General features: G+C 59.1%; 49 protein-coding genes and 2 tRNA genes (1 of these 51 running past the window's edge). 33 read left to right on the top strand and 18 right to left on the bottom strand.

From position 1 onward, the window contains the following. The 3 genes in view from carB to AC1RAC_RS14640 are tightly spaced (at most 28 nt apart) and all read left to right on the top strand, a layout consistent with a single transcriptional unit that may run on beyond the window. Positions 1-2,725, top strand: the 3' portion of a protein-coding gene (carB, locus tag AC1RAC_RS14650; protein WP_054898018.1) for a carbamoyl-phosphate synthase large subunit. It extends 497 nt beyond the left edge of the window; 2,725 of the gene's 3,222 nt are visible here — the last part of the coding sequence; the start codon falls outside the window, past its left edge; the stop codon is at positions 2,723-2,725. A 2-nt stretch (positions 2,726-2,727) separates the two neighbouring features. Further along, positions 2,728-3,204 carry a transcription elongation factor GreA gene (greA, locus tag AC1RAC_RS14645; protein ID WP_032873232.1) on the top strand — a complete coding sequence of 159 codons (477 nt, stop codon included), beginning with the start codon at positions 2,728-2,730 and terminating at the stop codon, positions 3,202-3,204. A gap of 28 nt (positions 3,205-3,232) precedes the next feature. Continuing rightward, a complete protein-coding gene (locus tag AC1RAC_RS14640) occupies positions 3,233-3,637 on the top strand; it encodes a hypothetical protein (RefSeq protein ID WP_054898019.1) in 405 nt (134 codons plus the stop codon). Positions 3,638-3,646: 9 nt separating this feature from the next. Here AC1RAC_RS14640 and AC1RAC_RS14635 read toward each other — a convergent pair whose 3' ends face one another. After that, positions 3,647-3,955, bottom strand: a complete 309-nt coding sequence (locus AC1RAC_RS14635) for a YhbY family RNA-binding protein (protein WP_003176146.1) — start codon at positions 3,953-3,955, stop codon at positions 3,647-3,649. A 107-nt stretch (positions 3,956-4,062) separates the two neighbouring features. Here AC1RAC_RS14635 and rlmE point away from each other — a divergent pair, with 107 nt between their 5' ends. From rlmE to AC1RAC_RS14555, 16 genes are all read left to right on the top strand, one after another. Beyond that, on the top strand, positions 4,063-4,713 hold the full coding sequence (gene rlmE / locus AC1RAC_RS14630) for a 23S rRNA (uridine(2552)-2'-O)-methyltransferase RlmE (protein WP_003194199.1): 651 nt from the start codon (positions 4,063-4,065) through the stop codon (positions 4,711-4,713). A gap of 200 nt (positions 4,714-4,913) precedes the next feature. Next, on the top strand, positions 4,914-6,824 hold the full coding sequence (gene ftsH / locus AC1RAC_RS14625) for an ATP-dependent zinc metalloprotease FtsH (protein WP_034127004.1): 1,911 nt from the start codon (positions 4,914-4,916) through the stop codon (positions 6,822-6,824). Positions 6,825-6,832: 8 nt separating this feature from the next. Further along, on the top strand, positions 6,833-7,684 hold the full coding sequence (folP, locus tag AC1RAC_RS14620; RefSeq protein ID WP_054898020.1) for a dihydropteroate synthase: 852 nt from the start codon (positions 6,833-6,835) through the stop codon (positions 7,682-7,684). Between the two features lie 16 nt (positions 7,685-7,700). Then, positions 7,701-9,038 (top strand): phosphoglucosamine mutase, encoded by a 1,338-nt coding sequence (gene glmM / locus AC1RAC_RS14615; RefSeq protein ID WP_003194195.1) that lies wholly within the window; start codon positions 7,701-7,703, stop codon positions 9,036-9,038. 66 nt (positions 9,039-9,104) lie between these two features. After that, on the top strand, positions 9,105-9,860 hold the full coding sequence (gene tpiA, locus AC1RAC_RS14610; protein ID WP_003194193.1) for a triose-phosphate isomerase: 756 nt from the start codon (positions 9,105-9,107) through the stop codon (positions 9,858-9,860). Between the two features lie 4 nt (positions 9,861-9,864). After that, entirely contained in the window at positions 9,865-10,248 is a 384-nt protein-coding gene (secG, locus tag AC1RAC_RS14605) for a preprotein translocase subunit SecG (protein WP_003194191.1), read from the top strand. Positions 10,249-10,270: 22 nt separating this feature from the next. Beyond that, positions 10,271-10,356: transfer RNA gene (locus tag AC1RAC_RS14600), tRNA-Leu, on the top strand. 96 nt (positions 10,357-10,452) lie between these two features. Beyond that, positions 10,453-10,529: transfer RNA gene (locus AC1RAC_RS14595), tRNA-Met, on the top strand. 140 nt (positions 10,530-10,669) lie between these two features. Continuing rightward, on the top strand, positions 10,670-11,128 hold the full coding sequence (gene rimP, locus AC1RAC_RS14590; RefSeq protein WP_032873230.1) for a ribosome maturation factor RimP: 459 nt from the start codon (positions 10,670-10,672) through the stop codon (positions 11,126-11,128). Positions 11,129-11,175: 47 nt separating this feature from the next. Then, positions 11,176-12,657: a transcription termination factor NusA gene (gene nusA / locus AC1RAC_RS14585; protein WP_003194187.1), complete on the top strand. Its 1,482-nt coding sequence runs from the start codon at positions 11,176-11,178 to the stop codon at positions 12,655-12,657. A gap of 27 nt (positions 12,658-12,684) precedes the next feature. Further along, positions 12,685-15,201: a translation initiation factor IF-2 gene (gene infB / locus AC1RAC_RS14580; protein WP_003194185.1), complete on the top strand. Its 2,517-nt coding sequence runs from the start codon at positions 12,685-12,687 to the stop codon at positions 15,199-15,201. A gap of 159 nt (positions 15,202-15,360) precedes the next feature. Continuing rightward, positions 15,361-15,756 (top strand): 30S ribosome-binding factor RbfA, encoded by a 396-nt coding sequence (rbfA, locus tag AC1RAC_RS14575; RefSeq protein WP_003176137.1) that lies wholly within the window; start codon positions 15,361-15,363, stop codon positions 15,754-15,756. A gap of 3 nt (positions 15,757-15,759) precedes the next feature. Next, positions 15,760-16,677 (top strand): tRNA pseudouridine(55) synthase TruB, encoded by a 918-nt coding sequence (gene truB, locus AC1RAC_RS14570; RefSeq protein ID WP_014719950.1) that lies wholly within the window; start codon positions 15,760-15,762, stop codon positions 16,675-16,677. Positions 16,678-16,792: 115 nt separating this feature from the next. Then, positions 16,793-17,062, top strand: coding sequence for a 30S ribosomal protein S15 (gene rpsO / locus AC1RAC_RS14565; protein ID WP_003177875.1), 270 nt, complete (start codon positions 16,793-16,795; stop codon positions 17,060-17,062). A 195-nt stretch (positions 17,063-17,257) separates the two neighbouring features. After that, positions 17,258-19,363 (top strand): polyribonucleotide nucleotidyltransferase, encoded by a 2,106-nt coding sequence (gene pnp, locus AC1RAC_RS14560; RefSeq protein WP_003194180.1) that lies wholly within the window; start codon positions 17,258-17,260, stop codon positions 19,361-19,363. 294 nt (positions 19,364-19,657) lie between these two features. Then, positions 19,658-20,278: a BON domain-containing protein gene (locus AC1RAC_RS14555; RefSeq protein WP_054898021.1), complete on the top strand. Its 621-nt coding sequence runs from the start codon at positions 19,658-19,660 to the stop codon at positions 20,276-20,278. A 284-nt stretch (positions 20,279-20,562) separates the two neighbouring features. Here AC1RAC_RS14555 and AC1RAC_RS14550 read toward each other — a convergent pair whose 3' ends face one another. The 13 genes from AC1RAC_RS14550 to dksA all read right to left on the bottom strand — a co-directional run bounded on the left by AC1RAC_RS14550 (position 20,563) and on the right by dksA (position 39,262). Further along, entirely contained in the window at positions 20,563-23,484 is a 2,922-nt protein-coding gene (locus AC1RAC_RS14550; protein ID WP_492616688.1) for a DUF748 domain-containing protein, read from the bottom strand. A gap of 88 nt (positions 23,485-23,572) precedes the next feature. Further along, positions 23,573-24,589 (bottom strand): class I SAM-dependent rRNA methyltransferase, encoded by a 1,017-nt coding sequence (locus AC1RAC_RS14545; RefSeq protein ID WP_492616687.1) that lies wholly within the window; start codon positions 24,587-24,589, stop codon positions 23,573-23,575. Positions 24,590-24,681: 92 nt separating this feature from the next. Further along, a complete protein-coding gene (gene acs, locus AC1RAC_RS14540) occupies positions 24,682-26,619 on the bottom strand; it encodes an acetate--CoA ligase (protein ID WP_060764105.1) in 1,938 nt (645 codons plus the stop codon). A gap of 105 nt (positions 26,620-26,724) precedes the next feature. After that, on the bottom strand, positions 26,725-28,389 hold the full coding sequence (gene pgi / locus AC1RAC_RS14535) for a glucose-6-phosphate isomerase (protein WP_054917966.1): 1,665 nt from the start codon (positions 28,387-28,389) through the stop codon (positions 26,725-26,727). Between the two features lie 224 nt (positions 28,390-28,613). Continuing rightward, on the bottom strand, positions 28,614-29,465 hold the full coding sequence (gene panC, locus AC1RAC_RS14530; protein ID WP_014719945.1) for a pantoate--beta-alanine ligase: 852 nt from the start codon (positions 29,463-29,465) through the stop codon (positions 28,614-28,616). Then, a complete protein-coding gene (gene panB, locus AC1RAC_RS14525; protein ID WP_034127012.1) occupies positions 29,462-30,262 on the bottom strand; it encodes a 3-methyl-2-oxobutanoate hydroxymethyltransferase in 801 nt (266 codons plus the stop codon). Before panB ends, panC begins: the two co-directional genes overlap by 4 nt. A 362-nt stretch (positions 30,263-30,624) precedes the next feature. Beyond that, on the bottom strand, positions 30,625-31,110 hold the full coding sequence (folK, locus tag AC1RAC_RS14520) for a 2-amino-4-hydroxy-6-hydroxymethyldihydropteridine diphosphokinase (protein WP_054917964.1): 486 nt from the start codon (positions 31,108-31,110) through the stop codon (positions 30,625-30,627). Between the two features lie 2 nt (positions 31,111-31,112). Further along, a complete protein-coding gene (locus AC1RAC_RS14515) occupies positions 31,113-32,516 on the bottom strand; it encodes a polynucleotide adenylyltransferase PcnB (RefSeq protein ID WP_003194157.1) in 1,404 nt (467 codons plus the stop codon). A gap of 695 nt (positions 32,517-33,211) precedes the next feature. Next, a complete protein-coding gene (locus AC1RAC_RS14510; RefSeq protein ID WP_072448351.1) occupies positions 33,212-34,648 on the bottom strand; it encodes a sigma-54-dependent transcriptional regulator in 1,437 nt (478 codons plus the stop codon). Between the two features lie 22 nt (positions 34,649-34,670). Next, positions 34,671-37,625 (bottom strand): sensor histidine kinase, encoded by a 2,955-nt coding sequence (locus AC1RAC_RS14505; RefSeq protein WP_161975095.1) that lies wholly within the window; start codon positions 37,623-37,625, stop codon positions 34,671-34,673. Beyond that, positions 37,609-37,785, bottom strand: a complete 177-nt coding sequence (locus tag AC1RAC_RS14500) for a hypothetical protein (RefSeq protein ID WP_003176118.1) — start codon at positions 37,783-37,785, stop codon at positions 37,609-37,611. Before AC1RAC_RS14500 ends, AC1RAC_RS14505 begins: the two co-directional genes overlap by 17 nt. A gap of 62 nt (positions 37,786-37,847) precedes the next feature. Then, complete coding sequence (gluQRS, locus tag AC1RAC_RS14495) at positions 37,848-38,735, bottom strand: tRNA glutamyl-Q(34) synthetase GluQRS (RefSeq protein ID WP_089042455.1); 888 nt, start codon at positions 38,733-38,735, stop codon at positions 37,848-37,850. A gap of 83 nt (positions 38,736-38,818) precedes the next feature. Continuing rightward, positions 38,819-39,262 carry an RNA polymerase-binding protein DksA gene (gene dksA, locus AC1RAC_RS14490; RefSeq protein ID WP_003194150.1) on the bottom strand — a complete coding sequence of 148 codons (444 nt, stop codon included), beginning with the start codon at positions 39,260-39,262 and terminating at the stop codon, positions 38,819-38,821. Positions 39,263-39,582: 320 nt separating this feature from the next. Between dksA and AC1RAC_RS14485 the strand changes: the two genes are divergently transcribed. Beyond that, positions 39,583-40,755: a pyridoxal phosphate-dependent aminotransferase gene (locus tag AC1RAC_RS14485; RefSeq protein ID WP_054898029.1), complete on the top strand. Its 1,173-nt coding sequence runs from the start codon at positions 39,583-39,585 to the stop codon at positions 40,753-40,755. Then, positions 40,755-41,468, top strand: a complete 714-nt coding sequence (sfsA, locus tag AC1RAC_RS14480; protein WP_057975462.1) for a DNA/RNA nuclease SfsA — start codon at positions 40,755-40,757, stop codon at positions 41,466-41,468. The genes AC1RAC_RS14485 and sfsA overlap by 1 nt, the downstream gene beginning before the upstream one ends. On the opposite strand, the gene AC1RAC_RS14475 is transcribed toward sfsA, so the two are convergent. Then, positions 41,465-41,782, bottom strand: a complete 318-nt coding sequence (locus tag AC1RAC_RS14475; RefSeq protein ID WP_034127019.1) for a Rieske (2Fe-2S) protein — start codon at positions 41,780-41,782, stop codon at positions 41,465-41,467. The genes sfsA and AC1RAC_RS14475 overlap by 4 nt on opposite strands. A gap of 156 nt (positions 41,783-41,938) precedes the next feature. Here AC1RAC_RS14475 and AC1RAC_RS14470 point away from each other — a divergent pair, with 156 nt between their 5' ends. Genes AC1RAC_RS14470 through AC1RAC_RS14460 form a run of 3 tightly spaced genes read left to right on the top strand, consistent with a single transcriptional unit; the run spans position 41,939 to position 44,618 of the window. Further along, complete coding sequence (locus AC1RAC_RS14470) at positions 41,939-42,817, top strand: heme/hemin ABC transporter substrate-binding protein (protein ID WP_060764111.1); 879 nt, start codon at positions 41,939-41,941, stop codon at positions 42,815-42,817. Continuing rightward, a complete protein-coding gene (locus tag AC1RAC_RS14465) occupies positions 42,814-43,851 on the top strand; it encodes a FecCD family ABC transporter permease (protein WP_057975459.1) in 1,038 nt (345 codons plus the stop codon). The genes AC1RAC_RS14470 and AC1RAC_RS14465 overlap by 4 nt, the downstream gene beginning before the upstream one ends. Beyond that, positions 43,851-44,618, top strand: coding sequence for a heme ABC transporter ATP-binding protein (locus AC1RAC_RS14460; RefSeq protein WP_492616686.1), 768 nt, complete (start codon positions 43,851-43,853; stop codon positions 44,616-44,618). The genes AC1RAC_RS14465 and AC1RAC_RS14460 overlap by 1 nt, the downstream gene beginning before the upstream one ends. Positions 44,619-44,861: 243 nt before the next feature. Here the strand turns inward: AC1RAC_RS14460 and AC1RAC_RS14455 are convergent, their stop codons facing one another. The 3 genes from AC1RAC_RS14455 to AC1RAC_RS14445 all read right to left on the bottom strand — a co-directional run bounded on the left by AC1RAC_RS14455 (position 44,862) and on the right by AC1RAC_RS14445 (position 47,332). After that, positions 44,862-45,134 (bottom strand): TfoX/Sxy family protein, encoded by a 273-nt coding sequence (locus AC1RAC_RS14455; protein ID WP_003194139.1) that lies wholly within the window; start codon positions 45,132-45,134, stop codon positions 44,862-44,864. Between the two features lie 204 nt (positions 45,135-45,338). Next, the gene (locus tag AC1RAC_RS14450) at positions 45,339-45,683 is read right to left on the bottom strand and encodes a pentapeptide repeat-containing protein (RefSeq protein WP_089042454.1); all 345 of its coding nucleotides are present in this window, start codon (positions 45,681-45,683) and stop codon (positions 45,339-45,341) included. 92 nt (positions 45,684-45,775) lie between these two features. Continuing rightward, positions 45,776-47,332 carry a bifunctional aminoglycoside phosphotransferase/ATP-binding protein gene (locus AC1RAC_RS14445; protein WP_492616685.1) on the bottom strand — a complete coding sequence of 519 codons (1,557 nt, stop codon included), beginning with the start codon at positions 47,330-47,332 and terminating at the stop codon, positions 45,776-45,778. A 118-nt stretch (positions 47,333-47,450) separates the two neighbouring features. Between AC1RAC_RS14445 and mrcB the strand changes: the two genes are divergently transcribed. From mrcB to msrQ, 9 genes are all read left to right on the top strand, one after another. Continuing rightward, the gene (gene mrcB, locus AC1RAC_RS14440) at positions 47,451-49,775 is read left to right on the top strand and encodes a penicillin-binding protein 1B (RefSeq protein ID WP_492616684.1); all 2,325 of its coding nucleotides are present in this window, start codon (positions 47,451-47,453) and stop codon (positions 49,773-49,775) included. A gap of 16 nt (positions 49,776-49,791) precedes the next feature. Then, positions 49,792-50,526 carry a tetratricopeptide repeat protein gene (locus AC1RAC_RS14435; protein WP_034127026.1) on the top strand — a complete coding sequence of 245 codons (735 nt, stop codon included), beginning with the start codon at positions 49,792-49,794 and terminating at the stop codon, positions 50,524-50,526. Then, the gene (locus AC1RAC_RS14430) at positions 50,526-50,855 is read left to right on the top strand and encodes a YqcC family protein (protein WP_057975454.1); all 330 of its coding nucleotides are present in this window, start codon (positions 50,526-50,528) and stop codon (positions 50,853-50,855) included. Before AC1RAC_RS14435 ends, AC1RAC_RS14430 begins: the two co-directional genes overlap by 1 nt. 432 nt (positions 50,856-51,287) lie before the next feature. Beyond that, the gene (locus tag AC1RAC_RS14425) at positions 51,288-53,012 is read left to right on the top strand and encodes an acetolactate synthase 3 large subunit (protein WP_014719928.1); all 1,725 of its coding nucleotides are present in this window, start codon (positions 51,288-51,290) and stop codon (positions 53,010-53,012) included. Between the two features lie 2 nt (positions 53,013-53,014). Continuing rightward, positions 53,015-53,506 (top strand): acetolactate synthase small subunit, encoded by a 492-nt coding sequence (ilvN, locus tag AC1RAC_RS14420; RefSeq protein ID WP_003176102.1) that lies wholly within the window; start codon positions 53,015-53,017, stop codon positions 53,504-53,506. A 47-nt stretch (positions 53,507-53,553) separates the two neighbouring features. Next, positions 53,554-54,570 carry a ketol-acid reductoisomerase gene (gene ilvC, locus AC1RAC_RS14415; protein WP_003194132.1) on the top strand — a complete coding sequence of 339 codons (1,017 nt, stop codon included), beginning with the start codon at positions 53,554-53,556 and terminating at the stop codon, positions 54,568-54,570. 144 nt (positions 54,571-54,714) lie between these two features. Then, positions 54,715-55,572: a CDP-diacylglycerol--serine O-phosphatidyltransferase gene (gene pssA / locus AC1RAC_RS14410; RefSeq protein ID WP_014719927.1), complete on the top strand. Its 858-nt coding sequence runs from the start codon at positions 54,715-54,717 to the stop codon at positions 55,570-55,572. 63 nt (positions 55,573-55,635) lie between these two features. After that, a complete protein-coding gene (gene msrP, locus AC1RAC_RS14405) occupies positions 55,636-56,649 on the top strand; it encodes a protein-methionine-sulfoxide reductase catalytic subunit MsrP (RefSeq protein ID WP_492616683.1) in 1,014 nt (337 codons plus the stop codon). Further along, entirely contained in the window at positions 56,649-57,269 is a 621-nt protein-coding gene (gene msrQ / locus AC1RAC_RS14400) for a protein-methionine-sulfoxide reductase heme-binding subunit MsrQ (protein ID WP_034127029.1), read from the top strand. The genes msrP and msrQ overlap by 1 nt, the downstream gene beginning before the upstream one ends. Positions 57,270-57,671 lie beyond the last annotated feature (402 nt).

Genomic DNA, 57,671 nt, shown 5'->3' with positions numbered 1-57,671 from the left:
CATTATCCGTCCGTCCTTCACCATGGGCGGCACCGGCGGTGGTATTGCTTACAACCGTGAAGAGTTCGAAGAAATCTGCGCTCGCGGCCTGGATCTGTCGCCGACCAAAGAGCTGCTGATCGACGAATCGCTGATCGGCTGGAAAGAATATGAGATGGAGGTTGTCCGCGATAAGAAGGACAACTGCATCATCGTCTGCTCCATCGAAAACTTCGACCCGATGGGCGTGCACACTGGTGACTCGATCACCGTGGCGCCAGCACAGACCCTGACCGACAAGGAATACCAGATCCTGCGTAACGCCTCCCTGGCGGTATTGCGCGAGATCGGCGTTGAAACCGGCGGTTCCAACGTCCAGTTCGGCATCTGCCCGGACACCGGCCGCATGGTCGTGATCGAGATGAACCCACGTGTATCGCGTTCTTCGGCGCTGGCCTCGAAAGCGACCGGCTTCCCGATTGCGCGTATCGCCGCCAAGCTGGCTATCGGCTACACCTTGGACGAGCTGCAAAACGAAATCACCGGCGGCGCTATGCCGGCGTCTTTTGAGCCGTCTATCGACTACGTCGTGACCAAGCTGCCGCGCTTTGCCTTCGAGAAATTCGCCAAGGCTGATGCGCGCCTGACCACCCAGATGAAGTCTGTTGGTGAAGTCATGGCGATCGGCCGCACCTTCCAGGAATCCTTGCAGAAAGCCCTGCGCGGCCTGGAAGTTGGTGTTTGCGGCCTGGACGAGAAGCTCGACCTGAGCAGCCCGGAAAGCATGAGCATCCTCAAGCGCGAGCTGACCGTGCCGGGTGCCGAGCGTATCTGGTACGTGGCTGACGCCTTCCGTGCCGGCCTGAGCGTCGAAGATATCTTCGGCATGAACATGATCGACCCGTGGTTCCTGGTGCAGATCGAAGATCTGATCAAGGAAGAAGAGAAGGTCAAGACGCTGGGTCTGTCGTCTATCGACCGCGACCTGATGTTCCGCCTCAAGCGCAAAGGTTTCTCCGACCAGCGTCTGGCCAAGCTGCTGGGTGTGACCGAGAAGAACCTGCGTACTCATCGCCACAAGCTGGATATCTTCCCGGTCTACAAGCGCGTTGATACCTGCGCCGCAGAGTTCGCCACCGACACGGCCTACATGTACTCCACCTACGAGGAAGAGTGCGAAGCCGCGCCGACAGGCCGCGACAAGATCATCATCCTGGGTGGCGGTCCGAACCGTATCGGCCAAGGTATCGAGTTCGACTACTGCTGCGTACACGCCGCCCTCGCCCTGCGCGAAGACGGGTACGAGACCATTATGGTCAACTGCAACCCTGAAACGGTTTCCACTGACTACGACACTTCCGACCGCTTGTACTTCGAGCCGGTAACGCTGGAAGATGTATTGGAAATCTGCCGCGTCGAGAAGCCTAAAGGCGTGATCGTCCAGTACGGCGGCCAGACCCCGTTGAAACTGGCGCGTGCCCTGGAAGCTGCCGGCGTACCGATCATCGGTACCAGCCCGGACGCTATCGACCGTGCCGAAGACCGTGAGCGCTTCCAGCAGATGGTTGAGCGCCTGAACCTGCGTCAGCCGCCGAACGCCACCGTGCGCAGCGAAGACGAAGCCATCCGTGCGGCCAGCAAGATCGGCTACCCGCTGGTGGTGCGTCCGTCCTACGTACTGGGCGGCCGGGCGATGGAAATCGTCTACGAAGAAGAAGAACTCAAGCGCTACCTGCGTGATGCGGTGAAAGTCTCCAACGACAGCCCGGTGCTGCTGGACCACTTCCTCAACTGCGCCATCGAAATGGACGTGGACGCGGTTTGCGACGGTACTGACGTCGTGATCGGCGCCATCATGCAGCACATCGAACAAGCCGGCGTTCACTCCGGTGACTCCGCGTGCTCGCTGCCGCCGTACTCGCTGCCGGCGCACATTCAGGACGAGATGCGCGAACAGGTCAAGAAAATGGCCCTGGAACTGGGTGTGGTCGGCCTGATGAACGTACAGTTGGCGCTGCAAGGCGAAGACATCTACGTCATCGAAGTCAACCCGCGTGCCTCGCGTACCGTACCGTTCGTGTCCAAGTGCATCGGTGTGTCCCTTGCCATGATCGCTGCGCGTGTGATGGCCGGTAAGACCCTGAAGGAAATCGGCTTTACCAAGGAAATCATTCCGAACTTCTACAGTGTGAAAGAGGCGGTGTTCCCGTTCGCCAAATTCCCTGGGGTGGACCCGATCCTAGGCCCAGAGATGAAGTCCACCGGTGAAGTGATGGGCGTGGGCGATACCTTCGGTGAAGCGTTCGCCAAGGCCCAGATGGGTGCCAGCGAAGTGCTGCCGACCGGCGGTACTGCGTTTATCAGCGTACGTGATGACGACAAGCCACTGGTTGCAGGGGTCGCCCGCGATCTGATCAACTTGGGTTTTGAAGTCGTGGCTACCGCCGGGACCGCCAAGCTGATCGAAGCTGCCGGCCTGAAAGTACGTCGCGTGAACAAGGTGACGGAAGGCCGTCCGCATGTGGTCGACATGATCAAGAATGACGAAGTCACCCTGATCATCAACACCACCGAAGGTCGCCAGTCGATCGCGGACTCCTATTCCATTCGTCGTAATGCCTTGCAGCACAAGATTTACTGCACCACTACCATTGCTGCTGGCGAAGCTATCTGTGAAGCGCTGAAGTTCGGTCCGGAAAAGACCGTGCGTCGCTTGCAGGATCTACACGCAGGATTGAAGGCATGAGCATAACCAAATACCCGATGACCGTTCAGGGCGCGCGCGCCCTGGAAGAGGAGCACGCCCATCTGACCAAGGTCGTACGTCCAAAGCTGAGCCAGGACATCGGTACGGCCCGCGAACTGGGTGACTTGAAGGAAAACGCCGAATACCACGCTGCTCGCGAGCAGCAGGGTATGGTCGAGGCGCGGATTCGTGACATCGAGGGCCGTATGCAGAACGCGGTGATCATCGATGTCACCACCATTCCGCATACCGGCAAGGTGATTTTCGGCACGACCGTGGAAATCGCCAACGTCGAGACCGACGAAAGCGTGACCTACCAGATCGTGGGTGAGGATGAGGCTGACTTCAAGCAAGGCAAGATCTCTGTCGGCTCACCGATTGCTCGCGCCTTGATTGCCAAGGAAGAAGGCGACGTGGTTGCCGTGAAAACGCCGAGCGGCGTCATTGAGTACGAGATTGTCGAAGTTCGTCACATCTGAAAGGCGGCGCCCGCTGCATGCGGGCGCCATGCTTTGGCAGCTCTCTCAGATGCTTTGGGTGGGTGGCCTATGGCTGTTACATATTGGCGTGTTGCCGGCGTTGGGCCTGATTGGCCTGGCGCCGCTGCTGATCGATGAGATCGACGGATTGCTGAGTGCGTTGCTGGTGGGTTTTGCGGCGGCGTGCGTGATGCTTCAGGCGTTGGTGCTGATCACGGCCGAAGGCTTGAAGAGTTTGTGGCGGGATATTCGCGGGCAACTGCTGTTGATGGCGCTGTATGCATGCGCAATGTTTTGTATGGTGCATGTGTGGCTGCCGCAAGCGTTGCGCTGGCAGTTGTTCAGCTATCTTGTGCTAGGGTTCTCTGGCTTGGTGCTGGTTGCGCAGCCTGCGCCGGGATGGAGTGGCGGGGCGCGCGAAGCACGCCCTTGACCCTTTTCATCATTTGAAGCGATGAACGTTCGACAGTTGCTTGTTGACGCTGAAGTTCTTGCGATACAGCAGCGCCATCTTGCCGATGACCTGAACCAGGTCCGCTTTGCCGACCTTGCACAGTTCTGCAACGGCAGCCAGGCGCGCTTCGCGATCAAGGATGTTGACCTTGATCTTGATCAGTTCGTGATCGTTCAGTGCGCGCTCGAATTCGGCTAGCACACCCTCAGTCAAACCGTTGTCTGCCACAATCAGAACTGGTTTCAGATGGTGGCCAATGGATTTGTACTGTTTCTTCTGCTCTTGAGTGAGCGGCATAATCTGACCCCTGCGTCTGATCTTGTAAAAAGCGGCGGCCAGTTTACCCGAGCGAGTCCGGGACCGCCCAGTTAATCACGACCCGTTTTATTTTTTCGAGGTGGCCCGTGGCCCGTTCCAAAACCAGCCTTAAGTGGCTACAAGAACATTTCAATGATCCTTACGTCAAAAAGGCGCAAAAGGACGGCTACCGTTCCCGGGCCAGCTACAAGTTGCTGGAGATCCAGGACAAGGACAAATTGATTCGTCCAGGCATGAGCGTTATCGATCTCGGCGCGGCCCCCGGTGGCTGGTCCCAGGTGACCAGTCGTCTGATTGGTGGGCAAGGCCGATTGATCGCTTCGGACATCCTCGAGATGGACAGCATCCCGGACGTGACCTTTGTTCACGGCGATTTCACCGAGGACAAAGTATTGGCCGAGATCCTGGAGGCTGTGGGAAATTCGCAGGTAGACCTTGTGATTTCCGACATGGCCCCCAATATGAGTGGATTACCGGCTGTTGATATGCCGCGTGCCATGTTCCTGTGTGAACTGGCGCTGGATTTGGCAGGTCGGGTGTTGCGTCCGGGTGGTGATTTCCTGGTGAAGGTCTTCCAGGGCGAAGGTTTCGACGAGTACCACAAGAACATTCGCAAGTTGTTCGACAAGGTACAAACCCGCAAGCCGGACTCATCCCGTGACCGGTCCAGGGAGCAGTATCTGCTGTGCCGTGGCTACCGCGGGGTCGAAGGCGCGGCAAGTGAAGAGCGTTTTTGAGAAATTCGAGGGGGGCGATAGGTTTTTTTATATCGCTTTCGTCACGAAGCTTTACGAATATTGTGTAGTCAAAGTTTCACAAAGGGTTACAGACGGCGCCTGCCAGAGTTGTAGGTAATGTAGTAAGTTAGGCCGGTGAATATCATGCGAAGCGCGCGCCAGTAGCGGAGCTTGCTTCAGAGGGTAGTTAATTGAACGATATGGCAAAGAATCTGATCCTGTGGTTGATCATCGCGGCTGTCCTGGTGACGGTGATGAACAACTTCTCCAGCCCTAACGAGCCGCAGACCCTCAACTATTCCGACTTCATCCAGCAAGTTAAGGATGGCAAGGTCGAGCGCGTAGCGGTTGATGGCTACGTGATTACCGGTAAGCGCAACGATGGCGACAGCTTCAAGACCATTCGTCCAGCCATTCAGGACAACGGTCTCATCGGTGACCTGGTGGATAACAAGGTCATTGTGGAGGGCAAGCAGCCTGAACAGCAAAGCATCTGGACCCAGCTCCTGGTGGCCAGCTTCCCGATCCTGGTGATTATCGCCGTGTTCATGTTCTTCATGCGCCAGATGCAAGGTGGTGCGGGAGGCAAGGGCGGGCCGATGAGCTTCGGCAAGAGCAAGGCGCGCCTGCTCTCCGAAGACCAGGTGAAAACTACCCTGGCTGACGTTGCGGGTTGCGACGAAGCCAAGGAGGAAGTCGGTGAGTTGGTCGAGTTCCTGCGTGATCCGGGCAAGTTCCAGCGCCTGGGTGGCCGTATTCCTCGCGGTGTGCTGATGGTGGGCCCGCCGGGTACCGGTAAAACCTTGCTGGCCAAGGCGATTGCCGGCGAAGCCAAGGTGCCTTTCTTCACGATTTCCGGTTCTGACTTTGTCGAGATGTTTGTCGGCGTCGGCGCCAGCCGCGTTCGCGATATGTTCGAGCAGGCCAAGAAGCACGCGCCATGCATCATCTTCATCGACGAAATCGATGCCGTTGGTCGCCATCGTGGCGCTGGCATGGGTGGTGGTCACGATGAGCGTGAGCAGACCCTCAACCAATTGCTGGTAGAGATGGATGGTTTCGAGATGAATGACGGCATTATCGTCATCGCCGCAACCAACCGTCCGGACGTGCTGGACCCTGCGTTGCTGCGTCCGGGCCGTTTCGACCGCCAGGTTGTGGTCGGCCTGCCGGATATCCGCGGTCGTGAGCAGATCCTGAAAGTGCACATGCGCAAGGTGCCAATGGGTGACGACGTAGCTCCGGCTGTGATCGCCCGTGGTACTCCCGGTTTCTCCGGTGCTGATTTGGCGAACCTGGTGAACGAGGCTTCGCTGTTCGCTGCCCGTACTGGCAAGCGCATCGTTGAGATGAAAGAGTTCGAATTGGCGAAAGACAAGATCATGATGGGCGCCGAGCGCAAATCCATGGTCATGTCCGAGAAAGAGAAGCAGAACACCGCTTATCACGAGGCCGGCCACGCCATTGTAGGTCGCGTTGTGCCAGAGCATGACCCCGTCTACAAAGTGTCGATCATTCCCCGTGGTCGGGCACTGGGCGTGACGATGTTCCTGCCGGAAGAGGATCGTTACAGCCTCTCCAAGCGTGCGCTGATCAGCCAGATCTGCTCGCTGTATGGTGGCCGTATTGCTGAAGAAATGACCCTTGGCTTCGACGGTGTGACCACTGGTGCCTCCAATGACATCATGCGTGCCAGCCAGATCGCACGAAACATGGTGACCAAGTGGGGCTTGTCGGAAAAACTCGGCCCATTGATGTACGCCGAAGAAGAAGGCGAAGTGTTCCTCGGCCGTGGCGGCGGTGGGCAAAGCGCCAGCTTCTCGGGTGAGACAGCCAAGCTGATCGACTCCGAGGTTCGCAGCATCATTGACCAGTGCTACGGCACGGCCAAGCAGATCCTGACTGACAACCGTGACAAGCTGGACGCCATGGCTGATGCGTTGATGAAGTACGAAACCATCGATGCCGACCAGATCGACGACATCATGTCGGGCCGTACGCCGCGTGAGCCGCGCGACTGGGAAGGTGGTTCGGGTACTTCGGGCACTCCGCCTGTGGTGCAGAATGAGCGCCCTGAAACGCCTATCGGCGGCCCGGCAGCTGATCATTAAGGTTTGAAATGACTTCTGCTTTGTCCTCTACCCGGTTGCCTTGCGGCAACCGGGTTCTTGATTTGGCCCGGACGCATGTCATGGGCATCCTCAATGTAACCCCTGACTCCTTTTCCGATGGTGGCCGCTTCAGCCAGTTGGATGCCGCGTTGCGTCATGCGGAGGCTATGGTGGCTGCCGGTGCGACCCTGATTGATGTGGGTGGGGAATCGACCCGCCCCGGCGCCCGCGTTGTTTCTCCTTTGGAGGAGCTAGAGCGGGTGGCGCCCGTGGTCGAACGTATTGCCCGTGAGCTGGATGTCATCATCTCGGTAGACACCTCCACCCCGGCAGTGATGCGCGAAACCGCGCGGCTGGGGGCTGGGTTGATCAACGATGTGCGTTCGCTGCAGCGTGATGGAGCCCTTGATGCGGCCGCCGCAACGGGCCTGCCCGTCTGTCTGATGCATATGCTGGGTGAGCCCGGCAACATGCAGGACAATCCGCACTACGACGATCTGGTCGGCGAGGTGAGTGGGTTTCTTGCTGAGAGGATTGCCCAATGTGTGGCTGTGGGTATTGCGCCGGAGCAGATCATCCTCGATCCGGGGTTTGGCTTTGCCAAGACCCTGCAGCACAATCTAAGCCTGTTCAAACACATGGAAGCGCTGCACGCCCTTGGTCGCCCGCTGTTGGTCGGTGTTTCGCGCAAGAGCATGATAGGGCTCGCCCTGAATCGCCCGGTCGGCGAACGCCTGTATGGCGGCTTGGCGCTTGCGGCGCTTGCCGTGACCAAGGGCGCACGTATTTTGCGTGTGCATGATGTCGCCGAAACGGTCGATGTGGTGCGCATGCTCGCTGCTGTAGAATCAGCTGAATAAGAATGATGGAGCACTTATGACTAAAAAATATTTTGGCACCGACGGCATTCGTGGTCGGGTCGGCGAATTTCCGATCACTCCTGATTTCATGCTCAAGCTGGGTTGGGCGGCAGGCATGGCGTTCCGCAGCATGGGCGCGTGTCGCATTCTGGTGGGCAAGGACACCCGTATTTCGGGCTACATGTTTGAGTCTGCGCTGGAGGCCGGGTTGTCCGCCGCCGGGGCCGATGTGATGCTGTTGGGGCCTATGCCCACGCCGGCAATCGCTTACCTGACGCGTACCTTCCACGCTGAAGCCGGTATTGTGATCAGCGCCTCCCACAATCCTCATGATGACAATGGCATCAAGTTTTTCTCGGGGCAGGGCACCAAGCTGCCTGACGAGATCGAGTTGATGATCGAAGAGCTGCTGGATGCGCCGATGACGGTGGTCGAGTCCAGCAAGCTGGGCAAGGTGTCGCGCATTAACGACGCGTCAGGCCGCTATATCGAATTCTGTAAAAGCAGCGTCCCGAGCAGCACCAATTTTGCAGGCTTGAAGATTGTTGTCGATTGCGCCCATGGGGCGACCTACAAGGTGGCGCCGAGCGTCTTCAAGGAACTGGGCGCACAGGTTACCGTGCTGTCGGCTCAGCCCAACGGCTTGAACATCAACGACAACTGCGGTTCCACCCACATGGAGCAACTGCAGGCTGCTGTGCTGGCTGAGCATGCGGACCTGGGCATCGCTTTTGATGGCGATGGCGACCGCGTGCTGATGGTGGATCACACTGGCACGATCGTGGATGGTGATGACCTGTTGTTCATCATTGCCCGTGACCTGCATGAGCGTAACAAGCTGCAAGGTGGCGTGGTCGGCACCCTGATGAGTAATCTCGGGCTGGAATTGGCGTTGGCAGAACTGGGGATTCCCTTTATTCGCGCCAATGTCGGTGACCGCTACGTGATCGCCGAGCTGCTGGAGCGTAACTGGTTGGTCGGCGGCGAGAACTCCGGGCACGTGGTCTGCTTCCAGCACACCACCACGGGTGACGCGATCATCGCCGCGCTACAGGTGCTGTTGGCCCTGCGTCGCCGCGAGGAGAGCCTGGCCCAGGCGCGTCAAGCCCTGCGCAAGTGCCCGCAAGTGCTGCTCAATGTGCGTTTTGCCGGTGGTGAAAACCCCATCGAGCACCCTGCTGTCAAAGAGGCTTGCGAGCGCGTGACCCAGGCAATGGCGGGGCGCGGGCGCGTGTTGCTGCGCAAGTCCGGCACAGAGCCGCTGGTGCGCGTGATGGTCGAAGGTGAGGACGAAACACAGGTTCGCGGCCATGCCGAAGACCTGGCAAAACTGGTAACTGAAGTTTGCGCCTGAATTCGGCTTGCCAGTGATGATGTGGTTGGGTAACATCTGCGCCCACTTTGACCGACGGGGTACAGCATGCGTCGCACTATGGTAGCTGGTAACTGGAAGATGCACGGTACCCGCGCCAGTGTCGCTGAGCTGATCAACGGCCTTCGTCACTTGGCCTTGCCTAGCGGTGTTGACGTCGCGGTGTTCCCGCCTTGCTTGCATATCAACCAAGTGGTTGATGGCTTGAAAGGCAAGTCGATTCAGGTCGGCGCGCAGAACTCTGCGGTAGAGCCGATGCAAGGTGCGTTGACCGGCGAGATTTCGCCGAGTCAGCTGGTTGATGCGGGTTGTTCCTATGTGCTTGTCGGGCATTCCGAGCGTCGCCAGATGATGGGCGAGCGGGATGGGACGCTCAACCGCAAGTTCGCCGCAGCACAGGCTTGTGGCTTGATTCCGGTGTTGTGCATAGGGGAGACCCTTGAGCAGCGCGAATCGGGCAAGACTCTTGAAGTTGTCTCGCGTCAGCTGGGCAGCATCATCGAGGAGCTGGGTGTTGGTGCATTTGCAAAGGCAGTTATTGCTTACGAGCCGGTCTGGGCCATTGGCACCGGGCTGACTGCTACACCGCAACAGGCGCAGGATGTGCACGCAGCCATCCGCGCGCAGTTGGCGGCAGAGAATTCTGAAGTCGCACAAGGTGTGCGGCTTCTATACGGCGGCAGCGTGAAGGCGGCCAATGCGGTCGAACTGTTCGGCATGCCGGATATCGATGGGGGGCTCATTGGTGGAGCTTCCCTGAATGCAGATGAGTTCGGTGCGATCTGTCGCGCCGCGGGAAACTGAAAAAATGCTGGAAACAGTCGTAGTCGTTTTTCATCTGTTGGCTGCCCTGAGCGTAGTTGCTCTGGTTTTGTTGCAACAGGGTAAAGGTGCGGATGCTGGTGCGTCTTTCGGTGCAGGTGCTTCAAATACTGTGTTCGGAAGCCAAGGTTCCTCTACCTTTCTTAGTAAGTTTACTGCTATACTTGCCGCAGGTTTCTTCATAACCAGCTTAGGGTTAGGTTACTTTGCTAAAGAGAAAGCTCATGTGCTGACTCAAGTAGGTTTGCCAAACCCAGCAGTGTTGGAAGTTCCAAAAGCAAAACCGGCTTCTGATGATGTCCCGGTGCTTCAAGAGCAAAAGTCGGCTACTCCAGCGACTGACGTACCTCCAGCTCAAGAGCAGAAGTAAGAAGGGTTGTAAACGCTGTATTGCCGAGGTGGTGGAATTGGTAGACACGCAACCTTGAGGTGGTTGTGCCCATAGGGTGTAGGGGTTCGAGTCCCCTTCTCGGTACCAATTATCAGGAGAGCCCGCTGTTGCGGGCTTTCTTGTAGGTGGAAGGTTACATTGACCCTGTAAGGGATCGGTCGTATACTTCCGCCCCAGCTTTGTCGCGGGGTGGAGCAGTCTGGTAGCTCGTCGGGCTCATAACCCGAAGGTCGTCGGTTCAAATCCGGCCCCCGCAACCAGTTTTAGCGGAGCCCCTTTTAAGGGGCTTTTTGTTAGCTGGACACTTTCAACGCCGCTGTTCGACGGCGTTTCAAGGATGGGCGTTTCGCCCATTTTTTTATTTTGCACAGCATGCACATACATGCACGAGGGGGTTCAGGTGTCGAGCAAGCTAGAAGAGTTGCAGGCCTTGTTGGCCCCGGTGGTCGTGGCCCTAGGCTATGAATGCTGGGGTATTGAGTTTTCGGCTCAAGGTCGCCACTCAATGTTGCGCGTTTATATCGATAAAGAGGGCGGCGTGCTGGTGGACGATTGTGCCATTGTCAGCCGTCAGATCAGCGGTGTGCTGGATGTTGAAGATCCAATCTCCGTTGAATACACCCTTGAAGTTTCCTCGCCAGGCATGGAACGCCCACTGTTCACTATCGAGCAGTTTGCTAAATATGCCGGTGAACAAGTGAAGATCAAGCTGCGCTCCCCCTTTGAAGGGCGACGCAACTTTCAGGGCCTTCTGCGCGGTGTAGAAGAGCAGGATGTCGTGGTGCAGGTAGAAGACCACGAGTTCCTGTTGCCGATCGATATGATCGACAAGGCCAACATTATTCCCAGTTTTGACTGAGACGCGGATCCCGCGGATCCAATGGCTTGCGAAAGGCGAGGCGTACGATGAGCAAAGAAGTACTGCTGGTTGTTGAGTCGGTATCCAATGAAAAGGGTGTACCGGCAAGCGTGATTTTTGAAGCGTTGGAGCTGGCCCTGGCCACTGCTACCAAGAAACGTTTTGAAGACGAAGTAGATCTGCGTGTGGAAATCAACCGCCACACCGGTGCCTATGAGACTTTCCGTCGCTGGACGGTGGTCGAAGAGGACGATCTTGATGATCCGGCCATCGAAACCTGGCCAAGCAAGGTTGCGCAAACGCATCCGGGCGCTCAGGTTGGCGATGTTGTCGAAGAAAAGATCGAGTCGATCGAATTCGGCCGTATTGCTGCACAGACCGCCAAGCAGGTCATTGTGCAGAAGGTTCGCGAAGCCGAGCGCGCTCAAGTCGTTGACGCCTATCGCGAACGCCTGGGTGAAATCATCTCTGGCACCGTGAAAAAAGTTACCCGCGACAACGTGATCGTCGACCTGGGCAACAACGCCGAAGCGTTGCTGGCCCGCGAAGACATCATCTCTCGCGAAACCTTCCGTGTTGGCGTGCGTCTGCGTGCGCTGCTCAAGGAAATCCGCACCGAGAACCGCGGCCCGCAGTTGATCCTGTCGCGTACCGCGCCGGAAATGCTGATCGAGCTGTTCCGTATCGAAGTGCCGGAAATCGCCGAAGGCCTGATCGAAGTGATGGCTGCGTCCCGTGACCCGGGTTCGCGTGCCAAGATCGCGGTCCGCTCCAAGGACAAACGCATCGACCCGCAAGGCGCTTGCATCGGGATGCGCGGTTCGCGCGTCCAGGCAGTGTCGGGCGAATTGGGCGGTGAGCGTGTGGACATCGTCCTGTGGGACGATAACCCGGCGCAGTTCGTGATCAACGCCATGTCGCCAGCTGAAGTGGCGGCAATTATCGTTGACGAAGATGCCCATGCAATGGACATCGCCGTTGGCGCAGACAATCTGGCTCAGGCCATTGGTCGTGGTGGTCAGAACGTGCGTCTGGCCAGCCAACTGACCGGCTGGACCCTGAACGTGATGACCGAATCGGACATCCAGGCTAAGCAGCAAGCTGAAACCGGTGACATCCTGCGCAACTTCATCGAAGAGTTGGAAGTCGATGAAGAACTGGCACAGGTGCTGGTAGATGAAGGCTTCACCAGCCTGGAAGAGATTGCCTACGTACCGTTGGAAGAAATGCTCAACATCGACGGCTTTGACGAGGATATCGTCAACGAGCTCCGCGCTCGGGCCAAGGATCGTTTGTTGACTAAAGCCATCGCTACTGAGGAAAAGCTGGCAGACGCCCATCCGGCCGAAGACCTGCTCTCGCTTGAGGGTATGGACAAGGATTTGGCGATGGAACTGGCGGTGCGCGGCGTAATTACCCGCGAAGACCTGGCCGAGCAGTCTATTGACGATCTGCTCGACATCGACGGCATTGACGAAGATCGTGCCGGCAAGTTGATCATGGCCGCCCGAGCCCATTGGTTCGAGTAATTAGGCGCGGCCTGAGGAGAGAAGTGCATGACGCAAGTCACGGTGAAACAACTGGCCGATGAGGTCAAAACACCGGTAGAGCGCCTGTTGCAGCAGATGCGTGAGGCAGGTCTGCCGCACACCGCCGCCGATGAAGGTGTGAGCGATAGTGAGAAGCAGTCTTTGCTGACTCACTTGAAGAGCAGCCACAAGGCGAAAGTGGAAGAACCGCGCAAGATTACATTGCAGCGCAAAACCACCAGCACCCTGCGGGTTGCAGGTAGCAAGAGCATCAGCGTTGAAGTACGCAAGAAGAAAGTCTTCGTACAGCGCAGCCCGGAAGAAATCGAAGCCGAGCGCAAACGCGAGCTGGAAGAACGTCGCGCAGTAGAAAATGCTGCACGTCAGAAGGCTGAAGAAGAAGCCAAGCGTCGCGCCGAAGAAGAAGCGCGTCGCCAGCCTGCTGCTGCGCAACCTGCTGCCACTGACGCGGTCGCCGCCCCTGTTGAAGCTGTGCGTGAGGCTGCCCCGGCTGCCGCCGCACCTGCTCCTGCAGCAGACGCCCGCAAGCGCGACGAGCCTCGTCGTCCGGACAAACCACGTGCTGACGACAACAATCGTCGCGGTGGTGGTGGCGATGGCGAGCGTAAAAACGCTCCGCACCGCGCCTCGGTCAAAGAGAAAGCGCCTGCGCCACGCGTTGCCCCACGTACCACCGACGAAGAAAGCGATGGCTTCCGTCGTGGTGGTCGCGGCAAGGCCAAGCTGAAGAAGCGCAACGCCCACGGTTTCCAGAGCCCAACCGGCCCTGTCGTGCGTGAAGTGAAGATCGGCGAGACCATCACTGTGGGCGATCTGGCCCAGCAGATGTCGGTCAAGGCTGCTGAAATCATCAAGTTCATGTTCAAGCTGGGTACTCCAGCCACCATCAACCAGGTACTGGACCAGGAAACTGCCCAGTTGGTTGCTGAAGAGCTGGGCCACAAAGTGACCCTGGTCAGCGACACCGCCCTGGAAGATTCCCTGGCCGAGTCCCTGAAGTTTGAAGGTGAAGCGGTTTCCCGTGCGCCGGTCGTGACCGTAATGGGCCACGTTGACCACGGTAAGACTTCCCTGCTCGACTACATCCGTCGTGCCAAGGTTGCCGCAGGCGAAGCCGGTGGTATTACCCAGCACATCGGTGCATACCACGTTGAAACCGAGCGCGGCATGGTCACCTTCCTCGACACCCCAGGTCACGCCGCGTTTACCGCAATGCGTGCCCGTGGTGCCAAGGCGACCGACATCGTGATCCTGGTGGTTGCAGCGGACGACGGCGTAATGCCGCAGACCATTGAAGCTGTCCAGCACGCCAAGGCTGCCGGTGTTCCTCTGGTCGTTGCCGTGAACAAAATCGACAAGCCGGGCGCCGATCTCGATCGCATCCGTAGCGAACTGTCGGTTCACGGCGTGACGTCCGAGGAATGGGGTGGCGAGACGCCATTCGTATCGGTCTCGGCGAAAATGGGTACCGGCGTTGACGAACTGCTCGAAGCGGTCCTGTTGCAAGCCGAAGTCCTGGAACTGACCGCTACTCCATCGGCTCCTGGCCGTGGCGTCGTGGTTGAGTCCCGTCTCGACAAGGGCCGTGGCCCGGTTGCCACCGTGCTGGTCCAAGACGGTACCCTGCGCCAAGGCGACATGGTGCTGGTCGGTTCGAACTACGGCCGTGTACGTGCCATGCTCGACGAGAACGGCAAGCCAATCAAGGAAGCAGGTCCTGCTATCCCAGTCGAGATTCTCGGCCTGGACGGTACGCCGGACGCTGGCGACGAGATGAGCGTAGTGGCTGATGAGAAGAAAGCCCGTGAAGTGGCTCTGTTCCGTCAAGGCAAGTTCCGCGAGGTCAAGCTGGCCCGTGCTCACGCCGGCAAGCTGGAAAACATCTTCGAGAACATGGGCCAGGAAGAGAAGAAGACGCTTAACATCGTCCTCAAGTCTGACGTTCGTGGTTCCCTCGAAGCGTTGAACGGCGCCTTGAACGGCCTGGGTAACGACGAAGTGCAAGTGCGCGTTGTCGGTGGCGGTGTCGGTGGTATCACCGAATCCGACGCCAACCTGGCACTGGCTTCCAACGCTGTACTGTTCGGCTTCAACGTGCGTGCCGATGCTGGCGCTCGCAAGATCGTCGAGCAGGAAGGCCTGGACATGCGTTACTACAACGTCATCTACGACATCATCGAAGACGTCAAGAAAGCACTTACCGGTATGCTTGGCAGCGACGTCCGGGAGAACATTCTGGGTATCGCCGAGGTGCGTGACGTGTTCCGCTCGCCGAAATTCGGTGCGATCGCCGGCTGCATGGTGGTTGAAGGCACTGTGTACCGTAACCGTCCAATCCGTGTACTGCGTGAAGACATCGTTATCTTCGAAGGCGAGCTGGAATCCCTGCGCCGCTTCAAGGATGACGCTGCCGAAGTACGTGCCGGCATGGAATGCGGTATCGGCGTCAAGAGCTACAACGACGTCAAGGTTGGCGACAAGATCGAAGTCTTCGAGAAGGTTCAGGTTGCTCGCAGCCTCTAACTCGCGCACTTCAGGAGCCGCGCAGCGTGTGGGCATGCAGATGCCCCGCGTAGCGTCAGGACTCTAAACGCAACGCCCGGTCTGGCTTTTGTCAGGCCGGGCGTTTGCCGCTTTCAGACCCCACGGGTTTCACCGTGTGGCAGTAACAGGTAACAAGACATGGCAAAAGAATACAGCCGTACCCAGCGTATCGGCGATCAGATGCAGCGTGAGCTGGCCCAACTGATCCGCCGCGAAGTCAAAGACCCACGCGTTGGCCTGGTCACCATTACCGCTGTTGAAGTGAGCCGTGACGTGGGTCACGCCAAGATCTTCATCACTGTGATGGGGCAGGACAACAGCGAAGAAATCGCGCAAAGCATCAAGGTGCTCAACTCCGCCGCAGGTTTCCTGCGTATGCAGTTGGCCCGTGAAATGAAGCTGCGCAGCGTTCCACAGTTGCACTTCCACTACGACGAAAGCGTCGTGCGTGGCGCGCACCTGTCGGCCCTGATCGAGCGCGCCGTGGCTGAAGACAGCCAGCATCCGTCCACACCTGAAGACGCCAAGGAGTAAGCGGTGGCTCAGGTCAAACGTATTCGTCGCAACGTCAGTGGCATCATTCTGCTCGACAAACCCATTGGCTTTACCTCCAATGCCGCGTTGCAGAAGGTTCGCTGGCTGCTCAACGCCGAGAAGGCCGGGCATACCGGCAGCCTTGATCCATTGGCCACCGGTGTATTGCCGTTGTGCTTTGGCGAGGCCACCAAGTTTTCGCAATACCTGCTTGATTCCGACAAGGGTTACGAAACCCTGATGCAACTGGGCAAGACCACCACCACGGCGGATGCCGAAGGTGATGTTTTGCAGGTTCGCGACGTGACCGTTGGTCGTGCGGATATCGAAGCTGCCTTACCCGCTTTTCGTGGGCAAATCAGTCAGATACCGCCGATGTACTCGGCACTCAAGCGCGATGGCCAGCCACTTTACAAGCTGGCACGTGCGGGCGAAGTAGTGGAGCGCGAACCGCGTTCTGTTACTATTGCGCGCTTGGAATTGCTCGCTTGTGAAGGCGACACTGCCCGTTTGGCCGTGGACTGCAGCAAAGGCACCTATATCCGTACTCTGGTGGAAGATATTGGTGAAAAGCTCGGTTGCGGCGCGTACGTTGCAGAACTGCGACGCACCCAGGCCGGGCCTTTCAGTCTGGCCCAGACGGTCACGCTGGAAGAGTTGGAAGCGGTACACGCCGAGGGCGGCAATGAAGCGGTTGATCGCTTCCTCATGCCATCGGACAGCGGTTTGCTCGATTGGCCGCTGCTGCACTTCTCGGAGCACAGCGCGTTCTACTGGCTCAACGGCCAGCCGGTACGCGCCCCGGATGCCCCGAAGTTCGGCATGGTGCGAGTACAGGATCATAACGGTCGCTTTATCGGTATCGGTGAAGTGAGCGAAGACGGGCGCATCGCGCCGCGTCGGCTGATTCGGTCAGAATGACCGAACGAGTGTGGCTGTTAACAGGCATGGTCAACACTCATTTTTAGATACAGGGATTTGTCCCTGGCCTGTTGAAACTGCCCTTTGGGTGGTTTCCTGAAAAAAGGATTGCCTCATGGCTCTCGACGTTCAAGAAAAAGCACAAATCGTAGCTGACTATCAGCAAGCTGTTGGTGACACTGGTTCGCCAGAAGTGCAAGTTGCACTGCTGACCCACAACATCAACAAACTGCAAGGTCACTTCAAGGCCAACGGTAAAGACCACCACTCCCGTCGTGGTCTGATCCGCATGGTAAACCAGCGCCGTAAGCTGCTGGACTACCTGAAAGGCAAGGATCTGGGTCGTTATCAGACTCTGATCGGTCGCCTGGGTCTGCGTCGCTAATAAGCGATTGCGCTAGAGGTTGGTTGTCTGCCGCGTGTCATCGGGATTCCCGGTGGCCCGTGGTAGGCTCCCAGCCTCAAGTTTTATCTGGATACACGTTTTACCCTGGACGAGCGTCGGGCCGATTCCCGGCATTGCCCAAGAATTTCGCAAGAAGACAAGTTCCCCCAAGAGCCACAAAGAAGGTAGGACACCGTGAACCCGGTTATCAAAAAATTCCAGTTCGGTCAGTCGACCGTTACCCTCGAGACAGGCCGTATCGCCCGTCAAGCCTCCGGCGCAGTGCTGGTTACCGTTGACGACGACGTGACCGTACTGGTGACCGTTGTTGGCGCCAAGACCGCTGACCCGAGCAAGGGCTTCTTCCCTCTGTCCGTTCACTACCAGGAAAAGACTTACGCTGCCGGTAAGATCCCTGGCGGTTTCTTCAAGCGCGAAGGCCGTCCTTCCGAAAAAGAAACCCTGACTTCCCGACTGATCGATCGTCCGATCCGTCCGCTGTTCCCAGAAGGCTTCATGAACGAAGTGCAGGTTGTCTGCACCGTCGTTTCCACCAGCAAGAAGACCGATCCGGACATCGCTGCGATGATCGGTACCTCGGCTGCCCTGGCCATCTCCGGTATTCCTTTCGATGGCCCGATCGGCGCTGCCCGCGTTGCGTTCCACGAAAGCACCGGCTACCTGCTGAACCCGACTTACGAGCAACAGAAAGCCTCGAGCCTGGACATGGTCGTTGCCGGTACGTCCGAAGCCGTATTGATGGTTGAATCGGAAGCCAAAGAGCTGACCGAAGACCAGATGCTGGGTGCCGTACTGTTTGCTCACGACGAGTTCCAGGTTGTGATCAACGCGGTTAAAGAATTGGCTGCCGAAGCTGCCAAGCCGACCTGGACCTGGGCTGCTGCCCCGGAAGCCACCGAACTGCTGGGCGCTATCCGCTCCGAGTTCGGCGCTGCCATCTCCGACGCCTACACCATCACCGTCAAGGCCGACCGCTACGCTCGCCTGGGTGAGCTGAAGGACCAGGTCGTTGCCAAGCTGTCCGGTGAAGAAGGCCAGCCTTCTTCCAGCGAAGTCAAAGCTGCTTTCGGTGAGATCGAATACCGCACCGTTCGCGAAAACATCGTTAACGGCAAGCCACGTATCGACGGTCGCGACACCCGCACCGTGCGTCCGCTGAACATCGAAGTCGGCGTTCTGCCGAAGACTCACGGTTCGGCGCTGTTCACCCGTGGCGAAACCCAGGCCCTGGTCGTTGCGACCCTGGGTACTGCCCGTGACGCACAACTGCTGGACACCTTGGAAGGCGAGAAAAAAGACCCCTTCATGCTGCACTACAACTTCCCTCCGTTCTCGGTGGGCGAGTGTGGTCGTATGGGCGGCGCGGGTCGTCGCGAAATCGGTCACGGCCGTCTGGCCCGTCGTTCGGTTCAGGCCATGCTGCCTGCCGCTGACGTGTTCCCGTACACCATCCGTGTCGTATCGGAAATCACCGAGTCCAACGGTTCCAGCTCCATGGCTTCGGTCTGCGGTGCTTCCCTGGCTCTGATGGACGCCGGTGTGCCAATGAAGGCGCCGGTTGCCGGTATCGCCATGGGCCTGGTTAAAGAAGGCGAGAAGTTCGCCATCCTGACCGACATCCTGGGTGACGAAGACCACCTGGGCGACATGGACTTCAAAGTAGCCGGTACCGCCAAAGGTGTGACCGCGCTGCAGATGGACATCAAGATCAAAGGCATCACCGAAGAGATCATGGAAATCGCCCTGGGCCAAGCCCTGGAAGCGCGCCTGAACATCCTCGGCCAGATGAACCAGATCATTGGTCAGTCCCGCACCGAACTGTCGGAAAATGCTCCGACCATGATCGCGATGAAAATCGACACCGACAAAATCCGTGATGTCATCGGTAAAGGCGGCGCGACCATCCGTGCGATCTGTGAAGAGACCAAGGCTTCGATCGACATCGAAGACGACGGTTCGATCAAGATCTTCGGCGAAACCAAGGAAGCGGCTGAAGCAGCACGCCAGCGCGTCCTGGGTATCACCGCTGAGGCTGAGATCGGCAAGATCTACGTTGGTAAGGTTGAGCGCATCGTCGACTTCGGCGCGTTCGTCAACATCCTCCCGGGCAAAGACGGTCTGGTTCACATCTCCATGCTGAGCGATGCTCGTGTTGAGAAAGTGACCGACATTCTGAAAGAAGGCCAGGAAGTGGAAGTGCTGGTACTGGACGTGGACAACCGCGGCCGTATCAAGCTGTCCATCAAGGACGTAGCAGCAGCCAAGGCTTCGGGCGTTTAATCACCCGCAGGCTTCACGCTGAAAAAAGGACTCCTCGGAGTCCTTTTTTTATGGGCGCGAGAAAATGAAGCAGAATCAGCTGTTTAGCGTCGCCCAAAAGCCGCAACTTGCATGCAGGCACGACGGGCTTCATGCAAGTTGCACGATTTCGAAAATTCATAGATTTCATAACTCGTTGTTTATTAAGGAATTTAATCCGTTCGGCGAGTTGGCACACTGCCTGCAATATCCCTGGTAGCGCTGCAGCATGAAGGTTTACGCCTGCAGACTTTTAATAAAACAGGAGTTACTCGTATGAAGAAGTTCGCTCTCGCTACTGCTACCGCTCTGACCCTGGCCATGGGTGCTAACGTAGCCTTTGCTCAGACTTCCCAAGCCCCTATGACTTTGGCGGCGGGTGAAGCGACCAAGGCTAAGGAAAGCGTTTCGGATACTTGGATCACCACTAAAGTCAAAGCTGACCTGCTGACCGAAAAAGGCATTCCAGGTTCGGACATCAAGGTTGAGACCAACAAAGGTGTGGTTTCCCTGTCCTCCGACGTAGCTATCTCGGATTCGCAGAAAGAAATGGCTGTAGGGATCACCAAGAAAATCAAAGGTGTGACTGCTGTTTCTGCTGACGGCCTGCTGGCTGGCGGCGCTACCAAAGCTGACGGCATCGACAAAACCAAAGGCGCTGCCCACGACGCTAAAGAGACCACCAGCGATACCTGGATCACTACCAAAGTGAAGGCTGACTTGGTAACTGAAAAAGGCATTCCTGGCACCGACATCAAGGTTGAAACCAACAAAGGTGTTGTATCCCTGTCGTCGCCTACCGCTGTGACCGCTTCGCAGAAAGAAACGGCTGTAGCGATCACCAAGAAAATCAAAGGCGTTAAAGCTGTATCGGCCGACGGCCTGAAAGCAGAGTAACGCTGACGTTTCGTTTGAACTGAATAGCGGCGGCTTAGGGTGAGTTAGATATCCACCTGACGCACCTCTGGAGTTCATGCGACCGGCCACACGGATGTGGTCATTACAGGCCCCGGCACTTGTGTCGGGGCCTGTTCTATTTCAGGCTGAAACAGAATGATCAGGCCAAAAAAATGTGGGAGCTGGCTTGCCTGCGATGCTGGCACCTCGGTCATTCAGTTGCACCGAGGTGATGCTATCGCAGGCAAGCCAGCTCCCACATTAGGATGGGCGGTGCTTAGAAGTTACTCAGCGTCCAGGTGCATTGGAGTGATCACTCGGCCATCTTTCTCGGCCTGCCCCAGCTGCGCATCGATGAAGTACACGCGGTCATCTTCCAACTGGCCCTTGTCCACCAGGTAATCCTTGATCGTGCTGGCTCGGTCCTGCCCCAACTGGCGCAGTAGCACGTCACTGCCACTCCAGAACTTGATCACACCGTCCTTGAGCTTCGCCGAGCGCTCATCGCTGCCCAGGTCTTTCCATTCGGCCGGGGGTTGCTGTTTGAGGCGGGTGCGGTAGATGCCTTCCAGCAATGGTGCTTTTTCCTTCTCCGGCACCTCAAGCAAAGAGGCTTGGGCCGGGACCTTGTCGCCACGGCGCTGGAGAATCTTGTAGTAGTTATATTGGTATTCACGCTCCAGTCGCTGTGCGGCCAGGAACGGCCCGTCACTGCTGGCGGCGGCTGTGCCTTCAATTTCCAGGCGCAGGGCAGGGCGCTCTTTCAGCGCCTTGGCCAGGGTGTTCAGAGCGCCTTCGGCGTCTTTGTTCAGTTCACTGGAGCCTGCGGCGAACGACACATTGCCCAAGTCTTCAGAGCCACCACCAGTGACCAGCCCGCCAATGAACTTGAAGGGCGCGGTTGCCGCACGCACCACGAGGTTGCGCAGGGTCTGCCACACAATCGGCATCACGCTGAATTGCGGGTTGTTCAGGTCGCCGCTTACCGGCAGTTCGATGGAGATCTTGCCGTCGGAGTCCTTGAGCAGGGCGACAGCCAGGCGAATCGGTAAATCGACGGCATCAGAGCTGTCGACTTTTTCACCCAACTGCAGTTGCTCGACCACCACTTTGTTTTCAGCCTTCAATTGGCCTTTGGTGATCACGTAGTGCAGATCGAGATTCAGGCGGCCCTTGCGGATGCGGAAGCCTGCGAATTTACCTGAGTAAGGCGTCAGGTTGGTCAGCTCGACACGCTTGAAGCTGGTGGCGATGTCCAGCGCGGCCATCGGATCAAACGGGTTCACGCTGCCTTTGATCGTCACTGGCGCGTAACGGTCCACCTTGCCCTTGATATCGACGCTGGCCGGTTTGGCCTGGCGACTGTCGATGGTGCCAATCTGGCCGTTGAGCTGTTGAATCGCGGTGGCAAAGTTGGGGGTGAGGCTGAAGTCGGCAAAGTTGGCCGAACCGTCGTTGATCGCGATCTGCCCGATATGAATGCCCAGGGGCTTGTCGTTACTAGCGGCAGGTTTGGCTGCCGACTTGCTGCCGCTGTCGGCCGGCTGCGGAATCAGCAGGTCGTCGATGTTAGTGGTGCGATCTTCGTTGATCATGAAGCGCGCATACGGCTGCAATAGGTTGACCTTGTCGATCGACAGGCTTTGGCCGTGCTGGTAGTTCATGCCCTCTAGCACCAGGCGCTGCCACTTGAGGAAGTCGCGGGTCTTCAGGGTGTCCAGGGTATGCAACTGGTCAACCTGGGCGCGGCCGGTGACCTGAAGGGCCAGTGGCTCGGTGCTTTTGAGGTTTACGTCCAGGTTGCTGCCGAGCATGCCGCTGCGCAATTCCAGGCGAATAAACGGGCTGATATAGGCCTGGGCGACCCGCAGGTCGATGTCCTGGGTGTTCACTTTCAGCTTGGCGCTGACCGGGTTGAGGTTAACTTCGCCGGTTGCCTGGATCTTGCCTTGCTTGCCCAGGCCGGTGTCGACCTTCAAGGCGAAGGGGCTCTGTTTGAGGCTGTCGAAGTTCTGTACGTCGACATTCAACGGGCCCAGTTCCAGCGCGACCGCAGGTTTAGCCTGGCGGTCGGCTAGGTGCACCTGATAGTTACGCAGTTGCACGTCCTTGAGCAGCACTTGCCACGGCTTGCTCGGGACCGCCGGTTGCGCCGACGGCGCGTCGGCAGCGATTGGTTCCGGAGTCTTGGCCGGTTTGCTCGGTTGGCTGGCGAACAGCTTCTGCCAATCCAGTTGACCATCGGCCTCACGGGCGGCCCAGGTTTCCAGCTTGTTGCTGCGGATCTTGCCGACAATGACCTGCTGCTTGGCCAGGTCTACCGTGGTTTCGCTGACGTCCAGGCGCTCCAGGCGCGCCAGTGGCCGGCCATCGGGGGCCTTTATAGCAAAGGGGGCGATGCTGGCGGCGGTGTTGGTCAGGTTCAGCTCGGTTTCTTTGGCCAGGCTGAATTTGTAGTCAGTGCTGAAGTTGAGCACCCCGTCTTCCAGAACCAGTGGCAGGGCGTCACGTACATACGGCCACCAGGCTTTCATCTTGCCGTCGGTCACCTTCAAGGTGCCTTCAGAGGTGATCGGTACCAGACTGAAGTTGCCTTTCCAGTCGATTTGCCCACCTTCGGGGCCGGCGGCGACCAGGGTCATGTCGGCATTGTCGTCGGGCAAAGTGCTAAGGTTTTTCAGCTCGAAGTCGAGTTCGTCGTAGAGGAATTCGATGGGCTCGCTGGGGCGCAGGTCCTGGAAATGCAGGTTACCACCGGCCAGCTTGATGCTGTCGATACGCAGTGGGAACGGCTTGGCGTCAGGATCGGCCGGGGTTGGCTCGCTCGGCGGCAGTTTGAACAACTGCGCCAGGTTCAGTTGGCCGGACTTGTCGAACAGCAGTTCGGTCTTGGGTTTGTCCAGCTGCACATCGGCCAGGTGCAGGGCGCGGGTCCAGAGGCTGTCGATCTGAAGGTTGGCGTAGAGGCGTTCGAAACCTACTTGCTCTTTGCCTGGCTCACCGATCTTCAGGCCCCACAGCGTCAGTTCCAGGCTGAAGGGGTTGAGTTCGATGCGCTCGATTCGCGACGGCACCGTGGCGTAATTGGCCAACTGTTGGTTGGCAATGCGAAGGGCGATGCCGGGTAATATCAGAAAGCCCAGCAAGCTGTACAAAGCAAGGGCGGTCAACAAGGCGCCTACGGCGCGGATCAATCCTTTGGGCATGGGTGAACGCCATCTATGTCGAACGAGAGTGCCTTGGAGTATGGCACGGGAATTCGGTTCCGAAGAACCGTGGGCGCTGGGAAACTTCCTACAAATGCAGGATCAGCGTCTTCAGCGGAGGCTGTTGGTCTCTGGAGGGAAAGTCGGCTCCAGGTGTTATAACCTGCCATTCGCGCACCGGGCGCCCGGCTTTTTCTGCGCAGCGCAGCACCTGCTCACGCCAGTCTTCCATGCTGACCTTTGCCAGGTTGTTGCAGCAAATCAGCACGCCATTGTCGGCGGTGGCCAGCAGTGCGGGTTTGAGCAGGCTTTGATAGTCGCGCAACAAATCGACCGTGCCGAAGGCGCTCTTGGCCCAGCCGGGAGGATCGAGCAGTACCAGGTCGTACTGGCGTTGCTCCAGGCGCGGATAGCTCGGCAGCTTCTGCCCGCGCCGCTGGGTGATGGGCAGGCCCGCCAGTTGGCGAATGGCCGGGAAGTAATCGGACTGTACAAACTCCATGCTCGGCAACTGCGGGTTGAGCTGGCCGTTTTCACGCCCCACTGCCAGGTTGCCCTCGGCAAAGTCCAGGTTGCGCACCTCGCGTGCGCCGCCCGCTGCCGCGCTCAAACCCACACCGCACGTGTAAGCGAACAGGTTCAGCACGCTTTTGCCGGCGCTGTGGTCCTTGACCCAGCCCCGGGTGTTGCGCAGGTCGAGGAACAGCAGTGGGTCTTGCCCGGCGTGGCGCCCGCGCACACGGTAGTTGAGGCCCCACTCGTGGCCGACCAGGTCTTCCAAGGCGCCAGGCTCCGCGCGGTACACCGTGTCTTCGCGGTCGATGCGCGAGTTGCCGCGGGCACGGTCGTTGTACACCAGCAACAATTCCAGGCCCATGTATTGGTTGATCAGTTGGTGCAGGTCCAGCAGGTCTGCAGTTTCCAGGGACTGGTGGAAGCTTTGTACCAGCAATTGCGGGCCGTAGCGGTCGATGGTCAAGCCGCCGGCGCCTTCCTGGCTGCCGTGAAACAGCCGATAGCAGTCCGTACCCTGGGCGTGCAGCGTGTTGATCAGGTTTTGGCGGTGATCGAGGGCGGCGCGCAGCGCCTGATTCAAGGGAGTCATGGAGCGCGCCTTGCTGGTTGATGAATAAGAAAAATGGGGCGCGAAGTTTAACAGCTAACCCCGGCCTGCACAGGCCGGGGATAATCCTGGCGCTATCGGTTGAGGCGTTTGTCGATCAAACCGTCCACCACGCTGGGGTCTGCCAGGGTCGAGGTGTCGCCCAGGCTGTCCAGTTCGTTACAGGCGATTTTGCGCAAGATGCGCCGCATGATCTTGCCGGAGCGGGTTTTCGGCAGGGCAGGGGCCCATTGGATCAATTCCGGTTTGGCGAAGCTGCCAATCTCCTTGCTGACCAATTCCAACAGGTGCTTTTTCAACGCGTCGCTGGGTTCGACGCCATTCATGGGGGTGACAAAAGCGTAGATACCCTGGCCCTTGACGTCGTGGGGGTAGCCCACCACGGCGGCTTCGGCGACCTGATCATGCAGCACCAGGGCGCTCTCCACTTCAGCAGTGCCGATGCGATGGCCCGAGACGTTGATCACATCGTCGATCCGCCCGGTGATCCAGTAGTCGCCGTCTTCATCGCGCCGTGCGCCATCCCCGGTGAAGTAGTAGCCGGGGTAGGGCTTGAAGTAGGTGTCGATCATGCGCTGCGGGTCGCCGTAGACGCTGCGAATCTGCCCCGGCCAGCTTGATCTGATGGCGAGTACACCACTGCCGGCGCCACTGATTTCCTTGCCCTGTTCATCGAGCAACACTGGTTGTACGCCGAACATGGGCTGTGTCGCGCAGCCCGGTTTGATGCGCTGGGCACTGACCAGCGGGCTGAGCATGATGCCGCCGGTTTCGGTCTGCCACCAGGTATCGACAATCGGGCAGCGCTGTTCGCCGACGGCGTTGAAATACCAGTCCCAGGCTTCCGGGTTGATCGGCTCACCTACGCTGCCCAGCAGGCGCAGGCTGGCGCGGGATGTACTCTGCAGCGGGCCGTGGCCTTCTCGCATCAGGGCGCGCAGGGCGGTGGGCGCGGTATAGAAAATATTCACCTGATGTTTATCGATGACCTGCCAGAAGCGCGAGCTGTCCGGATAACTCGGCACGCCTTCGAACATCAGCGAGGTGGCGCCATTGGCCAGCGGGCCGTAGACGATATAGCTGTGGCCGGTGACCCAGCCCACGTCGGCGGTGCACCAGAACACTTCGCCTTCCTGGTAATCGAGCACGTACTTGAAGGTCATCGCCGCTTGCAGCAGGTAGCCAGCGGTGGTGTGCAACACGCCTTTGGGTTTGCCGGTGCTGCCGGAGGTATAGAGGATGAACAGCGGGTCTTCAGCGTCCATCGGCTCGGGTGGGCAGTTGTCGCTGGCGGCGTCCAAGGCAGCTTGGTACTTGAGGTCGCGGCCCTCGTGCCAATTCACGCTCGCCCCGGTGCGCTCCACTACCAGTACCGTGCTGACGTTCGGACAACTGGCCAGGGCTTTGTCGACGTTATGTTTCAACGCCACGGGCTTGCCACCGCGTACGCCCTCGTCGGCGGTGATCACGGTGCGGCAATCAGCGTCGAGGATGCGGTCGCGCAGGGCGTCAGGAGAGAAACCACCAAACACCACCGAGTGCACTGCGCCAATTCGCGTGCAGGCCAGCATGGCGTAGGCCGCCTCGGGGATCATCGGCATGTAGATGCACACCCGATCACCTTTGTTCACGCCTCGGCTTTTCAACACATTGGCCAGACGGCTGACGTTTTGGTGCAGTTGACGGTAAGTAATCGTGCAGGATTTTGACGGATCGTCGCCTTCCCAGATGAAGGCCGGCTGATCGGCGCGTTGCGCCAGGTGGCGATCGATGCAGTTGTAGCTGACGTTCAACTGACCGCCGGCAAACCATTGGGCGGCACCGGTGTGGATGTCTGACTGCTGCACGCTGTGCCAAGGTTTTATCCAGTCGAGAAAGCCCTTGGCCTGTTCGGCCCAGAAGGTGTCTGGCTGGTCGATGGATTGGCGATAGAGGCGCTGGTAGTCCTCTTGACTGAGCTGCGCAGCCCGGCGGACGGCATCGGCGGTGGGAAAGGTGCTGATATCGAACATGAGCGCTCCTTATTCTTGTTTTTGCGACAAGTCATAAAGATGCACCCTGGGACGGGAGGGTTCAAGGCCAACGTCCAAACGCACGTTGACCTTGAATGAACGGCTTCAGCCGCGGTGACGACCGCGGAAGTAGTTGATCAGGCCCTGGGTCGACGCATCTTCGGCCAAGGTTTCTTCGGCGCCGGTCAGGCGGTTGTACACGCCTTTGCCCAGCTCCTTGCCCAGTTCAACGCCCCATTGGTCGAAGGCGTTGATGCCCCACACCACGCTCTGCACGAACACCTTGTGTTCATACATAGCCACCAGTGCGCCAAGGCGACGCGGGCTGATGCGCTCGACCACCAGGGTGTTGCTCGGACGGTTACCCGGGATCACCTTGTGCGGTGCCAGCTTCTGTACTTCGGCTTCCGGCAGGCCCTTCTCACGCAGCTCGGTTTCGGCCTCGCTGCGGGTCTTGCCGAGCATCAGCGCCTGGCTCTGGGACAGGCAGTTGGCGTACAGCCACTGATGGTGGTCGGACACAGGGTTGAAACTGACGATCGGCACGATGAAGTCGGCCGGGATCAGTTGAGTCCCTTGGTGCAGCAACTGGTGGTAAGCGTGCTGGCCGTTGCAGCCTACGCCGCCCCAGATCACCGGGCCGGTATCGGTGGACACTGGCGTGCCGTCCTGGCGCACGCTCTTGCCATTGGATTCCATGTCCAACTGCTGCAAATGCTTGGTGATGTTACGCAGGTAATGGTCGTACGGCAGGATCGCATGGCTCTGCGCACCCCAGAAGTTGCCGTACCACACCCCCAGCAAGCCCAGCAGCACGGGCATGTTGGCTTCGAACGGCGCGTTCAGGAAGTGCTGGTCCATGGTGTAGGCACCCGACAGCAGTTCCTTGAAGTTGGACATGCCGATAGCCAGGGCAATTGGCAAGCCGATGGCAGACCACAGCGAGTAGCGCCCACCGACCCAGTCCCACATTGGGAAGATGTTTTCTTCGCGAATACCGAAAGCCACGGCCGCGGCATTGTTGCTCGAGACGGCGATGAAGTGGCGATACAGCTCGGCTTCCGAGCCCCCCTGGGCCAGGTACCAGGCGCGGGCGGCCTGGGCGTTTTTCAGGGTTTCCAGGGTGTTGAAGGATTTGGACGAGACGATAAACAGCGTGGTCTCGGCGCGCAGCTTCATGGTCAGTTCGTGGAACTCGCTGCCGTCGATGTTCGCCAGGTAGTGGCAACGCACACCTTTATGGGCGTAGGACAGCAAGGCCTCGGAGACCAGTTCCGGGCCGAGGAATGAGCCACCGATACCGATGTTCACCACGTCGGTGATCGGCTTCTCGGTGTAGCCGCGCCACAGGCCGTCGTGGATACGGCCGACCAGGTCAGTGATCTGGTTCAGCACCTTGTGCACGTCCGGCATGATGTTCACGCCGTTGACCGACAGCTTGTCGCCCACCGGGCGGCGCAGGGCGGTGTGCAGGGCAGGGCGGCCCTCGGAGGAGTTGACCGGTTCGCCAGCGTACTGCGCGTCGATCGCCGCCTTGAGATTGACTTCCTTGGCCAGGCCCACCAACAGGTCGCGGGTTTCGCTGGTGATCAGGTTTTTCGAGTAATCGAGGAAAAGTCCGCAGCTGCTCAAGGTGAACTGGGAAAAACGCTGAGGATCGGCATTGAACGCGTCGCGCATGCTGAAATCCTGCATGGCTTGGCGATGTTGAACAAGCGCTTGCCAGGCGGGCAGCGCGGTAACGTCATGAGGGGTGCGGTAGTACGCCATCGCTGCGGGTTTCCTTTTATTACGGGGACTGCCTTTAGGACACTTCAAAGCCCGGAACATCCAGTCTTATCGCAAGGATTGGGTTCCAGACAGCGCTAACCATAGCGCAGGGCAGTTACATTAAACCTAGCGTGTGGATATGTCTTGGCTTTGTCTGCGCTGTGGCCGGTACTTTTTTATACCGGCACAGCCGTCGGGGCAACAGGTTGAGGGTAAAGCGGGGGTCAGGCGAGGTTCAGGTGCAGGTTATCGATGAGGCGTGTTGCCCCCAGATAAGCGGCGACCAGGATCACCACATCACGATCTTCAGCCGTGGCCGGGCGCAGATGTACGCCTTGGCGCACTTCCAGGTAGTCCATGCGCAGCCCTGCGGCTTCAATCTGCTGAATGTGCTCGGCGCGAAGCCTGGCAAAATCATGATCGCCGCCCTGGATGGCCGTGGCGATCTGGCTGAGCGCGCGGTACAGCACTGGCGCGACCGCACGTTGCTCCTCGGTGAGGTAACCGTTGCGTGATGACAGCGCGAGGCCGTCCTCGGCGCGCACGGTAGGCTCGCCGATGATCTGGATCGGCATGTTCAGGTCGCGGACCATGGCGCGGATCACCGCCAACTGCTGGTAGTCCTTCTGGCCAAATACGGCCATGTCCGGCTGGACCATGTTGAACAGCTTGCTGACCACCGTGGCCACCCCTTCAAAGTGCCCTGGGCGGCTGGCGCCGCACAAGCCTTCGGACAGCTGAGGCACGCTGACGCGGGTCTGGCCGTTCATGCCATCGGGGTACATTTCCTCGACCGTGGGCGCGAACAGCAGGTTGCAGCCCGCCTGCAGGAGTTTTTCCTGGTCGGCGGCCAACGTGCGCGGGTATTTGTCCAGGTCTTCGCCAGCACCGAATTGCAGCGGGTTGACGAAAATGCTCGCCACCACGAAATCCGCTTGCTGCGCGGCCTTGGTCACCAGGGTGGCGTGGCCGCTGTGCAGGTTGCCCATGGTGGGTACAAAGCCGATGCGCTTGCCGGCGCTACGGGCGTGGGTTACGGCAGCCCGCAGTTCGCGGACGGTTTTAACGGTGTTCATGCCGAGAATCCGTGTTCAACGCCTGGGAACGTCACGTTTTTGACTTCGCTGACGTAGGCGCTCAGGGCGGCGTGGATGCTGTCCTGGCCAGCCATGAAGTTCTTCACGAACTTGGGCACGTGGCCGGTGATCGACAGGCCGAGCATGTCGTGCAGGACCAGCACCTGGCCGTCGGTGGCGGAACCGGCGCCAATCCCGATCACGGGCACTTTGACGGCCTGGGTGATTTCGGCAGCCAGTTCGCTAGGCACGCACTCCAGCAGAATCATCGCTGCACCGGCCTGTTCCAGGGCGATGGCATCGGCGCGCATCTGGCGGGCCTGGGCTTCATTGCGGCCCTGAACCTTGTAGCCACCGAGGATATTCACCGACTGCGGTGTCAGGCCCATGTGCGCGCACACTGGCACGCCGCGCTCGGCCAGCAGCCGGATCGACTCGGCCAGCCACACGGCTCCTTCGACTTTGATCATGTGCGCGCCGGCCTGCATCAGCTTTCCGGCGTTCAGGAAGGTTTGCTCAAGGGTGGCGTAACCCATGAACGGCAGGTCCGCGATGATAAAGGCGCCATCGTTGCCACGCTTGACGCTGGCGGTGTGGTAGGCGAGTTCATCGGTGGTCACAGGCAGCGTGCTGTCATTCCCTTGAAGAACCATGCCCAGGGAGTCGCCCACCAGCAGCACTTCGACGCCAGCCTGGCAGCTGGCGTGGGCGAAGGTGGCGTCATAGCAGGTCAGCATGGTGATTTTTTCACCTTTGAGCTTGAGGCTCTGCAAGGTGGTCAGGGTAATGTCTGGCATGAAAGGGTCCTCGTTCAGGCGCTTGGAAACAGCGAGTAACGCGCGTGAGTCTTCGTTTATACAGGCGCACTGTCTTGAAAGCAGTGCTTATAAGGCCTGGATTGCGCCCTGTCGCGCCGGGTTGGCGGCAGCGGGACGCCTATAGTCGTGAGGAGGACACGGGAAGTCAATTGGATGTGTTACCGCATTGTTACGATGGCGGTGTTACCGCTGTTACTGACGCGATTCAGCAAGTTGAGCACGGGTTTTGGCCGCACTGAATCCAATGTGGGAGCTGGCTTGCCTGCGATGGCATCACCTCGGTGTGGCTGATACACCGGGTCGCTTGCATCGCAGGCAAGTCAGCTCCCACATTGACCGGGTCATTCTTGAGGTAGGCGTTCCAGGCCGACGAACGGGCAGGCGGTGAGCAGGTCGCTCAAACGCTGGCCGTCAGGCAGCTGCAGGTCGGCTGGCGCCAACTCAGCCAACGGATACAGCACAAACGCGCGCAGATGCATCTGGTAGTGCGGCACCTTGAGGCGCGGCTCATCGATCAGGCGATCACCGAACAGCAGGATATCCAGGTCCAAGGTGCGCGGGCCCCAGCGTTCCAGGCGTTCGCGGCCCTGATCGTTTTCGATGGCTTGCAGCGCATCGAGCAGGTCCAATGGCGGCAGGTGACTGTCCAGCGCCGCAACGGCGTTGGTGTAGGGCGGCTGGCCGGGCAGCAGTGAATCGCTTTGATAGAAGGCGGACACACCGGCGAGCTGAGTGCCAGGCAATTGCGCCAGCGCCTCGATCGCGCTGCGCAATTGTTGCTCCGGGGCAGCCAGGTTGCTGCCCATGCCGATGTAGATACGTTCCACGTTTATTCGCCCGCAGCGCCCGAGGCATCGGCACTGCTGCGTTTACGCTTGGTGCCGCTGCGGCGACGCTTTTTCGGGCCTTCGCCGGCGCTATCACCTTTGCTGCCCAGTTCACGAATCATTTCGCGGCGCTGGCTGTCATTGGCGTCCTGATAATCGGTCCACCATTCGCCCAGGCCATCGGTCTGCTCGCCCGCGCTTTCGCGTAGCAGCAGGAAGTCGTAGCCGGCACGGAAGCGCGGGTTGTCCAGCAACAGATCGGCGCGCTTGCCGCTGCGGCGTGGCAGGCGCTCCTGCATGTCCCAGATTTCGCGGATCGGCATGGTGAAACGTTTGGGGATGGCGATGCGTTGGCACTGTTCGGCGATCAGCTCGTGAGCCGCTTCCTGCATGGCCGGGATCGGCGGCATGCCACGGTCCTGCAGGCGCAGTACGCGTTTGGGCAGGGCCGGCCACAACAAGGCGGCAAACAGGAACGCCGGGGTCACCGGTTTGTTCTGCTTGATGCGCAGGTCGGTGTTGATCAAGGCTTCGCTGATCAAGGTGTGGGTGTACGTCGGGTTGTACTCCAAGGCCTCGGCGCTGGCCGGGAACAGGGGGTCGAACAACTGCAGGTCCACCAGCATTTCAAAGGTGTCGGCGGCGTAGCCCGAAAGGAACAGCTTGAGCACTTCCTCAAACAGGCGTGCCGAGGGGATTTCCCGCAGCATCGGCGCCAGTTCGCGAATCGGCGCGGCGGTGTGTTTTTCGATGCCGAAGTTGAGCTTGGCGGCGAATCGCACGGCACGCAGCATGCGCACCGGGTCTTCCTGGTAGCGCTGCGTAGGATCGCCGATCAGCCGGATCAGGTTGTTGCGAATGTCGTGTACGCCGTTGGCGTAATCGAGGATGCGCTCGCTGACCGGGTCGTAATACAAGGCGTTGATGGTGAAGTCGCGACGTTGCGCGTCCTCTTCCAGGGTGCCATACACGTTATCGCGCAGGATGCGCCCGCTCTCGTTGCGGGAAGACTGGTTAGTGTCCTCCTCTTCATCGTTTTGCGGGTGACCGGCGCGGAACGTTGCGACCTCGATGATTTCGCGACCAAAGTGGATATGCACCAGCTTGAAGCGCCGGCCGATGATTCGTGCATTACGAAACTCGGCGCGCACTTGTTCAGGCGTGGCGCTGGTGGCGACGTCGAAATCCTTGGGCGTGATGTTGAGCAGCATGTCGCGTACGCAACCACCCACCAGGTAGGCCTGGTAGCCGGCGTTCTGCAAACGTTCGACGATGTTCACTGCATAACGGCTGAATTGAGCGCGCTGCAGCGAATGCTGGCTGCTATTGAGCACTTCAGGCGTGCTGCGTTTGTGTTGCGTTCGACGCAAGGGAGAACGGAATGACTGGAACAACTTCTTCAGCATGGGATGCACTGTTTGAAGGAATGTTCGGCCATAACGAAGAATGACCGCATGATGGGCGGGGATTCTAGCATTTAGTCAGGGGATGGTGTAGGAACAAGCTAAAGGCATTGCGCCATAAGCGTTTGAAGGTCAAATCCCGGAAACTACAAGGGGAGCCGAAGCTCCCCCAGAAGTAGTTGCGTGCTCTATTTTTATTATTGATGTCGGGCTTCTTGTTTTTGTTGATCGCCCTCGCCACGAAGCTTCCTTCATGACACTCCCAATCGGGAGCCAAGAGCAAACGGATTGCTTTGGTCGCTGTGTTGCTGATCTACGATCCAACCAGTTCAGGCTCTGCCTTAGGGCAGTTTTTGTTGTTCTCGGCCTGGTTGCGGGGCAAGCCCCAAATGCAACGCCTCTCCAAAAGAATCAGTTAGCTGCGCCTCCGCCGTGTTGTTTTTGTTATGCGTGAGTCGATTCGTCTTATTTTTATTGTCTTGTACAAAGCTTGTTATTGTTTTTGTACTAAGCATATAGCAGGGTGCGTGCCAACTTTTGCGCCGTCCAGCAAAACCGGGGGTTTGGGCTGGTTTCGCCAGATTGAGGGCCAAAAAAAAGCCGGGGCTTCGTTACCGTAAGCCCCGGCTTTTGTTACGTGAAAATTCAGCGGTAACAGTTTTTTCACATCAGCAGGTGTTACCTGTGGGGCTGCACCCTCAGCTTTCGCTGGCCACCCCGGTCTTGCGCCGCGGAATGCCCAGGCGCTGACGCCGTTCCCACAGGCATTTGCGACTCACGCCCAGCTTGCGTGCCAGCTCTGTCTCGGTCATATGGTCCTGATGCTCGAGCACGAAGTGCTGGAAGTAGTCTTCCAGTGACAAATCTTCCGTCGGTTCATGGCTGGTATTGCTACCGCTGCCCTGCTGCGGGGACAGGCCAATGAAGTCGTCGTCATCCAGATCGCTGAGCTCAATGTCGATGCCCAGCAACTCGGCGGAAATCTCCGGGCTCTCCGACAGAATCACGGCGCGCTCGACGGCGTTCTCCAGCTCGCGCACGTTCCCTGGCCACGAGTAGTGACGGATCGCCTGTTCGGCGTCCGCGGCAAACTTCAGGTCGGTGCGGTCAATGCGTGCGCCTTGACGCAACAGGAACGCGTTGGCGATTTCGTTGACGTCGGCGCCACGCTCGCGCAGGGCCGGCAGTTTGAGCGCGATGACATGCAGGCGGTAATACAAGTCCTCACGAAACTGGCCGATCTTGGCCAGGCTCTTGAGGTCACGGTGTGTCGCCGCGATCAATCGAACATCGACCTTCTGCGATTGCACCGAGCCGACCCGGCGAATTTCGCCTTCCTGCAGCACGCGCAGCAAACGCGCCTGGGCTTCCAGGGGCAACTCGCCAATTTCATCGAGGAACAAGGTGCCGCCGTCCGCGGCCTCCACCAGGCCCGCACGCCCGGCGCTGGCGCCGGTGAATGCACCTTTCTCGTGGCCGAACAGCTCGGATTCGATCAGGGATTCGGGGATCGCGGCGCAGTTCACCGAGATCATCGGCGCCTTGGCGCGCTTGGACAGGTTGTGCAGGGCGCGGGCCACCAGTTCTTTGCCGGTGCCCGATTCGCCCTGGATCAATACATTGGAGTCGGTCGGCGCCACCTTGCGGATCTTGCTGTACAAGTCCTGCATCGGAGGGCAGGAGCCGATGATGCCGATCTCGCCATTGCTGTTGTTGGCACCTGTTTTTTCGGCGCCGCTGGTCTTGCCGGTGGGGCGTGGCTCGGCAGGCGCACTGCTGGCCGACACACGGTCACGCAGGATGCGGGCCACGGCCTGGAGCATCTCGTCGTGGTCGAAAGGCTTGGCGATGTAATCCACCGCGCCCATCTTCATTGAGTCCACCGCCGAGCGCAGGCTGGCGTAGCTGGTCATGATCAGCACCGGGGTGCCCTGGCCCAGCTTGATCAGCTCGGTGCCCGGGGCGCCTGGCAGGCGCAGGTCACTGACAATCAGGTCGAACGTGGGAATGCTGAATCGCTCTTGGGCTTCCTGCACCGAGCCGGCTTCGCTGACCTGGTACTGATTACGTTCAAGCAGGCGACGCAAGGCAGAGCGGATAATGGTTTCGTCTTCGACGATCAAAATGTGCGGCATTGATTCAATTCTCTCGACGGTCTCAGTTCACAGCGGACGTCGCTTCGACATGACGCGGCAAGGTCACCCGGATACGGGTGCCGCGTTGGCTTTGTGTGTCAGCCGGGCTGTCGATGGTGATTTGTCCATAATGCTCTTCAACGATGGAATAGACCAGTGCAAGGCCCAGACCGGTACCTTCACCGGGGTCCTTGGTGGTGAAGAAGGGTTCGAACAATCGGTCCATGATGTTCTGTGGAATGCCGCTGCCTTCGTCTTCCACGATCAGGTCGACCGTGTGCTCGAAAGCCTCGCTCTTGACGCGTACAGCACTGCCGGCCGGCGACGCGTCGCGGGCGTTGGACAGCAGGTTGATCAGCACCTGGGCCAGGCGTTGTGAGTCGCCATCGACCCAATGCTCCGGATCGCACAGGTTAAAGAACTGTACTTCGAAATTGCGCCGGTTCAAGGCCAACAGCCCAATGGCATCCTGGGCCACTTCGGCCAGGCACACCGCTTCGTCCTGATTCTGATGGGCGCCGGAGTGGGCAAAGCTCATCAACGACTGGACGATGCGTGAAACCCGCTTGGTCTGTTCAAGGATTTGCCCGCTGATTTCGGTGATTTCCCCGTCTTCTTCACGCTCTTCCCGCAGGTTTTGCGCCAGGCAGGCGATACCGGTGATCGGGTTACCGATTTCATGAGCAACGCCGGCCGCCAGGCGCCCAATGCTGGCCAGGCGTTCGGAGTGCACCAGCTTGTCTTCGAGCATCTGTGTATCGGTCAAATCTTCTACCAGCAGCACCAGGCCGCTGTTACCCGGCGCCAGAGGTTCGTCGATGGCCGCTTTGTGCAAGTTGAGCCAGCGGGTCTGGCCGTCGAGGGCCAAGTGCTGTTTGTGCAAGTGCTCGTCTGGCAGGTTGATGAAACCCTGCAGCAGCTCTTTCCAGGGATCGCCCAGGGTATTGAGGCGCGAACCCACCACCCGCTGGGCGGCGATGCCGGTGAGTTCTTCCATGGCCTTGTTCCACATCAGGATTTCCTGGTCCTTGGCCAGGGAACACACGCCCATCGGCAGTTCCTGCAGAGTCTGGCGGTGGTAACGGCGCAGGGCATCGAGTTCGGCCGCCAGGCCCGTGAGGCGCGAGTGGTAATCCTCCAGCCGGCTTTCGATGAAGTGGATGTCTTCGGTGACGTAGTTTTCGCCACCGGCCTTGTAGGGCAAGAAGGTTTCCACCATGTCCTGGGACACGCTCGGCCCCATCAACCCGGACAGGTTGGCTTCGATACGGTCACGCAGGCGGCGCAGGGCATAGGGGCGGCGCTCGTCAAATGGCAGGTAGAGGTCGCGCAGCGCCTGTTCGACTTCCTTTTGTGCGGCCTTGGCACCCAGGGGCTTGGCCAGTTGTGTGGCGAACTCTTGGGGCGAGGCCGCATGCAGTTCGCGGCGTTGCGGGCGGCGCACGTTATCCACCGCACAGGCTTCGGCGGCGCTGGTTTCTTCGGCGCTGGCGTTGGTGAACAGCGAGATCAGGGTAAACATCAGTACGTTGGCGGCCAGCGAGGCGATGGCAGCCATGTGCCAACTGGTGTCGTCCAGCACGTAAATCATGTTCAGCAACGGGATATAGAAGCCCTGCAAGTTGCCGACCAGCGGTAACAGCATGGTCACGGTCCACACCAGGATCCCGGCCAGCAGCCCGGCAATAAAGCCACGGCGATTGGCGGTCGGCCAGTACAGCACCGACAACACGCCCGGCAGGAACTGCAAGGTGGCGACAAACGCGACGATGCCGAGGTTGGCCAGGTCTTGCCCGGCGCCCAGCAGCAGATAAAACGCGTAGCCGGCCATGATGATCGCGACGATCAGCGCGCGTCGGGTCCATTTCAACCAACGGTAGATATTACCCTCGGCTGGCGGCTGGTACAGCGGCAGTACCAAGTGGTTGAGCGCCATGCCCGAGAGTGCCAGCGTGGTGACGATGATCAACCCGCTGGCGGCCGACAACCCCCCGACATAGGCCAGCAGCGCCAGAGCCGGGCTGTTGGCGGCAATACCGATGCCCAGGGTGAAATACTCAGGGTTGGTGGTGGCCCCCAGTTTCAGGCCGGCCCACAGGATCAGCGGCACCGCCAGGCTCATCAGCAACAGGAACAGCGGCAAGCCCCAGCTGGCGCTGACCAGCGAGCGCGGGTTGAGGTTCTCGGTGAAGGTCATGTGGTACATGTGCGGCATCACGATCGCCGAGGCGAAGAACACCAGCAGCAGCGTTCGCCATGGGCCTTCCTGCAATGGCGTATGCAAGGCGGCGAGGGCGGTCTGGTTTTGCAGCAGCCACAGCTCCAGCTGTTGCGGCCCGTCGAACACGCCGTAAAGCGCATAAAGGCCGACGCCGCCGATGGCGATCAGCTTGATGACCGACTCAAAGGCAATCGCAAACACCAGGCCCTGGTGTTTCTCGCGGGTGGCGATATGGCGAGAACCAAAGAAGATGGTGAACAAGGTGATCAGCGCGCAGAACGCCAGGGCAACCCGATGTTGCACGGGCTCGCGGGTCAGGATGCTGATGGAGTCGGCCACCGCCTGGATCTGCAGGGCCAGCAACGGCAGCACGCCGATCAACATGAAGATGGTGGTCAGCGCGCCGGCCCAGGTGCTGCGAAAGCGAAAGGCAAACAGGTCTGCCAGGGAGGACAGTTGGTAAGTCCGGGTGATTTTCAGGATCGGATACAGCAGCACCGGCGCCAGCAGGAACGCGCCGGACACCCCCAGGTAACTGGAGAGAAAGCCGTAGCCGTACTGATAGGCCAGCCCCACCGTGCCGTAGAACGCCCAGGCACTGGCGTAGACGCCCAGGGACAAGGTGTAGGTCAGCGGATGGCGAATGATCGCCCGCGGAATCATTCCGCGCTCACTGATCCAGGCCACGCCGAATAACGCAGCCAGGTAGGCGGCGCTGATCAGCAGCATCTGGGTGAGACTAAAGCTCATCGGCATCTTTTTGGCTCTGCAGGATGAAGGTCACGACGATCAGGATCAGCCATAGCAGATAAGGGCGATACCAGGCGCCCGTGGCGTCGATCCACCAATCCATGATGGCGGGGGAGAACAGGTAGATCCCGACGACCAGCAGCAGGACCAAACGATAGATGTACATGTTGGCCTCTGATTAAAAATCTGCCGCGATGTTAACGGATGATGGGCAACCTGCAAGCGCCTTCAACTCAATTGCGCTTCGGCCAGGGTCAGTGTGCGCGGGATGCGGGTGGCGTCCCAGTGTGCAATGCCCCAATCCAGCAGTTCTCGTGGGCTGGCGTACTGCAACTGCGCGTTGGGCTGTTGGCCAAGGGCACGCAGCGCTCTGAGCAGCAAAGGCGTGGCCTGGTCGGCTGTCAACGGTGGAGAGCGGTAGGACTTGCCCAGCTTGTTGCCGTCTGGCTGCACGATCAGCGGCACGTGCAAGTAACGGGGTTGGCGCAGGCCGAGCAGTTCTTGCAAGTAAAGCTGGCGCGGCGTGGAGTCGAGCAGGTCGGCGCCGCGTACGATATCGGTTACACCTTGCCAGGCGTCGTCGAGCACCACCGCCAGTTGGTAGGCGTAGAGGCCATCGCGCCGACGAATGATGAAGTCGCCGGCATCGCGCCCCAGATGTTGCCGGAACTCGCCCTGGACGCGGTCGACAAAGTGATATTCCAACTCGGGCACGCGCAGGCGGATCGCGGCATCCTGCTGTTCGTGGCCGGCATTGCGGCACAAGCCTGGGTAAATCCCGTTGTAGGGCTCCAATTGCTTGCGCGAGCAGGTGCAGGCGTAGGCCAGGCCGTGGTTGAACAGGTCGTTGAGCATTTTAGCGTAGGCATCATGCCGCTCGCTCTGGCGAACCAGTTCGCCATCCCATTCAAAGCCGTAGCTTTCCAGCGCATGCAGGATCGCCGCCTGAGCGCCGGGCTCTTCACGGGGAGGGTCAAGGTCTTCCATGCGCATCAACCAACGGCCGTGGTGGGCGCGTGCATCGAGGTAGGAGGCGAGGGCGGCAACCAGGGAACCGAAGTGCAAATGGCCGCTGGGTGTGGGGGCGAAACGCCCAATATAGGTAGAGGCTGTCATGGCCCGGATACTACTGCATAACCGGTGAACGCCAGAAACAAAAATGGAGCGTTCGCACGCTCCACTCGTTCAACTCGGCAAAGTTACTTGCCGACCTGTTTTTCCTTGATTTCAGCCAAGGTCTTGCAGTCTACGCACAGGTCCGCGGTTGGACGGGCTTCCAGTCGGCGAATACCGATTTCGACGCCGCAGGATTCACACCAGCCGTATTCTTCGTCTTTGATCAGTTGCAGGGTCTTGTCGATCTTCTTGATCAACTTGCGCTCGCGATCGCGGGCGCGCAGTTCGAGGGCGAACTCTTCTTCCTGGCTGGCGCGATCGGCCGGGTCAGGGAAGTTGGCCGCTTCATCCTTCATATGGTCAACCGTACGGTCGACTTCCTGCATCAAGTCCTGTTTCCACTTGTTGAGGATCTTGGTGAAGTGCTCGCGCATGGGCTCGCCCATGTACTCCTCGCCCTTTTTTTCGACATAGGGTTCGAAGCCGCCGAGGCCTTGAGTCTGCTGTTGCTTTGCTTGGGTGGACATGAATAGACCGCCTCTCACTCTTCTAATCCATTGCGCAGGATTGCAACGTCACCGACACCTGCCGGCCCTGCGGCTGCAAGCGGGCGAACTTACCAGATAGATTCAGGGTGCGCTACTCCCGGTTGTCGAGGCCCAAGGCAAAGGGGTTGTAAACCGCAGCAGCCCGCCATGACTGGGTATGTATCGCCTCGAATGTTGATTTTAGCTGTTTTACGAGCGCGCGCAGGGTGCACTTGCAGCCCCAATCAGGCAATAGAGCATGTTTTACCGTGAGGGTTCGGTAGAATCCAGATTTTGTCCTCACCGTCTAAGGAAGGCTAATGGCTCAGCCCTACAGTGCGCGTAGTCGCGCCATCGAACCTTTTCATGTCATGGCGTTACTGGCGCGTGCCAATGAGCTGCAGGCAGCCGGTCACGACGTGATCCACCTGGAAATCGGCGAGCCGGACTTCACCACCGCCGAGCCGATCATACAGGCCGGCCAAGCGGCGTTGGCAAACGGTAAAACGCGCTACACCGCCGCCCGCGGCTTGCCGGAGTTGCGCGAGGCCATCAGTGGTTTCTACCAGCAACGCTACGGATTGAGCATCGACCCGCAGCGCATTCTGGTCACCCCCGGTGGCTCCGGCGCGTTATTGCTGGCCAGCAGTTTGCTGGTGGATCCGGGTAAGCATTGGCTGCTGGCGGACCCAGGCTACCCCTGCAACCGGCACTTCCTGCGCCTTGTGGAAGGCGCGGCGCAGTTGGTGCCGGTCGGCCCAGACGTACGCTACCAGTTGACCGCCGATCTGGTGGCCAGGCATTGGGACCAGGACAGTGTCGGTGCATTGGTGGCATCGCCCGCCAACCCCACCGGCACGATCCTCACCCGGGACGAGTTGGCTGGGCTGTCGGGCGCCATCAAGGCGCGCAACGGTCACCTGGTGGTCGACGAGATTTATCACGGACTCACCTACGGCACCGACGCCGCCAGCGTGCTGGAAGTCGATGATGACGCCTTTGTCCTGAATAGTTTTTCGAAGTATTTCGGCATGACCGGCTGGCGCCTCGGTTGGCTGGTGGCCCCCCCTGAAGCGGTGGGTGAGTTGGAGAAGTTGGCGCAGAACCTCTACATCAGTGCGCCAAGCATGGCCCAACATGCCGCCTTGGCTTGTTTCACCCCGCAAACCCTGGAGATTCTGGAGCAGCGCCGTGCCGAATTTGGTCGCCGCCGAGACTTCCTGCTGCCGGCTCTGCGTGAGCTGGGGTTCGGTATCGCCGTGGAGCCCGAGGGAGCCTTTTATCTGTATGCCGATATCAGCGCGTTCGGCGGCGATGCCTTCGCGTTTTGCCGTCATTTCCTCGAAACCGAGCATGTGGCCTTTACGCCCGGGTTGGATTTCGGTCGCTACCAGGCGGGGCACCATGTGCGTTTTGCCTACACGCAAAACCTCGATCGGCTGCAAGAAGCGGTGGAGCGGATTGCCCGTGGTTTGCGGAGTTGGCAAGGCTGATGCGTTTTAATCCTCCTCTTGAAGAAGGGCGGCTGATCCGCCGCTACAAGCGCTTTCTCACCGATATCGAAACCGTTACCGGCGAGTTACTCACCATTCACTGCCCTAACACCGGTTCGATGCTCAACTGCATGGTCGAAGGTGGCCAGGTCTGGTTCAGCCGTTCTACGGATCCCAAGCGCAAGCTGCCTGGCACGTGGGAAATTGCCGAAACGCCCCAGGGCCGGCTGGCGTGCGTCAACACCGCGCGTGCCAACCAGTTGGTGGAAGAAGCCTTGCTGGCCGGTGTGATCACTGAGCTCAACGGCTTTACTGCGTTGAAGCGTGAGGTGCCTTATGGCCAGGAGAAAAGCCGCATCGACTTTCGCCTGGATTACCCTCAGGGCGCTGCGTTTGTCGAGGTCAAAAGCGTCACCCTGGGCTTTGATGGCAGCTCAGTGGCGGCTTTCCCCGATGCGGTGACGCAGCGCGGTGCCAAGCACTTGCGTGAGCTGGCCCACCTGGCGCGCGACGGTATACGGGCGGTGCAGCTGTATTGCGTGAACCTGTCGGGGATCGACGCGGTGCGCCCGGCTGTGGAAATCGACGCTGGTTATGCGACCGCGCTACGTGAGGCCAAGGCCGCAGGTGTGGAGGTGCTGGCCTACGGCGTATGGGTCACGCCTCAGGAGATTTACGTCGAGCGTCGGCTGAAAGTGCTGCTGGGCGATTAGAGATCGACCCACAATCCTTGTTCGTCTTCACGGCCGGGCAGGGCAGTGAGGTGTTGGCCTGCGCAGGGCCCGGCGATGCACTCGCCGCTTTCAATCAGAAACAATGCGCCATGGGTGGCGCATTGGATCAGGCTGGCGCTGTCGTCGAGGAAGCGATCAGGTTGCCATTCCAGCGGGATACCACGATGGGGGCAGCGGTTGAGATAGAAGTACGCAATGCCGTCCCGACGCACCGCCAACAGCCTGTGGCCATCGATATCAAAACCGCGGCTGCTGTTGGGGGCGAGGTCGCCTGAGGTGCAGAGAAACTTCATTTCAATCCTTAAGTGCCTTGACGTTCAAATGCAAACAATTATCAAATGCCCGCTTCGCCCGTCAGTTGACTGGGTGCTCAATACGATGCCTGGCAGGGGTTATCTGTCACATCAATGAGTGCTTGAGTGGCCCTGCCCTAGGAAGGAAACCCTGTTATGCGCCTGAGTACCAGCGCTATTGCGCTTGTTGCCTCACTGCTGGTCAACCCTGGGGCGCACGCCTCTGAACTGCCGCAACGCTGGGTGAGTGCCGGTGGGGCGCTGTCGGAGTGGGTGACGGCCCTGGGCGGTGAATCGAAGTTGGTGGGAGTGGATACCACCAGTCAGCATCCCGCCTCGCTCAAGGCCTTGCCGAGCATTGGTTACCAGCGGCAGTTGTCGGCCGAAGGCATTCTCAGCCTGCGTCCGCAAATCCTTGTGGGCACGGAGGAAATGGGGCCTCCGCCGGTGCTGGCGCAGATTCGCAGTGCCGGGGTGCAGGTGGATATGTTCTCGGCCCAGCCGGATTTGCCCACGCTCAAAGGCAACCTTGCACACCTGGGGAAACTACTCGGCAGTGAGGACCAGGCTAATGCCTTGTTTGCCGTGTATGAGCAGGCGCTGGCACAGCAAAAAAATTGGGTGGCCAAGGCCCAGGCCACACAAAAAGCTCCAGGCGTGCTGTTGCTGCTCGGCCATGCCGGTGGCAAGCCGCTGATCGCGGGCAAGGACACCGCCGCTGATTGGATGTTGCAGCAGGCTGGGGGGCGTAATCTCGCCACGCATGTGGGATACAAGCCGTTTTCCGTCGAATCGCTGGCAGGGTTGAGCCCTGAGGTGCTGGTATTTGCTGATCGCGCCCTGACCGGTGACGCGGCGCGCGCAGCCTTGTTCAAAGAAAACCCGATCCTTGCCTCTACGCCGGCAGCCAAGAGTGGCCGCGTGTTTGAGTTGGATCCGACCTTGCTGGTAGGCGGCCTTGGGCCCCGATTGCCGCAAAGCCTGGAGAAACTGTCTGCCGGTTTTTATCCGTCCCAGCCTAAGCCTGCTCCATGACCACTCTGGTTAAGCCAAAAACGCTGTTTATCGGGCTATCGCTGCTGTGTGTATTGGCGATCTGGCTCTCATTGGCACTGGGGCCGGTCAGCCTGCCGTTAGTGGACACCCTCAGGGCTGCGTTAAGGCTGATGGGCGTACCGATTGAGGCCCAGGGGTTGGAGCAGGCCGAGTTGATCCTGGGGCAGATTCGCCTGCCGCGGACCCTGTTGGGGCTGGCGGTCGGCGGTGTGCTGGCGTTGTCGGGCGTGGCGATGCAGGGGTTGTTCCGCAACCCGCTGGCCGACCCTGGCTTGGTCGGCGTGTCCAGCGGGGCGGCGCTGGGAGCGGCGGTGGCGATTGTCGGTGGCTCGCTCTTTGGCGGGCTGCCGGATGCTTTCGGGCCGTATCTGTTGTCGCTGTGCGCATTTCTCGGTGGCCTGGGCGTCACGGCATTGGTCTATCGCCTGGGGCGTCGCAATGGCCAGACCAATGTCGCGACGATGTTGCTTGCCGGTATCGCGCTGACGGCCCTGGCCAGTTCCACCGTAGGCCTGTTTACCTATCTGGCGGACGATGCCACCTTGCGCACCCTCACGTTCTGGAACCTGGGCAGCCTCAATGGCGCAAGTTATTCAAGGTTGTGGCCCTTGCTGCTGGTGAGTGCAGGGGTGGCGCTGTGGTTACCGCGCCGGGCCAAGGCGCTGAACGCGTTGTTGCTGGGTGAGTCCGAGGCCAACCATCTCGGTATTGATGTCGAGGGGCTCAAGCGCGAGTTGGTGTTCTGCACGGCCCTGGGCGTTGGCGCCGCAGTAGCAGCGGCGGGCATGATTGGTTTTGTCGGGTTGGTGGTGCCACATCTGGTGCGGCTGCTGGCGGGCCCGGACCATCGGGTATTGTTGCCGGCTTCAGTGCTGGCGGGTGCGAGCCTGCTGTTGTTTGCTGATTTGGTGGCGCGCCTGGCGTTGGCGCCGGCGGAACTGCCGATCGGTATTGTCACTGCGTTTATCGGTGCGCCGTTTTTCCTCTATTTATTGTTACGAGGGCGCGCCTGATGTTGCGGGTAGAAGCATTGCAGATCCGGCGCGGTGGTAAGACTGTGCTGGCCGATGTCACCTTGGACCTATTGCCGGGCGAAGTGCTGGGCGTGCTGGGCCCCAATGGCGCCGGCAAAAGTACCTTGCTTGGGGCGCTGTGCGGGGAGTTGCAGCCGGATCAGGGCAAGGTCTGGCTGGATCAGCAGGCGCTCAAGCACATGACCGGTGTGCAGCGTGCCCAGCGCCTGGCGGTGCTGCCACAATCCTCCACCCTGGACTTTGCCTTTCGTGTCGAAGAGGTGGTGGGCATGGGCCGCTTGCCTCATCAGACCGGGCGATTGCGCGACGACGAAATCATCAACGCCGCGCTGCAGGCTGCTGATGTAGGCCACCTGAGTGGCCGCAGTTACCTGGCCTTGTCGGGTGGCGAGCGGCAGCGTGTGCACCTGGCACGGGTATTGGCGCAGTTATGGCCGGGTGAGGCAGGGCAGACGTTGCTGCTGGATGAGCCCACATCAATGCTCGACCCTCTGCACCAACACACCACCTTGCAAACTATCCGACATTTTGCCGACAGAGGCGCTGCGGTGCTGGTCATCCTGCATGATTTGAACCTGGCGGCGCGCTACTGCGACCGGATCCTGTTGCTGGAAAACGGCCGCCCCCACGCGTTGGATACGCCCTCTAAAGTCCTGCAACCAGAGCCACTGAAGGCTGTATTCGGTCTGGATGTATTGGTACAGCCGCATCCGGAGCGTGGGCATCCGTTGATCATTGCGCGTTAAGGCCGGTTAATTCGCGGGCAAAAAAAGACCCGGCAAGAGCCGGGTCAAATAACCGTGATTAGCCTGATGAGGAGATAATCTGAGAGTCCGAACCAATGGTCTTTCAGTTATCGGCTGATCTCGCGACCAGTTGTGATAATCATAACGATTCTCATTTGAGAGTCAACATTTGTTTTCCTGCTTCATCCAGTTTTCTCAAACGCTCGTTTGCAATGCCCATCAACACTGGGTTTGAGTGCCGCTCTAGTTCTTCTGATGTACTGAGATCGCTTCCAACTGACGGTTCAAGGCCTCCTTGCGCTCCGTGGGTATGTCGTTCCAGTGCACATCCATCAATGCCCCTTCAATGGCATACAGCAGAACCTTCGAAGCTCGAAACCCGCGCGTGCGCACGGCTCGGTAGGCATCGACCGCCCCTAGCCGACGCAAGTCGGACGCGCTGTGGATGCCCACCGCATGCAGCCACTGCGCTGACGTCTTGCCAAGGTTTTTCAGGTGTTGCAGCTCATCGTTCATCAAGCCTCCTTGCGTTGGCCGAATGGTGCGGTGGGTGTCGTGACCAGGCAGCCTAAAAATGAGTGTAGCGCTCAGTAGGAAAAGCGTGGTTCTTTGGTCAGAAAGGGCTGAAAAGCTTATAAGGATGGCGCGACGGCGCTTGCTCGCAGGCAGGCGCAAAGTGCCCGGCAGGCAGGGGGGCTGGCCGGAACTCGGTGTGTGGGGTTACTTGGTGCGGTAGCGCAGGCGAGTGCCGAAATTGACCGACATGAGTATTTCGTCAGCCGTGAGTTCGGGCGGGAAATAAACCCCCGAAATCTGCGCATGGGCCAGGCTGGCGCCTTCCAGTGAGCAGCCACGCAAGTCCAGGCCGCGCAGGTCGGCAGAGCGAAAATAGGCGTCGGTGAAGTCAATACCGGTGGCGTTCAGGTCGCGCAGGTCCAGCCCTCGAAAGTCGCCACCGCGCATGTCGATGGGGCCATTTTCAGGGCGCTCCTGGTTGAAGCCGCGGATGTCGTCCTTGTGCAGGAAGGCGTAGAGCGGGGTATCAAGAAGCTTTGGCTGACTCATGATCGCGACTCTGGTTGGCGTTATAGAGCCATTATAGTGCCACTATCGCTGGGTCGCGCGCCGAAGACGACGACGCGACCAAGAAATATTTCTTACAGGCCCGGCAGGTGTTGACGGATATGCCCGACCAACGCGTCGAGCGTCCCGCTTTCATTGGTCTCCACACGCTTGCTGAGCAGCATCTCCTCGGCCGTCAGCGGGTCACGACTGGCTTGTTGTTCTTCGATAACGGCCAGTGTGGCGTCAGACGGATCGTTTTTATCCGCCTGGCGTTGTGCCAGCCAACTGGTGATAACGGCTTGCGGGGCGTTGCAGTCGAGGATCAGGAACGGCGCCCCAGTGGCTTCGGCAACCTGAGCGGCGGCCTCACGCTGTGCGCGTTTCAGGAAAGTGGCATCCAGCACCACCGGGTAGCCGGCGCGCAGCACGGTGTCGGCAATCTCGTTCAGGCGTGCGTAGGTGGCAGCGCTGGCGTCCTGATTGTAGATACCGGCCTGCAGGGTGTTCTCTACCTGTTGTTCGCCAAACAGGCGCTTGCGCTCTACATCCGAACGCAGGCGTACCGCGCCCAGGGCTTCGACCAGGCGCATGGCCACGTGGCTCTTGCCCACGGCTGAAACGCCATGGGTGATTGCCAGGAAGCGCGAAGGGATAGTGCTGTAGTTTTCCGCCAGGTTGGCGTAGTTGCGGTACTGGCGCAGGGTGGTAGCGCGTTGCACCGGGTTGGCTTCGCTCGGCATGCTGAACAGCGCGACCTTGGCGCGCACCAATGCACGGTAGGCTTTATAGAAGTTCAGGAGCTCCAGGCCCTGGTAGTCGCCGGTCAATTCCAGATACTGACTTATGAAGCGCCGTGCCAGGCATTTCAGGCCACGATCTTCCAGGTCCATCGCCAAAAAAGCGGTGTCGGCGTACACGTCGGTAAAGCGGAAAGGCTCGTTGAACTCGATGCAGTCGAAGATCACCACGCGGCCATCGATCAGCGTGGCGTTGCCCAGGTGAATGTCGCCGTGGCATTCGCGGGTATAGCCATCGAGCTTGCGTTGCGCAAGCAAAGGCTTGAGGCGTTCGAAGCTGCTTTCAGCCCAGGCTTGCAGAGCCTCCAGCTGAGTCAGGTCGGCCTTGTCGCTAAGGAACGGGCGGATCTGGTCAAAGTTCTGGCGTACCGGAGCCATCACCTCTTCCGGCGTGCCGGCGGGGTGATCTTGCGGGACTTTGGGGGCGTTGAGGTGGAACTGGGCGATCTGCTTGGCCATCTCATCGATGTGCGCGCTGGTCAGTTCGCCGTTGGCTTGCAGGGTGCTGAGCATCTGGCTTTGCGGGAACTGGCGCATTTTCAGCGCGTACTCGATGGCCGGGCCGTCGCCACGCAGTTGCGGCGCCTCGGCAGTGCCGGTAATCGGCAACACTTCAAGATACAAATCTTCGGTCAGGCGCTGGTTGAGGCGCAGTTCTTCGCGGCAGAAATGTCCACGATCATCCAGGTGGGTGAAGTCCAGGAAGCCGAAGTTCATCGGTTTCTTCAGCTTATAAGCGTAGGGCCCCGTCAGTATCACCCAGGAAATATGGGTCTCGATGACTTGAAACGCTTCAACCGGATGAGGGTACAAGGCCGGGTTTTGCAGGGCAGCGATCAGGGTCTGGCTCACGGGCGATCCTTCAAAGTCTGGGGAAAATCATGGGGGGCATTATGGCTGCTGATGCCAGTCGTGCAAACCGCTGTCCGGCTCATGTTGATCATCAATAAAGTGCGTATAATCCGCCGCCATGACTCGAACCCGATCTCCCCGTTCCCGTAAAAAACCTCCTTCCCGCGGCCCGCGCCCTTGGCTGGGCTGGGTGATCAAGCTTGGCCTGGTGGGCCTTGTGGCGGTCGCCGGCCTTGCGGTGTACCTCGATGCCGTGGTGCAGGAAAAATTCTCCGGCAAGCGCTGGACGATTCCGGCCAAGGTGTATGCACGCCCGCTGGAGCTGTTCTCCGGCCAGAAGCTGAGCAAGGATGACTTCCTTACCGAGCTCGATGCGCTGGGCTACCGCCGCGAACCCGTGAGCAATGGCCCTGGCGCTGCGGCGGTCAGCGGTAATACCGTCGACCTGAACACCCGTGGCTTCCAGTTCTACGAAGGCCTGGAAAAAGCCCAGCCGGTGCGCGTGCGTTTCTCTGGCGACTATGTGGCTGAGCTGTCGTCGCTCAATGGCTCCAAGCTGCCGGTGGTGCGTCTTGAACCGTTGCTGATCGGCGGTATTTACCCGAAAAATCTTGAAGATCGCATCCTGATCAAGCTCGATCAGGTACCGCCGTATCTGCTCGAAACCCTGGTCGCTGTCGAAGACCGCGATTTCTATAGCCACTGGGGTGTGTCGCCGAAGTCGATCGCCCGTGCTATCTGGGTCAACACGTCCGGCGGCAAGATGACCCAGGGCGGCAGTACGCTGACCCAGCAACTGGTCAAGAACTTCTACCTGACCAACGAACGCAGCCTGACCCGTAAACTCACCGAAGCCTTGATGGCGATGTTGCTGGAGCTGCATTACAGCAAGCAGGAAATCCTCGAGGCTTACCTCAACGAGGTATTCGTCGGTCAGGATGGCCAGCGCGCCGTGCACGGTTTTGGCCTGGCCAGCCAGTTCTTCTTCGGGCAGCCGTTGTCCGAATTGAAATTGCATCAGGTTGCGTTGCTGGTGGGGATGGTCAAGGGGCCGTCCTATTACAACCCGCGCCGCAACCCGGAGCGTGCGCTTGAACGTCGCAACCTGGTGCTCGATGTACTGGAGCAGCAGGGTGTGGCCACCGCTGAACAAGTGGCCGCTGCGAAAAAAATGCCACTGGGTGTGACAACCCGCGGCAAGCTGGCGGATAGCTCGTTCCCGGGCTTTATCGACCTGGTCAAGCGCCAACTGCGCGAAGACTACCGCGACGAAGACTTGACCGAAGAGGGGCTGCGGATCTTCACCAGCTTCGACCCCATCCTGCAGATGAAGGCCGAAGCGTCGGTCAACGACACCTTCAAGCGCCTGACTGGCCGTAAGGGCTCGGATGAAGTCGAGGCCGCCATGGTCGTGACCAATCCGGAAACCGGGGAGGTCCAGGCCATGATCGGCAGCCGCCAGGCCAGTTTCGCCGGTTTCAACCGCGCACTGGATGCCGTGCGGCCGATTGGCTCGCTGGTCAAGCCTGCGGTTTATCTCACTGCACTGGAAAAACCCAGCAAGTACACGCTGACCAGTTGGCTGTCCGATGACCCGCTGTCGATCAAAGGCGCGGATGGCCAGGTATGGACGCCCAAGAACTTCGACCGCCGTTCCCATGGCACGGTGTTCCTGTATCAAGGATTGGCGCATTCCTACAACATCTCGACCTCGCGTCTGGGGCTTGAAGTGGGTGTGCCGAACGTGCTGAAGACTCTGGCGCGACTGGGAGTCGAACGTGAATTCCCGGCGTTCCCGTCCATGCTCCTGGGCGCTGCGGCCATGACGCCGATGGAAGTGACCACCATGTACCAGACCCTGGCCAATGGTGGCTTCAATACGCCGATGCGCGGTATTCGCAGTGTGCTGACCGCCGATGGCGAACCGCTCAAGCGTTACCCGTTCCAGATTCAGCAGCGCTTCGACGCGGGCTCCATCTACCTGATCCAGAACGCTATGCAGCGCGTGATGCGCGAGGGTACCGGGCGTTCGGTCTACAGCGTGCTGCCGTCGAACCTGACCCTGGCGGGCAAGACCGGTACCAGCAACGACTCCCGCGACAGCTGGTTCGCAGGGTTCGGCCAGGATGTACTGGCCGTGGTATGGCTGGGGCGCGACGACAATGGCAAGACGCCGTTCACCGGTGCCACCGGTGCGCTGCAGGTATGGACCAGTTTCATGCGCAAGGCTGACCCGTTGCCGCTCAACATGCCGCAGCCGGACAATATTGTGCAGGCCTGGATTGATCCGCACACCGGCCAAGGCTCCGATGCCAACTGTCCGGGCGCGGTGCAGATGCCGTATATTCGCGGCAGCGAACCACCACCCGGTGCCGCGTGCGGTGGCAGTACACCTGCTGACGCGGAATCGGTGATGGATTGGGTCAAGGGCTGGATGAATTAAGCAAAGAGGGTTTCAAGTGAACAAGTTGTGGATTCCAGCAATTACGGCTCTGGTTTTGCTCGGCGGTTGCTCCAGCGTGCAGCGCGGCTCTATCCCTGTGGTGGACTCAAGCACGTCCGTTTCCAATAACGACCGCATTTCGGCCAATGGCGGCTTCCGTCAGACCGTGGTCAAACGGCCTGCCCAAGCTGCAACCCAGGCAATTCCCCAGGATTCCGGCGTCGTAGTGATGGTGCCCGGCAGTGGGGCTGCAACCTCGGCGCCTATCAGTGCCGAGCCATGGACCCCAGGCCCAAGCACTTCCGGGCCGGTGAACTCCACGCCGATTCAAACCGCGCCGGTCAATCAGGGCACCTACAACATGCCTTCGACGCCGAGCGGTATTCCGTCATCGTCCAGTGCGGGCGGGTTATCGGCGGACGAACAACTCGATGGTCCGGTGCTGGCGTTGCTCACCACCGCTCAGCAGCAGCAGGCGGGTGGCGATTTGAATGGCGCCTCGTCGAGCCTTGAACGTGCCCAGCGCGTGGCGCCGCGTGAGCCACAAGTGCTCTATCGCCTGGCCCAGGTGCGCATGGCTCAGGGCGATGCGCCCCAGGCGGAGCAATTCGCTCGCCGTGGCCTGAGCCTGGCCAATGGGCGCCCAGACCTGCAAGCCAGCCTGTGGGCCTTGATCGGGGATGCGCGTGCCGCCCAGGGCGATGCAGCGGGTGCCGCCCAGGCGCGGCAAAAAGCCAAGGTCAGCCTCTGATGGATGCGCGTTTTCCCGCGATTGCCGAGCAGTTATTGTTGATCGAGCGCGAACTGCGCGTTCAGGGCTGGTGGGATGAAGTATCCCCCAGTGTTGAAGCCCTCAGCAGTGTCGAACCTTTTTCTGTCGATACTCTGGACTTCCACCAGTGGCTGCAGTGGATCTTCCTCGCGCGTATGAAGCAGATCCTGGAACAGGACCTGCCCTTGCCGAATGCGTCGGGGATCCTGGAAATGGCCGAGATGGTCTACGCCGACCGGCCGCGGGAGAGCCTCGGCTTGCGTAACGCGCTGAAAAAGTTCGATCAATTGATCGCCGACGCTCGTTAATTGCCTGACTGCCGGTTTTTCCGGCAGTCTTGCGCACATTTCTACCGCTTGACGACATTCAGGCGAGTTTTATCCCTCCTCAAAGCCCTTTCTTCTGCGTTCTCATGCGCTTAGTTGGAAAAAAGCGCAATTATTGCTTGACTTGAAGGGCGTGAAACAGAAGAATCCAAAGTCCGCTGTATCGGGACTGCCAGAAGCAGGCCCGCTCAGCAGATCATGAGGCGCACATCCGCGCCGACCTGTAACACCCGCAACGCGTTACCTCGCGCTGGGTGGGAAAAGCCCGCAACACTTGGGACGATCCCAATACTTGCTCAGTCAGTGCTGACGTAGTCGGCGACCACCGTCGCTCATGCTCTGTTGAGAAGTAAACCTATTAAGACCCGTCGGTTTTTTAACGGACGGTATTCTGGCGTTTTAGAGGTGAACAACGTGGAGCTTTTATCTGGCGGTGAGATGCTCGTCCGCTTTTTGCGTGACGAAGGCGTCGACTATATCTACGGGTACCCAGGTGGTGCTCTGCTGCATGTCTACGACGCACTGTTCAAGGAACCGGCTGTTACCCACATCCTGGTTCGCCACGAACAGGCCGCGACCCATATGGCTGACGGTTACGCCCGTGCCACCGGTAAAGCCGGCGTGGTACTGGTAACCTCCGGCCCAGGCGCAACCAATGCCATCACCGGCATCGCGACTGCGTATATGGACTCCATCCCGATGGTGATCATCTCTGGCCAGGTGCCTAGCACCATGGTCGGCACCGACGCTTTCCAGGAAACCGACATGATCGGTATTTCCCGCCCGATCGTGAAACACAGCTTCATGATCAAGCACGCGTCGGAAATCCCGGAAGTCATGAAAAAGGCGTTCTACCTCGCACAGTCCGGTCGCCCGGGCCCTGTGGTGGTCGATATCCCGAAAGACATGACCAACCCGGCCGAAAAATTCGAATACGTTTTTCCCAAGAAAGCCAAGCTGCGTTCCTACAGTCCGGCCGTCCGTGGGCACTCGGGGCAGATCCGCAAGGCGGCAGAAATGCTCCTGGCGGCCAAGCGCCCCGTGTTGTACTCCGGCGGTGGCGTGATTCTGGGCGGCGGTTCCGCGCCACTCACCGAACTGGCCAAGCTGCTCAACCTGCCGGTGACCAACACCCTGATGGGCCTCGGCGCATTCCCGGGTTCGGACCGTCAGTTTGTCGGCATGCTCGGCATGCACGGCAGCTACACCGCCAACCTCACCATGCACCACGCCGATGTGATCCTCGCCGTGGGCGCGCGGTTCGATGACCGAGTGATCAACGGCGCGAGCAAATTCTGCCCGAATGCCAAGATCATCCACATCGACATCGACCCGGCGTCCATCTCCAAGACCATCAAGGCCGATGTGCCAATCGTGGGGCCTGTAGAAAGTGTACTGACCGAAATGGTCGCTGCACTCAAGGACATCGGCGAAACGCCGAACAAGGAGTCCGTTGCCAGTTGGTGGAAGCAGATCGACGAATGGCGCGGTGATCGCGGCCTGTTCCCTTATGACAAGGGCGACGGCAGCATCATCAAGCCACAAACCGTGATCGAAACCCTGTGCGAAGTGACCAAGGGCGACGCCTTTGTGACCTCCGACGTTGGCCAGCACCAGATGTTCGCGGCGCAGTACTACAAGTTCGACAAGCCTAACCGCTGGATCAACTCCGGTGGCCTCGGCACGATGGGCTTTGGTTTCCCTGCGGCCATGGGGGTGAAACTGAGCTTCCCGGATGCCGACGTTGCCTGCGTCACCGGCGAAGGCAGCATCCAGATGAACATCCAAGAACTGTCGACGTGCCTGCAATACGGTCTTCCCGTGAAGATCGTCTGCTTGAACAACGGCGTGCTCGGCATGGTTCGTCAATGGCAGGACATGAGCTACGGTAGCCGTCACTCCCATTCCTACATGGAATCGTTGCCGGATTTCATCAAGTTGGTTGAAGCCTATGGCCACGTCGGCATTCGCATCACTGATTTGAAAGATCTGAAGCCGAAGATGGAAGAAGCGTTCGCCATGAAGGACCGCCTGGTGTTCATCGATATTCAGGTGGATACCAGCGAGCACGTCTACCCGATGCAGATCAAAGACGGCTCTATGCGCGACATGTGGCTGAACAAGACGGAGCGTACTTAATCATGCGGCATATTATCTCCCTGCTTCTGGAGAACGAACCCGGCGCCTTGTCCCGTGTTGTCGGCCTGTTTTCGCAACGCAACTACAACATTGAAAGCCTGACCGTGGCCCCGACCGAAGACCCGACCCTGTCGCGCCTGACGTTGACCACCGTAGGCCACGATGAGGTGATCGAGCAGATCACCAAGAACCTCAACAAGCTGATCGAAGTGGTCAAGCTGGTCGACCTGTCGGAAAGCGCCCACATCGAGCGCGAACTGATGCTGGTCAAGGTCAAGGCCACGGGTGCCCAACGCGCCGAGATCAAACGCACTACCGATATTTATCGCGGGCAGATCGTCGATGTGAGCGCCAGCGTTTATACCGTTCAACTGACCGGTACCAGCGACAAACTGGACAGCTTCATCCAGTCGATCGGGACGGCCTCGATTCTGGAAACCGTACGCAGTGGTGTCACCGGGATTGCCCGTGGCGACAAAGTACTCAGCATCTAACCCAAATTAGCGAATGGCCTTACGGCCTGGATATATAGAGGAACCTCATGAAAGTTTATTACGATAAAGATTGTGACCTGTCGATCATCCAGGGCAAGAAAGTCGCCATCATCGGCTACGGTTCCCAGGGTCACGCTCAAGCGTGCAACCTGAAAGATTCCGGCGTTGACGTGACCGTTGGCCTGCGTAAAGGCTCGGCCACTGTCGCCAAGGCTGAAGCCCATGGCCTGAAAGTGACCGACGTTGCTTCTGCTGTTGCGGCTGCCGACCTGGTCATGATCCTGACCCCGGACGAGTTCCAGTCCTCGCTGTACAAGAACGAAATCGAGCCGAACATCAAGAAGGGCGCTACCCTGGCCTTCTCCCACGGTTTCGCGATTCACTACAACCAGGTCGTGCCGCGCGCTGACCTCGACGTGATCATGATCGCGCCGAAAGCACCGGGCCACACCGTGCGTTCCGAGTTCGTCAAAGGCGGCGGTATCCCTGACCTGATCGCGATCTACCAGGATGCGTCGGGCAACGCCAAGAACGTTGCACTGTCCTACGCTGCTGGCGTGGGTGGCGGTCGTACCGGCATCATCGAAACTACCTTCAAGGACGAGACCGAAACTGACCTGTTCGGTGAGCAAGCCGTTCTGTGCGGCGGTACCGTTGAGCTGGTAAAAGCTGGTTTCGAAACCCTGGTTGAAGCTGGCTACGCGCCGGAAATGGCCTACTTCGAATGCCTGCACGAACTCAAGCTGATCGTTGACCTCATGTACGAAGGCGGTATCGCCAACATGAACTACTCGATCTCCAACAACGCCGAGTACGGCGAGTACGTGACCGGTCCGGAAGTGATCAACGCCGAGTCCCGTCAGGCCATGCGCAACGCCCTGAAACGTATTCAGGACGGCGAATACGCCAAAATGTTCATCAGCGAAGGCGCTACCGGCTACCCTTCGATGACCGCCAAGCGTCGTAACAACGCCGCTCACGGTATCGAAGTCATCGGCGAGCAACTGCGCTCCATGATGCCGTGGATCGGTGCCAACAAGATCGTCGACAAAGCCAAAAACTAAGTCGTACGCATCAAGGGAAAACGCGGCTTAGGCCGCGTTTTTTCGTTTGAGGGGTTGGTTCTGGTATAAAGCTGCATCGTTTGCAGGCGAACACTCGCTGCAAGTATCTGTCGAATTTTTTCACACCGTTGCAAGGTAAAGTCCATGAGCGAACGTCCCGAAGAGCCAAACCAGGCTTCCGACGCCGAAAGCATGCTGCCGATCGATGAACATGTCGAAGAAGGGCATGACGCCGAAGGCCGCAAAGTCCGGCATCGTGGCATCTATCTGCTGCCCAATCTGTTCACCACGGCGAACCTGTTTGCCGGTTTCTATTCCATCATCAACTCCATGAGTGCCCAGAGTGCGCTGGCGGCCGGTGATGCGGCGAGTGCCAGCAAATACTTTGGCTTTGCTGCTATCGCAATTTTCGTGGCCATGGTGCTCGACGGCCTGGACGGGCGCGTGGCGCGCATGACCAATACCCAAAGCGCTTTCGGCGCCGAGTACGACTCGCTGTCGGACATGGTCGCCTTCGGTGTTGCCCCCGCATTGCTGGCATTTGCCTGGGCATTGGGTGACATGGGCAAGGTTGGCTGGATGGTTGCCTTCATCTATGTCGCGGGTGCCGCCTTGCGCCTGGCGCGCTTCAATACCCAGGTGGGGACTGCCGACAAGCGCTACTTCATCGGCCTTGCCAGCCCGGCAGCGGCGGGTGTTGTTGCGGGTATTGTCTGGGCGTTCAGTGACTACGGGATTCAGGGGTCGAAGATGTCGTTCCTGGTTGCCCTGATGGTGGCAGCGGCCGGCATGCTGATGGTCAGCAACATCAAGTACAACAGCTTCAAGGAATTTGATCTCAAGGGCCGCGTGCCTTTCGTGGCCATCCTTGTGGTGGTGCTGGTGTTCGCGGTCGTGTTCAGTGATCCACCGCGTATCCTGCTGCTGGCGTTCCTGGCCTATGCGGCTTCTGGCCCGATTCAGTACTTGTTGCGTCTGCGTCGGGACAAAACATTGTCTTAATGTAATTTCCCCCATACTCCGCAGTCTATTGGTGCATCAGTTCTCCAACGCTGCGGAGTTACCATGTTAATCAAATTGCCCAAAGCGTCCGATTGTCACGAATCGGATGTCACGCCTGAATCCTTCTATCTCTCTCGCCGCAGCCTGCTCGGTGGTGCGCTTTCCGGTATTGCCGCCAGCAGCTTGCCGCGTTGGGCCAGTGCCGGCGATGCTTCGCGGTATGCCGACGTCGAGCCGGGCAGTGCGCCCAACTGGTTTACGGAAAAACTTCCGAATGCGAAGTGGCAGTCGGTGACGGTCAAAGATGAGGCAATCACGCCATTCAAGGATGCAACTCACTACAACAACTTCTATGAGTTCGGGACAGGCAAGGGCGACCCGGCAACGAATGCGGGCTCGCTCAAGACGCAGCCCTGGAGTGTGGTGATTGATGGTGAAGTCGCAAAACCTGGGCGCTATGCCCTGGAAGACTTCATGAAACCCTATGCGCTGGAAGAGCGCATCTACCGCCTGCGTTGCGTCGAGGCATGGTCCATGGTGATTCCGTGGATAGGCTTTCCCATCTCGGCGTTGCTCAAGCAGGTCGAGCCAACCTCCAAAGCCAAGTACATCCGTTTTGAAACCCTTCAGGATCCCAAGAGCATGCCTGGGCAACGCTCAAGTTTCGGCTTGATCGATTGGCCTTATGTGGAAGGGCTGCGCCTGGATGAGGCGATGAATCCGTTGGCGATCCTCGCTGTGGGCATGTACGGGCGGGAGTTGCCTAACCAGAACGGTGCACCGTTGCGCTTGGTGGTGCCGTGGAAGTATGGCTTCAAGAGTGTGAAGTCCATCGTGCGTATCAGTCTGGTCAGTGAGCAGCCGAAAACGACCTGGCAGAGTATTGCATCTGATGAGTATGGGTTTTATGCGAATGTGAATCCTACGGTCGATCACCCGCGCTGGACCCAGGCGCGGGAGCGCCGTCTGCCGAGCGGCCTGTTTAGTCCGAATGTGCGCGAGACGCAGATGTTCAATGGCTATTCGGATGAGGTCGCTTCTTTATATACAGGCCTCGATCTGCGGAAGAACTACTGATGCGCTATCCCATCTGGCGCATCGGCGTGTTTGTAGCCGCAGCAGTGTGGCCATTGCTCTGGTTGTATGAAGCGTGGAGTTCTGCGCTGGGGCCTGATCCAGGCAAGGTGCTCGTTGATCGCCTGGGTTTGGGGACGCTCATTTTATTGCTGATCACGCTTGCTATGACGCCGCTGCAGAAGTTGAGCGGTTGGGCGGGGTGGATAGCAGTGCGACGACAGTTGGGGCTGTGGTGCTTTGCTTATGTTGTGCTGCACCTGGCGGCCTATTGTGTGTTTGTCCTGGGGCTGGATTGGTCGCAGCTCGGCGTAGAGTTGAGCAAGCGGCCCTACATCATTGTGGGGGCGCTGGGGTTTGTTGCTCTCCTTATGTTGGCCGTTACGTCGAACCGCTATAGCCAGCGTCGGTTGGGGAGTCGATGGAAGAAGCTGCATCGTCTGGTCTATGTGATTCTTGGGCTCGGTTTGCTGCACATGCTATGGATAGTGCGGGCGGATCTGAAGGAGTGGGCTATCTACGCTTCTATAGGTGCGCTACTTCTGTTGATGCGGGTGCCGCCGGTAATGCGTCGAATCCCTCGCCTTATTGCTAAAAAAGCGCCTTCTGCCACAAAAGCGTAATTAAGCCTTGACGCCAGATTCTGGAAGCCTATAATTCGCCCCACTTCCGGCGCAGTCGAAACGGAAAACTCCTTGGTAAACAATGAGTTACGCAGTTTTCGGCAGCAAGTTGCTTCAGTTCATCGAAGCCAAAAGGAAGTTGAAAAAGAGGTGTTGACAGCAGTGTGTAACGCTGTAGAATTCGCCTCCCGCTTACGAGAGATCGCAAGCGCAAGTGGTTGAAGTTGTTGAAGAAAACTTCGAAAACTTCTGAAAATAACCACTTGACAGCAAATGAGGCTGCTGTAGAATGCGCGCCTCGGTTGAGATGAAAGATCTTAACCAGCCGCTCTTTAACAACTGAATCAAGCAATTCGTGTGGGTGCTTGTGGAGTCAGACTGATAGTCAACAAGATTATCAGC

It is taken from the genome of Pseudomonas sp. GW823-FHT02F05 (genome assembly GCF_058797315.1).
The sequence above is the reverse complement of the archived record's forward strand: the minus strand, read 5'-3'. Positions and strand labels throughout refer to the sequence as shown.

Coding starts and splice junctions, on each gene's coding strand:
- AC1RAC_RS14640 (WP_054898019.1), top strand. CDS start 3,233: ATGCTTTGGCAGCTCTCTCAGATGCTTTGGGTGGGTGGCCTATGGCTG.
- AC1RAC_RS14635 (WP_003176146.1), bottom strand. CDS start 3,955: ATGCCGCTCACTCAAGAGCAGAAGAAACAGTACAAATCCATTGGCCAC.
- ftsH (WP_034127004.1), top strand. CDS start 4,914: ATGGCAAAGAATCTGATCCTGTGGTTGATCATCGCGGCTGTCCTGGTG.
- folP (WP_054898020.1), top strand. CDS start 6,833: ATGACTTCTGCTTTGTCCTCTACCCGGTTGCCTTGCGGCAACCGGGTT.
- glmM (WP_003194195.1), top strand. CDS start 7,701: ATGACTAAAAAATATTTTGGCACCGACGGCATTCGTGGTCGGGTCGGC.
- tpiA (WP_003194193.1), top strand. CDS start 9,105: ATGCGTCGCACTATGGTAGCTGGTAACTGGAAGATGCACGGTACCCGC.
- secG (WP_003194191.1), top strand. CDS start 9,865: ATGCTGGAAACAGTCGTAGTCGTTTTTCATCTGTTGGCTGCCCTGAGC.
- nusA (WP_003194187.1), top strand. CDS start 11,176: ATGAGCAAAGAAGTACTGCTGGTTGTTGAGTCGGTATCCAATGAAAAG.
- infB (WP_003194185.1), top strand. CDS start 12,685: ATGACGCAAGTCACGGTGAAACAACTGGCCGATGAGGTCAAAACACCG.
- rbfA (WP_003176137.1), top strand. CDS start 15,361: ATGGCAAAAGAATACAGCCGTACCCAGCGTATCGGCGATCAGATGCAG.
- rpsO (WP_003177875.1), top strand. CDS start 16,793: ATGGCTCTCGACGTTCAAGAAAAAGCACAAATCGTAGCTGACTATCAG.
- AC1RAC_RS14555 (WP_054898021.1), top strand. CDS start 19,658: ATGAAGAAGTTCGCTCTCGCTACTGCTACCGCTCTGACCCTGGCCATG.
- AC1RAC_RS14550 (WP_492616688.1), bottom strand. CDS start 23,484: ATGCCCAAAGGATTGATCCGCGCCGTAGGCGCCTTGTTGACCGCCCTT.
- AC1RAC_RS14545 (WP_492616687.1), bottom strand. CDS start 24,589: ATGACTCCCTTGAATCAGGCGCTGCGCGCCGCCCTCGATCACCGCCAA.
- acs (WP_060764105.1), bottom strand. CDS start 26,619: ATGTTCGATATCAGCACCTTTCCCACCGCCGATGCCGTCCGCCGGGCT.
- pgi (WP_054917966.1), bottom strand. CDS start 28,389: ATGGCGTACTACCGCACCCCTCATGACGTTACCGCGCTGCCCGCCTGG.
- panC (WP_014719945.1), bottom strand. CDS start 29,465: ATGAACACCGTTAAAACCGTCCGCGAACTGCGGGCTGCCGTAACCCAC.
- panB (WP_034127012.1), bottom strand. CDS start 30,262: ATGCCAGACATTACCCTGACCACCTTGCAGAGCCTCAAGCTCAAAGGT.
- AC1RAC_RS14515 (WP_003194157.1), bottom strand. CDS start 32,516: ATGCTGAAGAAGTTGTTCCAGTCATTCCGTTCTCCCTTGCGTCGAACG.
- AC1RAC_RS14510 (WP_072448351.1), bottom strand. CDS start 34,648: ATGCCGCACATTTTGATCGTCGAAGACGAAACCATTATCCGCTCTGCC.
- AC1RAC_RS14505 (WP_161975095.1), bottom strand. CDS start 37,625: ATGCCGATGAGCTTTAGTCTCACCCAGATGCTGCTGATCAGCGCCGCC.
- AC1RAC_RS14500 (WP_003176118.1), bottom strand. CDS start 37,785: ATGTACATCTATCGTTTGGTCCTGCTGCTGGTCGTCGGGATCTACCTG.
- gluQRS (WP_089042455.1), bottom strand. CDS start 38,735: ATGACAGCCTCTACCTATATTGGGCGTTTCGCCCCCACACCCAGCGGC.
- dksA (WP_003194150.1), bottom strand. CDS start 39,262: ATGTCCACCCAAGCAAAGCAACAGCAGACTCAAGGCCTCGGCGGCTTC.
- AC1RAC_RS14485 (WP_054898029.1), top strand. CDS start 39,583: ATGGCTCAGCCCTACAGTGCGCGTAGTCGCGCCATCGAACCTTTTCAT.
- sfsA (WP_057975462.1), top strand. CDS start 40,755: ATGCGTTTTAATCCTCCTCTTGAAGAAGGGCGGCTGATCCGCCGCTAC.
- AC1RAC_RS14475 (WP_034127019.1), bottom strand. CDS start 41,782: ATGAAGTTTCTCTGCACCTCAGGCGACCTCGCCCCCAACAGCAGCCGC.
- AC1RAC_RS14470 (WP_060764111.1), top strand. CDS start 41,939: ATGCGCCTGAGTACCAGCGCTATTGCGCTTGTTGCCTCACTGCTGGTC.
- AC1RAC_RS14465 (WP_057975459.1), top strand. CDS start 42,814: ATGACCACTCTGGTTAAGCCAAAAACGCTGTTTATCGGGCTATCGCTG.
- AC1RAC_RS14460 (WP_492616686.1), top strand. CDS start 43,851: ATGTTGCGGGTAGAAGCATTGCAGATCCGGCGCGGTGGTAAGACTGTG.
- AC1RAC_RS14455 (WP_003194139.1), bottom strand. CDS start 45,134: ATGAACGATGAGCTGCAACACCTGAAAAACCTTGGCAAGACGTCAGCG.
- AC1RAC_RS14450 (WP_089042454.1), bottom strand. CDS start 45,683: ATGAGTCAGCCAAAGCTTCTTGATACCCCGCTCTACGCCTTCCTGCAC.
- mrcB (WP_492616684.1), top strand. CDS start 47,451: ATGACTCGAACCCGATCTCCCCGTTCCCGTAAAAAACCTCCTTCCCGC.
- AC1RAC_RS14430 (WP_057975454.1), top strand. CDS start 50,526: ATGGATGCGCGTTTTCCCGCGATTGCCGAGCAGTTATTGTTGATCGAG.
- ilvN (WP_003176102.1), top strand. CDS start 53,015: ATGCGGCATATTATCTCCCTGCTTCTGGAGAACGAACCCGGCGCCTTG.
- ilvC (WP_003194132.1), top strand. CDS start 53,554: ATGAAAGTTTATTACGATAAAGATTGTGACCTGTCGATCATCCAGGGC.
- pssA (WP_014719927.1), top strand. CDS start 54,715: ATGAGCGAACGTCCCGAAGAGCCAAACCAGGCTTCCGACGCCGAAAGC.
- msrP (WP_492616683.1), top strand. CDS start 55,636: ATGTTAATCAAATTGCCCAAAGCGTCCGATTGTCACGAATCGGATGTC.
- msrQ (WP_034127029.1), top strand. CDS start 56,649: ATGCGCTATCCCATCTGGCGCATCGGCGTGTTTGTAGCCGCAGCAGTG.